48 protein-coding genes are annotated in these 56146 nt (G+C 72.1%); 26 read left to right on the top strand and 22 right to left on the bottom strand.

The features are described 5' to 3' along the window. Together O3X23_RS36040 and O3X23_RS36035 are read right to left on the bottom strand one after the other, a co-directional pair. The coding region (locus O3X23_RS36040) for a WXG100 family type VII secretion target (protein WP_269276926.1) at window positions 1–486 on the bottom strand (486 nt) is incomplete at its 3' end. A gap of 131 nt (window positions 487–617) precedes the next feature. Continuing rightward, window positions 618–920 carry a WXG100 family type VII secretion target gene (locus O3X23_RS36035; protein WP_269276924.1) on the bottom strand — a complete coding sequence of 101 codons (303 nt, stop codon included), beginning with the start codon at window positions 918–920 and terminating at the stop codon, window positions 618–620. A 263-nt stretch (window positions 921–1183) separates the two neighbouring features. On the opposite strand from O3X23_RS36035, the gene O3X23_RS36030 reads away from it, so the two are divergent. Next, window positions 1184–1807, top strand: coding sequence for a hypothetical protein (locus tag O3X23_RS36030; protein WP_269276922.1), 624 nt, complete (start codon window positions 1184–1186; stop codon window positions 1805–1807). 58 nt (window positions 1808–1865) lie between these two features. Here O3X23_RS36030 and O3X23_RS36025 read toward each other — a convergent pair whose 3' ends face one another. Together O3X23_RS36025 and O3X23_RS36020 are read right to left on the bottom strand one after the other, a co-directional pair. Then, window positions 1866–4616 carry a right-handed parallel beta-helix repeat-containing protein gene (locus tag O3X23_RS36025; RefSeq protein WP_269276921.1) on the bottom strand — a complete coding sequence of 917 codons (2751 nt, stop codon included), beginning with the start codon at window positions 4614–4616 and terminating at the stop codon, window positions 1866–1868. Between the two features lie 66 nt (window positions 4617–4682). Next, on the bottom strand, window positions 4683–5714 hold the full coding sequence (locus tag O3X23_RS36020; RefSeq protein WP_269276919.1) for a hypothetical protein: 1032 nt from the start codon (window positions 5712–5714) through the stop codon (window positions 4683–4685). Between the two features lie 220 nt (window positions 5715–5934). On the opposite strand from O3X23_RS36020, the gene O3X23_RS36015 reads away from it, so the two are divergent. Continuing rightward, the gene (locus O3X23_RS36015; protein ID WP_331283990.1) at window positions 5935–6636 is read left to right on the top strand and encodes a response regulator transcription factor; all 702 of its coding nucleotides are present in this window, start codon (window positions 5935–5937) and stop codon (window positions 6634–6636) included. A gap of 119 nt (window positions 6637–6755) precedes the next feature. Here O3X23_RS36015 and eccD read toward each other — a convergent pair whose 3' ends face one another. The 3 genes from eccD to O3X23_RS36000 form a co-directional block, all read right to left on the bottom strand. Continuing rightward, complete coding sequence (gene eccD, locus O3X23_RS36010) at window positions 6756–8126, bottom strand: type VII secretion integral membrane protein EccD (RefSeq protein WP_269276916.1); 1371 nt, start codon at window positions 8124–8126, stop codon at window positions 6756–6758. A gap of 77 nt (window positions 8127–8203) precedes the next feature. Further along, window positions 8204–8518: a WXG100 family type VII secretion target gene (locus O3X23_RS36005; RefSeq protein ID WP_269276915.1), complete on the bottom strand. Its 315-nt coding sequence runs from the start codon at window positions 8516–8518 to the stop codon at window positions 8204–8206. Between the two features lie 55 nt (window positions 8519–8573). Next, entirely contained in the window at window positions 8574–8924 is a 351-nt protein-coding gene (locus O3X23_RS36000; protein ID WP_269276914.1) for a WXG100 family type VII secretion target, read from the bottom strand. Between the two features lie 204 nt (window positions 8925–9128). Between O3X23_RS36000 and O3X23_RS35995 the strand changes: the two genes are divergently transcribed. Beyond that, a complete protein-coding gene (locus tag O3X23_RS35995; RefSeq protein WP_269276912.1) occupies window positions 9129–9635 on the top strand; it encodes an O-acetyl-ADP-ribose deacetylase in 507 nt (168 codons plus the stop codon). Between the two features lie 49 nt (window positions 9636–9684). Here the strand turns inward: O3X23_RS35995 and sigJ are convergent, their stop codons facing one another. The 3 genes from sigJ to O3X23_RS35980 form a co-directional block, all read right to left on the bottom strand. Then, the gene (sigJ, locus tag O3X23_RS35990) at window positions 9685–10569 is read right to left on the bottom strand and encodes an RNA polymerase sigma factor SigJ (protein WP_269276910.1); all 885 of its coding nucleotides are present in this window, start codon (window positions 10567–10569) and stop codon (window positions 9685–9687) included. Between the two features lie 49 nt (window positions 10570–10618). Beyond that, on the bottom strand, window positions 10619–11092 hold the full coding sequence (locus O3X23_RS35985) for a MarR family winged helix-turn-helix transcriptional regulator (protein ID WP_269276908.1): 474 nt from the start codon (window positions 11090–11092) through the stop codon (window positions 10619–10621). Between the two features lie 208 nt (window positions 11093–11300). After that, window positions 11301–11720, bottom strand: coding sequence for an SRPBCC family protein (locus O3X23_RS35980; protein WP_269276906.1), 420 nt, complete (start codon window positions 11718–11720; stop codon window positions 11301–11303). A 101-nt stretch (window positions 11721–11821) separates the two neighbouring features. On the opposite strand from O3X23_RS35980, the gene O3X23_RS35975 reads away from it, so the two are divergent. The 3 genes from O3X23_RS35975 (at window position 11822) to O3X23_RS35965 (ending at window position 13432) form a co-directional block, all read left to right on the top strand. Then, window positions 11822–12415: a GNAT family N-acetyltransferase gene (locus O3X23_RS35975; protein ID WP_269276904.1), complete on the top strand. Its 594-nt coding sequence runs from the start codon at window positions 11822–11824 to the stop codon at window positions 12413–12415. A 171-nt stretch (window positions 12416–12586) separates the two neighbouring features. Beyond that, window positions 12587–12925 carry a PCC domain-containing protein gene (locus tag O3X23_RS35970; protein WP_269276903.1) on the top strand — a complete coding sequence of 113 codons (339 nt, stop codon included), beginning with the start codon at window positions 12587–12589 and terminating at the stop codon, window positions 12923–12925. Window positions 12926–13096: 171 nt separating this feature from the next. Beyond that, window positions 13097–13432, top strand: coding sequence for a histone-like nucleoid-structuring protein Lsr2 (locus O3X23_RS35965; RefSeq protein WP_138358523.1), 336 nt, complete (start codon window positions 13097–13099; stop codon window positions 13430–13432). A gap of 178 nt (window positions 13433–13610) precedes the next feature. Here the strand turns inward: O3X23_RS35965 and O3X23_RS35960 are convergent, their stop codons facing one another. After that, window positions 13611–14828 carry a M20 metallopeptidase family protein gene (locus tag O3X23_RS35960; protein ID WP_269276900.1) on the bottom strand — a complete coding sequence of 406 codons (1218 nt, stop codon included), beginning with the start codon at window positions 14826–14828 and terminating at the stop codon, window positions 13611–13613. A 147-nt stretch (window positions 14829–14975) separates the two neighbouring features. On the opposite strand from O3X23_RS35960, the gene O3X23_RS35955 reads away from it, so the two are divergent. Further along, window positions 14976–15449, top strand: a complete 474-nt coding sequence (locus O3X23_RS35955; RefSeq protein ID WP_269276899.1) for a VOC family protein — start codon at window positions 14976–14978, stop codon at window positions 15447–15449. Between the two features lie 195 nt (window positions 15450–15644). Continuing rightward, window positions 15645–17138: a metallophosphoesterase family protein gene (locus O3X23_RS35950; protein ID WP_269276897.1), complete on the top strand. Its 1494-nt coding sequence runs from the start codon at window positions 15645–15647 to the stop codon at window positions 17136–17138. Window positions 17139–17198: 60 nt separating this feature from the next. On the opposite strand, the gene O3X23_RS35945 is transcribed toward O3X23_RS35950, so the two are convergent. Next, a complete protein-coding gene (locus tag O3X23_RS35945) occupies window positions 17199–18035 on the bottom strand; it encodes a DUF1932 domain-containing protein (protein WP_269276895.1) in 837 nt (278 codons plus the stop codon). A gap of 326 nt (window positions 18036–18361) precedes the next feature. Here O3X23_RS35945 and O3X23_RS35940 point away from each other — a divergent pair, with 326 nt between their 5' ends. Together O3X23_RS35940 and O3X23_RS35935 are read left to right on the top strand one after the other, a co-directional pair. Further along, complete coding sequence (locus O3X23_RS35940; RefSeq protein WP_443048082.1) at window positions 18362–19534, top strand: glycoside hydrolase family 64 protein; 1173 nt, start codon at window positions 18362–18364, stop codon at window positions 19532–19534. A gap of 113 nt (window positions 19535–19647) precedes the next feature. Beyond that, a complete protein-coding gene (locus tag O3X23_RS35935) occupies window positions 19648–19878 on the top strand; it encodes a DUF6011 domain-containing protein (RefSeq protein WP_269276893.1) in 231 nt (76 codons plus the stop codon). A gap of 37 nt (window positions 19879–19915) precedes the next feature. Here O3X23_RS35935 and O3X23_RS35930 read toward each other — a convergent pair whose 3' ends face one another. The 3 genes from O3X23_RS35930 to O3X23_RS35920 form a co-directional block, all read right to left on the bottom strand. Continuing rightward, the gene (locus tag O3X23_RS35930; protein WP_269276891.1) at window positions 19916–20584 is read right to left on the bottom strand and encodes an LPXTG cell wall anchor domain-containing protein; all 669 of its coding nucleotides are present in this window, start codon (window positions 20582–20584) and stop codon (window positions 19916–19918) included. 204 nt (window positions 20585–20788) lie between these two features. Beyond that, the gene (locus O3X23_RS35925; protein WP_269276889.1) at window positions 20789–22030 is read right to left on the bottom strand and encodes a GDSL-type esterase/lipase family protein; all 1242 of its coding nucleotides are present in this window, start codon (window positions 22028–22030) and stop codon (window positions 20789–20791) included. Then, a complete protein-coding gene (locus tag O3X23_RS35920) occupies window positions 22027–23502 on the bottom strand; it encodes a glycoside hydrolase family 76 protein (RefSeq protein ID WP_269276887.1) in 1476 nt (491 codons plus the stop codon). Before O3X23_RS35920 ends, O3X23_RS35925 begins: the two co-directional genes overlap by 4 nt. Before the next feature lie 232 nt (window positions 23503–23734). On the opposite strand from O3X23_RS35920, the gene O3X23_RS35915 reads away from it, so the two are divergent. The 3 genes from O3X23_RS35915 to O3X23_RS35905 all read left to right on the top strand — a co-directional run bounded on the left by O3X23_RS35915 (window position 23735) and on the right by O3X23_RS35905 (window position 24626). Then, window positions 23735–23896 (top strand): hypothetical protein, encoded by a 162-nt coding sequence (locus tag O3X23_RS35915; RefSeq protein WP_269276886.1) that lies wholly within the window; start codon window positions 23735–23737, stop codon window positions 23894–23896. Window positions 23897–23918: 22 nt separating this feature from the next. Beyond that, window positions 23919–24056, top strand: a complete 138-nt coding sequence (locus O3X23_RS35910) for a hypothetical protein (protein ID WP_269276884.1) — start codon at window positions 23919–23921, stop codon at window positions 24054–24056. A 132-nt stretch (window positions 24057–24188) separates the two neighbouring features. Continuing rightward, a complete protein-coding gene (locus O3X23_RS35905; RefSeq protein WP_269276882.1) occupies window positions 24189–24626 on the top strand; it encodes a nitroreductase family deazaflavin-dependent oxidoreductase in 438 nt (145 codons plus the stop codon). 45 nt (window positions 24627–24671) lie between these two features. Here O3X23_RS35905 and O3X23_RS35900 read toward each other — a convergent pair whose 3' ends face one another. Further along, the gene (locus tag O3X23_RS35900) at window positions 24672–25307 is read right to left on the bottom strand and encodes an FMN reductase (protein WP_269276880.1); all 636 of its coding nucleotides are present in this window, start codon (window positions 25305–25307) and stop codon (window positions 24672–24674) included. A 67-nt stretch (window positions 25308–25374) separates the two neighbouring features. Then, a complete protein-coding gene (locus O3X23_RS35895; RefSeq protein WP_269276928.1) occupies window positions 25375–26481 on the bottom strand; it encodes an LLM class flavin-dependent oxidoreductase in 1107 nt (368 codons plus the stop codon). 456 nt (window positions 26482–26937) lie between these two features. Between O3X23_RS35895 and O3X23_RS35890 the strand changes: the two genes are divergently transcribed. The 3 genes from O3X23_RS35890 to O3X23_RS35880 are packed head-to-tail and all read left to right on the top strand — an operon-like array spanning window position 26938 to window position 33754. Continuing rightward, the gene (locus O3X23_RS35890) at window positions 26938–27498 is read left to right on the top strand and encodes a sigma-70 family RNA polymerase sigma factor (protein ID WP_269276878.1); all 561 of its coding nucleotides are present in this window, start codon (window positions 26938–26940) and stop codon (window positions 27496–27498) included. Continuing rightward, the gene (locus tag O3X23_RS35885; protein WP_269276877.1) at window positions 27495–29060 is read left to right on the top strand and encodes a hypothetical protein; all 1566 of its coding nucleotides are present in this window, start codon (window positions 27495–27497) and stop codon (window positions 29058–29060) included. The genes O3X23_RS35890 and O3X23_RS35885 overlap by 4 nt, the downstream gene beginning before the upstream one ends. After that, a complete protein-coding gene (locus O3X23_RS35880) occupies window positions 29057–33754 on the top strand; it encodes an FtsK/SpoIIIE domain-containing protein (protein ID WP_269276876.1) in 4698 nt (1565 codons plus the stop codon). Before O3X23_RS35885 ends, O3X23_RS35880 begins: the two co-directional genes overlap by 4 nt. Window positions 33755–33822: 68 nt before the next feature. On the opposite strand, the gene O3X23_RS35875 is transcribed toward O3X23_RS35880, so the two are convergent. Together O3X23_RS35875 and O3X23_RS35870 are read right to left on the bottom strand one after the other, a co-directional pair. Then, entirely contained in the window at window positions 33823–34128 is a 306-nt protein-coding gene (locus O3X23_RS35875; protein WP_138354356.1) for a hypothetical protein, read from the bottom strand. 89 nt (window positions 34129–34217) lie between these two features. Continuing rightward, on the bottom strand, window positions 34218–35207 hold the full coding sequence (locus tag O3X23_RS35870) for a hypothetical protein (protein ID WP_269276874.1): 990 nt from the start codon (window positions 35205–35207) through the stop codon (window positions 34218–34220). A 223-nt stretch (window positions 35208–35430) separates the two neighbouring features. On the opposite strand from O3X23_RS35870, the gene O3X23_RS35865 reads away from it, so the two are divergent. Beyond that, window positions 35431–41754 (top strand): putative T7SS-secreted protein, encoded by a 6324-nt coding sequence (locus tag O3X23_RS35865; RefSeq protein WP_269276873.1) that lies wholly within the window; start codon window positions 35431–35433, stop codon window positions 41752–41754. After that, window positions 41751–44519 (top strand): right-handed parallel beta-helix repeat-containing protein, encoded by a 2769-nt coding sequence (locus O3X23_RS35860; protein ID WP_269276872.1) that lies wholly within the window; start codon window positions 41751–41753, stop codon window positions 44517–44519. The genes O3X23_RS35865 and O3X23_RS35860 overlap by 4 nt, the downstream gene beginning before the upstream one ends. Before the next feature lie 3 nt (window positions 44520–44522). On the opposite strand, the gene O3X23_RS35855 is transcribed toward O3X23_RS35860, so the two are convergent. Beyond that, entirely contained in the window at window positions 44523–45383 is an 861-nt protein-coding gene (locus O3X23_RS35855; RefSeq protein WP_269276871.1) for an RICIN domain-containing protein, read from the bottom strand. Window positions 45384–45595: 212 nt separating this feature from the next. Between O3X23_RS35855 and O3X23_RS35850 the strand changes: the two genes are divergently transcribed. Further along, entirely contained in the window at window positions 45596–46549 is a 954-nt protein-coding gene (locus tag O3X23_RS35850; protein WP_269276870.1) for a 2-dehydropantoate 2-reductase, read from the top strand. A 125-nt stretch (window positions 46550–46674) separates the two neighbouring features. Continuing rightward, window positions 46675–46878 carry a cold-shock protein gene (locus tag O3X23_RS35845; RefSeq protein ID WP_269276869.1) on the top strand — a complete coding sequence of 68 codons (204 nt, stop codon included), beginning with the start codon at window positions 46675–46677 and terminating at the stop codon, window positions 46876–46878. A gap of 98 nt (window positions 46879–46976) precedes the next feature. Here the strand turns inward: O3X23_RS35845 and O3X23_RS35840 are convergent, their stop codons facing one another. Further along, window positions 46977–47990 carry an alpha/beta fold hydrolase gene (locus O3X23_RS35840; protein ID WP_269276868.1) on the bottom strand — a complete coding sequence of 338 codons (1014 nt, stop codon included), beginning with the start codon at window positions 47988–47990 and terminating at the stop codon, window positions 46977–46979. 448 nt (window positions 47991–48438) lie between these two features. Between O3X23_RS35840 and O3X23_RS35835 the strand changes: the two genes are divergently transcribed. Both O3X23_RS35835 and O3X23_RS35830 read left to right on the top strand, forming a co-directional pair. Continuing rightward, window positions 48439–48840: an ATP-binding protein gene (locus O3X23_RS35835; protein WP_269276867.1), complete on the top strand. Its 402-nt coding sequence runs from the start codon at window positions 48439–48441 to the stop codon at window positions 48838–48840. A 118-nt stretch (window positions 48841–48958) separates the two neighbouring features. Then, window positions 48959–49207 (top strand): hypothetical protein, encoded by a 249-nt coding sequence (locus O3X23_RS35830; RefSeq protein ID WP_269276866.1) that lies wholly within the window; start codon window positions 48959–48961, stop codon window positions 49205–49207. 54 nt (window positions 49208–49261) lie between these two features. Here the strand turns inward: O3X23_RS35830 and O3X23_RS35825 are convergent, their stop codons facing one another. Continuing rightward, on the bottom strand, window positions 49262–51385 hold the full coding sequence (locus O3X23_RS35825; RefSeq protein WP_269276865.1) for an alpha-galactosidase: 2124 nt from the start codon (window positions 51383–51385) through the stop codon (window positions 49262–49264). A gap of 178 nt (window positions 51386–51563) precedes the next feature. On the opposite strand from O3X23_RS35825, the gene O3X23_RS35820 reads away from it, so the two are divergent. From O3X23_RS35820 to O3X23_RS35805, 4 genes are read left to right on the top strand one after another with little or no spacing between them, the layout of a single operon-like run. After that, on the top strand, window positions 51564–52739 hold the full coding sequence (locus tag O3X23_RS35820; protein WP_269276864.1) for an ROK family transcriptional regulator: 1176 nt from the start codon (window positions 51564–51566) through the stop codon (window positions 52737–52739). Window positions 52740–52747: 8 nt separating this feature from the next. Continuing rightward, window positions 52748–54061, top strand: a complete 1314-nt coding sequence (locus tag O3X23_RS35815; protein WP_269276863.1) for an ABC transporter substrate-binding protein — start codon at window positions 52748–52750, stop codon at window positions 54059–54061. A gap of 29 nt (window positions 54062–54090) precedes the next feature. After that, complete coding sequence (locus O3X23_RS35810; RefSeq protein ID WP_269276862.1) at window positions 54091–55035, top strand: carbohydrate ABC transporter permease; 945 nt, start codon at window positions 54091–54093, stop codon at window positions 55033–55035. Further along, a complete protein-coding gene (locus O3X23_RS35805) occupies window positions 55032–55958 on the top strand; it encodes a carbohydrate ABC transporter permease (RefSeq protein ID WP_443048080.1) in 927 nt (308 codons plus the stop codon). Before O3X23_RS35810 ends, O3X23_RS35805 begins: the two co-directional genes overlap by 4 nt. The last annotated feature ends 188 nt before the right edge of the window (window positions 55959–56146 follow it).

Below are 56146 nucleotides of genomic sequence, written 5' to 3'. Positions count from 1 at the left end.
GCCTCTCGGTGGTCGCTCGGGCGGTGGTGGCGCGCAGCGGAAGGTTTCGCTGACGGCGGTCAGGGCCGGGTCCTTCCCCGTCTCGTCCGGCCGTGGCGCGGCCCCGGGGACCGGCGCGGAGGTGAGCGCCGTCGTGAGGGGGCCGAAGAGCTTGTCCGCGATGAAGGACTCGGTCGCGTCGTAGTTGCCCCGCGCGCCGGCCAGCGCGTCCACCAGCCGGTTGAGGATGCCGTCCGCCGCGTGGTCCTTCCTGCCGAACATCTCCGTCATGCAGGCGGACCACTGGTCGGAGAACTCCTGGGCCTTCTTCGCGGTGTCTCCCGCCCAGCCCAACTGGAGTTCGCCCAAGGTGCCGTTGATGTCGCTGAGACTGTGCACGATGCGGACGATCGCGGCGGAGGCCGTGGTCGCGGCGGTCAGCAGGTCCTCGGGGGTCACCGTGATGGTGATGGCGTTGTAGTCGGCCGGGGGCCGCGGCGTGGACATGGCTTCTCCGCATCAGGACGTGACGGCATCCCGGACGGTGCCGGGGTTCCGGGGTGTGACGGGTTCCGGGACGTGACGATCGGGTTCGGGGGCGGGGCGGGTTCCGGGACGTGACGATCGGGCCCGGATGCTCAGGACCTGACGTTCCGGTAGTTGGCCAGTTCCATCGCGTGGTAGGTGGAGTACGCGTGCCGCATCCGCCGCACCATCTCCTCCAGCAGGGAGGTGAGCACCTCCATGTCGTCGCCGTAGACCTTCTTGATCCCGGCGAAGGAGGTGCCGGCCGGGCCGGTCCAGCCCGGTTCCACCGCCGCCAGCGCCACGTTGATCTCCGCGATGTCCTGCCGGATGTCCTCGCTCTTGCGCCGCACCGTCTCGGCCGCCTCCTGAAGGTCATGCAGAGCGATCTTGAACTCCTGCAGGGTGAAGGACACGGCAGGCACTCCCAGATGATCGAGTTCGCGTTCGCGTTCGCGCCGGTCGGTACGGCTGGCTCCCGCGGAGTCTAGGCAGCGGCCGCGGGGCCGTGACATCCCCGCTTTCTGGCATCCCGGCGTCCCCTAACGGGGACCTCCCGCATCCGGTCGGCGCTGCGGAACGATGGCACGTGGCATGCCCCGCCCATGCCCCGTCATGCCGGGCCTCCGCGCCGTCCGGGCGCACGGGGCCCGTTTCCGCTCCAGGAACCGGAGTCATCGTGGTCGAACCGCTGAAGTCACCCATTTACAAGGAGCCGGATCCCAACGCCTCGGGGGGCGACGACGCCACCCCGGCGGCGCCGCTCGCTGACCCGGACCTGGCCATGTTGTGGACCGTTCCGGGCCCGTTCACCGGTCAGGCCGGAGCCGCGCCGGCGCCCGGCCAGCCGCCGGCCGTCACCCCGGTCGCCCACGGGCCGCTCTCAGTGAACCTGGCGGCCATCCGGAGCACCGAGCAGACCATGCTGGACTCCACCAAGATCCTGGTGGACAAGTACAACGACCTGCACACCCGGGTCGATGCGGTGCTGGCCAGCACCAGCTTCTGGGGGCAGGAAGCCACCAGCACCGTCATGTGGAGCGACCCGGCCGCCATCGTCGGCGGCGCCGGCCCCGCGCCGCTGAGGCCCCAGACGTCGTACGACAAGCCCGTCCAGGAAGCGGCCCACAAGTTCGCCCCCATCATCGGCCCCGAGCTCACGCGCGCGCTCCGCCAGGTCGCGGACACCGTGGAGGCCGTCGGCTCCTACATCGGCCGGGTGAACACGGCCGGCCAGGCGTACGCCTCCGCCGACTGGAACTCCATCCTGCCGGACGTCACGCCGTCCCCCAAGTCGGTCTAGCCACCGTTGGCGGCCCGTCGCGCCCGCAGCGACTGGCGGGCCGGGCCGCCCGTCGGCGTCAGATCGCCGCGCCCAGCTCCGGCAGGTCCTCGGGCAGGACGAGGGACAGGTCCTCGACGGTCAGGTCGGCGACACCCGACACCCGCTGGGCGTGCCGTTCCGTCATCCGCTGGAAGACCTGCCGTGCGGTACGGCCGTTGCCGAAGCCCTCGTCCCTCGGCAGCGCGGTGAAGTAGCCGGCCAGGGCGGCGACGGTCTCCTCCGGCAGGTCGTAGCGGTGCTGCTCGGCCTGGTGGCGGACGATGTCGACCAGTTCGGTGCCGAGGTAGTCGTCGAAGGTCAGCGTGCGGGTGAACCGGGAGGCCAGACCCGGGTTGCCGTCCACGAACCGCTGCATGTCCCCGGGGTAGCCGGCGGCGATGACCACGATCTCGTCGCGGTGGTCCTCCATCAGTTTGACCAGCGTGGAGATGGCTTCCTGGCCGAAGTCACCGCCCTGTCCGCGCGGCACCAGCGCGTAGGCCTCGTCGATGAAGAGCACCCCGCCCAGCGCCCGCCGGAACACGGCCTGGGTCTTGGGCGCGGTGTGGCCGACGTACTCGCCGACCAGGTCGCCGCGGTCCGCCTCGACCAGGTGGCCGCTGGAGAGCATGCCCAGGGCGTGCAGGATCCGCCCGTACAGCCGGGCCACGGTGGTCTTGCCGGTGCCGGGGTTCCCGGCGAACACCAGGTGCCTGCTGGTGGGTGGCGGCGGGAGACCCAACTCCTGGCGACGGCGGACCAGTTGCATGAGGTTCACCATGGTCCCGACATCGCGCTTGACCCGTTCGAGGCCGACCAGCCGGTGCAGCTCCGCGAGCAGCGTCTCCAATGACTCCTCGGTGGTCTCATCGGGGTCGGCGGCGTTCTCCCGGCTGCCGCCGTCGCCGTCCGCGGTTCCGGGCAGGGCGCGGGCGATGCCGGCCGGGCCGGCCGGCACCGTCCGGCGTTCGGAGACCGGCAGCGCGGAGACCTTCACCCGGTCCGCGCGGCAGTCCTCGAACGCCGCGGCCGCCCCGTCGGCCGCGGCGACGTCCTCGGCGGTGTCGTGGAACAGGCAGCGGCGTACCGCCGGGTCGGCACCCTTGCCGACGTACAGGGCGGGGAAGCCGGTGGCGGAGAGCGCGCAGTCCTCCAGGACGCCGTGCGAACCGTCGTCCTGGTACACGCCGTTCTTGGCCGTGCGGGCGATCGAGGTGCCCCGCACGACGGGACGGGCACCGGCGCGCACCACGATGCCGCTGCCCTGGGTGTCGGCGATCTCGCAGCCGTCCAGGGCGGGCGTGCTGTCCGCCCCCGCGAGCAGCCCCGACCCGCCGGTGTGGTGGATCCGGGTCCGGTGCAGCAGTGCTCCGGTGCCCGGGCCGATCTCCACGCCGGTGCCCTCGGTGGCGGTGATCTCGCAGTCGTCGAGCAGCGGGCGGTGCGGGGTGTGCAGGCGTACGCCGGTGCCGGTGCCCTTCACCGTGCAGCCGCGCAGCGTGGCGTCGGCGCGTTCTTCCACGGATACGCCGGCCATCCTGGCCCGTTCGACGCCGGTGTCCTTCGCGCGCAGCACGGAGTTGCCGGTGGCGCGGATCCCGTGCTCGGGGGTGTCGTGCAGCCGGCAGTCGGTCAGCACCGCTCCGGCGCCCTCGCCGAGGTGGATGCCGCTGTATCCGGCGTCGGCCACCTCGCAGCCGGTCAGCGTCAGTTCGCTGTCGCCGGCGGCGTACACCCCGTTGCCCGTGGCGCGGAGGAATCCGCCGCCGTCGGCGCGGACCGCTACCGTGCCGCCCAGCGCGAGGCCGGTGTCGCCGGTGTCGGCCGTGGTGGTGGCGTGCAGCCGCAGGCGGCTGCGGTCGACGGCGATGATCCCGGCCCCTCCGGTGCGGGAGATCCGGCAGTCGCGGAGCAGGACGCGGGCGTCCTTGTCGGCGAGCAGGCCGGCCGTTCCGGTGCCGGAGATCTCGCAGTCCTCCAGGACCGTTCCGCTCGCGTCGGCGGCGCTGTCGGCCGCGTCCCGGTCCGCAGCTGCGCTTCCCGACGCGCCTTCCGCGACGGGCGCGGGGGACGCGGGGGGTACGGGGGTGTCCGCCGAGACGTGGACGCCCGCCGCCCGGTTGCCGTGCAGACGGCAGGAGCGCAGGCGCGGGGCCGCCGCGCCGACGACGCGGACGGCCGCGCCGCCGCTGCCGGTCACCTCGCAGCGCTCGAACGTGCCGCCGTGCGTACCGCCGAGGTGCAGGCCCTCCGCGGTGACCGGACCGACCGAGGTTGCGCGGAAGGCGGGGGCGGCGCCCTCGGTGACCTGGACGCCGATGCCGTCGATGTCCGCGACCGTGCACTCCTCGACGACGGCCCGGCTGTCCCCGGCCAGTCGCAGACCGGCGCCGGCGGCCCGGTGGACGCGGCAGTCGCGCAGCGTCGGGGCGGCCTGTCCGGTCACCTCCACCCGGCCGCCGACGACCTCGCACCCGTCGAGCACGGGCGCGCCGCCGCTGAGGACGACGGCCGGCTCCGCCGGGTCCGCGCCGGCCAGGACCAGCCCCCGTACCGAGGGGCTGCCGGCGGACACGGTGAGCGCGGGCCCCCGGGCGGGGGAGATCCGCACCGTGCCCGGGCCCTTCTCCGCCACCAGTGACACGTCGCGCTCCAGCAGGACGCTCTCCTGGTACTCCCCGGGCATGACGGAGACGGTCGCGCCGTCCGCGGCGCCGCGCACCGCGGCGCCGATGGTGTGCTGCACACCCCAACCGCGCTGGGCGACCCGCACCCACTTCTGGCTCACTCGGATCCGTCCAATCGGTCGCGGGGCGGGGCGGTCACGGCTCGGTCCGACGTGACCGGTCGCGGGTCAGTTGCAGGTCGCCCGCATCTGGGTGACGGCCAGGTGCGCGTGGGTCTCCGTGCCGCCGTGCCAGTCCTGTCCCCGGCTGTCCAGTTTGATCATCAGCAGTCCCTTGGTGATGGGGAAGGAGCCCACCTGCACCCAGGTCCCCAGACGTCCGGACTGGGACATGTCGAAGTCGTGGATCGGCTTGTCGGACAGGCTGAAGGAGTTGAACACCTCGAAGTGGGCGGGGTTCCCGCCGACGTGGGTGATGTCCTTGTCATTGGGGACGTAGATCTGGACCTGGCAGGTCCCCTTGGTGAGCACCGACACCGGCCGGAAGTACCAGGTGGCGTAGTTGTCCTTGTCGTCCTTGGTGGCGGAACCCGACATCGGCATCGCGTCGAACTGCCCGTTGCAGCCGTCGGCCTTCCATCCGCCGCTCTTCACCGTGTACCACCCCTTGAGCCCGTCGCTGTTGCGGCCGTGCTCGGCGAAGCCGTACGTGTCGGTCTTGGCGCAGCCGTAGCCGGCCACCGCGGTGTAGGCGGCCTTCCGCACGACCAAGGTGTTCCGGTTGGCCTGCGGGGCGCCCGTGGTGGTGCTCGGGCGGGGGCCCGTGGCGGGCCCCGTGGCGGGGAACGGAGCGCCGGGGACGGTGGCGTCGGCGCCGCCCGCCGGGACCGGGACGCCGGGGCCGTCGACCGTGCCGGGGATGGCGGGGCCGGGCCCGGTGCCGCCGGCACCGCCCGATCCGCCGTTCGACGGCTGCGCCGGGTACTTCTGGGCCGCCGAGGGGCTGCCCGGTCCGGTCGCGGGCTTCTTCGCCGCCGCGTTGACGGGATCCTTGCCGTCCCCGGAGCCACCGTTCGCGGCCATCATGCCGACCCCGACCGCTCCGGCGCCGACCACCGCCACGATGATGCCGACCGCCCAGGCCCGCGGCAGCATCCGCGGCCGACTCCCCGGCTGCCTGACCTCGTTGACGAAAGCGGCGGCGAGACCTCGCCGGTCCATGCCTTCCTGCTGCTCGGACTGCTGCTCGGATTCAGCCATTACCCAACTCCGGGGTGTGAGCGGGCGCGAAGCACCCTCGTGTTTCGGACGAACTTCGCGTCGTTTTCGAGACGCGTTCCACGCCGGGTCGGGCGCGGCGCGGCCGCGGCCGGTATGTCATGGGCGGGGGCGCGCAGGTGGTGACGACCAGGGGTGGAAGAACTGATAGAACTTGGCATGGACGCCCATAGAAGGGTCGCAGGAGACGGCCATACGGGGAATGGGTAGATCGAAGGGCCGAGCCATGCCTACCGTTGGCATTGTCGAAGACCACCGCATTACCCGAATGGGGATCGAGCAGGTTCTTGCCCGCAGTTCCTGGCTCGAAGTCATCGCGTCGGTGGGAACACTGGATGAATTCGCGGAGACCGGGCTCGCCCCCGACGTGGTCGTCCTCGATCCCGCCCCCTATCTCGCCGAGGCGTCCCTGCAGGCGATCGGCGCGCTGAGCGCCGGGAGCGCGGTGCTGGTCATGTCGCCGTCGGACGAGCGCGACCATCTGCTGGCCGCGGTGAAGGCCGGGGCGCACGGCTTCGTCACCAAGCACACCGACGACACCGAATTCCTGTCCGCCGTCGAGGCGGTGGCCCGGGGCGGTTTCTACCTCGCGTCGGGGCTCGCCACCCACCTGCACGCCGAACTCGGCCGCATGTCGCCCGGCGAGGGCCAGTGCCTGGCCCGCCGCGAGGTGGAGACGCTGCGACTGATCGCCAAGGGGTACACGCACGGCCAGATAGCCCGCCGCATGGGCCTCACCGAGTCCACCGTCAACACGTATGTGAAGCGCATCCGGGCCAAGCTCAACGCCGGCAACAAGGCGGAACTGACCCGCAAGGCCATCGCGTTGGGGTACGTCGACGAGTCGGGTCCGGCACGGTGGCTGCCGGGCCACATCCGGCCCGCGTCCGAAGTGTCCGTGTGAGACCGCGCGTCGACGTGCGAGGGACCGTCCGGGAGAACGGGCGAGGGAGCGTCCGGGAGAACGCGCGAGGGAGCGTCCGGGAGAACGCGCGGGGGCCGGAGCCGTTCCGCTCACGCGCCTCACAGGTGGTGTCCGTACGTGGCCAGGTGCCGGAACACGCCGAACACACCGATCGCCAGCGGGATCGCGGCCACCGAGCAGAGCCCGGCCACCGCCCGCAGTGCCTTCGGCCGTTCGGTTCGGGCGCCCGAACGCCGGAAGGCGAGTGCGGCGCCGGTGCCCAGCAGCACGACCCCGGCCGCGGCGACCGCCACCGGACCGGTCCAGTCGGGGGCCGACGTCGTCGCGGGGACGGTCAGCAGCGCGCTGAACAGGCCGACCGCCCCGCACACCACGACCGGGACCGCCTCGCCCAGCAGGCGGAACGTACCGGCGCGCAACAGGAGCGCGACGGCCAGGCAGCCGGCCAGGGCCGGCGCGTATCCGCCGTGCGAGGCACCCAGCACGGCGAGGGACACGGCCAGGGCGAGTGAGACCGCGCAGGTCCAGCCGAGCAGGACGTTACGGGCGCGGAGCACCACCGTCCTGACCAGGGTGTCGTCGGAGCCCGCGAGGTCGCCCTCCTCCGTGACGACCGGCCAGGCCGCGGCGAGCCGGCCGGCCAGCGAGGGCGCGGCCAGCAGCATCCCGTAACCGGCCACTGCGACGACCGCCGCGCCTTCGGCCGGGTCCGTCCGCAGACCCGTCAGCAGGCCGACGACGGCCGCGCCCGCCACCCCGAGCACCAGCACCGCCGCGCCCGCCACCGACGGCACCGCACCGAGCGCGGCGGCCGCACCGGCCATCGCGCCGAGAGCCGCCCCGAGTGGGCTGCCGGCCGACGGATCGGGCAGGAACCACCCGGCAACGGCCAGGCAGGGCACCGTACTCAGTGCGAGGGGCAGCGCCAGCCGGTTCGGCAGGGTCGGCCGCCCGGGCGGGGCCGCGTCGTTGCGCCGCAGGCCCCAGGCGGTGAGGAGCAGGACGAAGCCGACGCCCAGGGCGAGCGGACCGGCCGACGTACCCGGCCGTCCGCCGGACAGCACCGGTACCAGACAGGCGGCCACCAGCCATGACGCCCCGAGGGCCGCGACGGTGGCGGCCCGGGTACGGGAGGTCCAGCGCAGGTCGCCGAACGAGTCGGCGACCTCGGCGATCATCTCGTCGAGGTCCCTGACCAGGGGTTCCTCGAACTCCCCTGCGGCGGCGTCCCGCAGGTACAGCAGTTGGCCGTCCACCACTCCGGCGTCGCTCAGCGAGGAGACCGGATGCAGCGTGCGGCCGCTCACCAGCGCCAGCGACCACGCGGCCGGCAGCGCCTCCAACTCCTCCTCGCCGCACAGGTGGGCCAGCGTCGTGACGTACTCCGCGATCGGGGCGGCGGCGGGGACCGCGAGGTCCACCCGCTTGCGCGTGCCGATCACCGTCACCCGGCAGTGCTTGTCAGCCATGCGGAACTCTCTCGGAATCGTTCAGTGAGCATGCGGGGGCCGTCGTCGAGGCCCGTCGAACCAACCCCTGCGGCGGGTCAGCCGTGGCTCCACGTCCGTGAGTTGGCCCACTCGGCGTCGCTGTAGTTGGCCCAGTTGACGTTCATCGCGCGGGCGATCTGACCGAGTACCCCTTCGGGCCCGAACAGCCCGTCGGCGGCGATGTTCCACTCGGCCTGCAACCCCTGGTAGTACCCGGAGGCCGCGCCCTGCCAGATCTCGGGCAACTGGTTCAGGTACTGGGCGAGCTGGTGCAGCTCCTCGGAGATCTCGGCCGCCTGCCCGTTCAGGTACGGACCCGCGGTCTCCAGCTCCTGCTGGACACTGATCGGGACGGCGTCGGAGAAGCTCATGCCGGTGCTCCTGTCGTGGAGGGGACGGGGACGGGACGGGACGGATCGCCGCAGGTCAGAACTTGGCCGCGGGCAGGTGCACCTGGCGGAGGTTGGCGAGGTTCGCCTGCTCCGACTCGGTGTAGCTGACGTAGTTGCCGCGCAGCCCCGACGCGATGTCGGAGAGCGCGTCGTGCATCATCCGCGCGTAGATGTCGTAGTCCATCATCAGCGTCTCGAACGCGGCGTGCGCGGAGCCCTGCCAGATGTTGCCGAGACCGGCGACGTAGGTGCGCAGGGCGGCGATCTTGGCATCGACATCGATGGCCTGGGTGGTCACATAGGCGGCTGCCGTGGCGACGCCCTCGGGAGTGACCGAGTAACCGGCCATCGTGCCGCCGCTGCCCGCGTTGTTGGGGGTCGTCATCCCTGGCCCTTTCGGCGGTCTGCTGATGAGGAGCGAACAGCACACCGCCACCGCCCCACCCGCGACCGCACCCGGAGTACCGCGCCCAGCCTCCCGGACCACGCCGGGACGCCTCCAGTCACCGTTTCGGATGTCCCCCCGCCGCACGAAGCGGAGACGACCACCGACACCGCCCGGACGTCGCCGGTTCTGGGAGGATGCCGCATGATCACCGTCACCATCGCCCTCGGCGACATCACCGGACAGCACGTCGACGCGATCGTCAACGCCGCCAACTCCTCGCTGCTGGGCGGCGGGGGAGTGGACGGGGCGATCCACCGCAAGGGCGGGCCGGAGATCCTGGCGGAGTGCCGGGCGCTGCGGGCGTCCCACTACGGGAAGGGCCTGGCGACCGGCAAAGCTGTGGCCACCACGGCCGGACGACTGCCGGCGCGCTGGGTGATCCACACCGTCGGCCCGGTCTGGTCGCCGGACGAGGACCGGTCGGACCTGCTGGCCTCCTGCTACCGGGAGTCGCTGCGGGTGGCCGACGAACTGGGGGCGCGGACAGTGGCCTTCCCGGCGATCTCCACCGGGGTGTACCGGTGGCCGATGGAGGACGGGGCGCGGACCGCCCTGGCGACGGTCCGAGCGGCGGAAACGGCGGTGTCGGAAGCACGCTTCGTGCTGTTCGACCAGGGCGCCTACGACGTCTTCGCCGCACAGGCCTGATGCTCTGCGCCCTCAGGAGGACGACGGGCGCCGGGCATCCCGCCGCGGGTCAGTCGCCCAGGGGCTCCCACGGCAATGTGGCGAGGCGGGTCGGGTCGGCGAGGAGGTTGATCTCGGTGACTTTTCCGGCGGTGATCGTGAAGCCCATGACCGAGAACAACTGTCCGTCGGGAGCCGTGACGATCCCCGGCGACCCGTTGATGAGTGCGGCTCTGGCGAACGGGGCGTAGGCCGCGAAGGTGACGGCCTGCCCGGCCACCTGCCGGGCCCCGCGGATGAGCCGGGAGACGCGGCCGTCCGCGGTGCCGGTGTCGGCCCGCATCAGGACGTCGGGGTCGAGGACCGCGACCAGCGCGTCGAAGTCGCCGCCGCGCGCCGCCGTCAGGAAGGCGTCGACGACCTCGCGCTGACGGCTCAGGTCCGCGTCGGGAGCGGGGGTCGCCCCCTGGACGCGGCGCCGGGCCCGGCTGGCGAGCTGCCGGGTCGCGGTGGGGGAGCGGTCCACGATCGGAGCGATGTCGTCGAAGGGCACGGCGAACATGTCGTGCAGGACGAACGCGAGCCGCTCGGCGGGCGGGAGTGTGTCCAGGACGACGAGCAGCGCGAGGCCGACGGAGTCCGCCAGCAGCACCTCGTGCTCGGGGTCGAGCCCGGCGGCACTGCTGATGACCGGGTCGGGAACATGGACGTCCAACGGGTCCTCGCGGCGTGTGGCGCGCGAGCGCAGCACGTCCAGCGACACCCTGGCGACGATCGTCGTCAGCCAGCCGCCCAGGTTCTCCACCCCGTCGGTGCCCGCGCGACTGGCCCGCAGCCACGCGTCCTGCACGGCGTCGTCCGCCTCACTCAGCGAACCGAGCATGCGGTAGGCCACGGCGCGCAAGTGGGTGCGGTGCGCCTCGAACCGCTCAGCGAGAAACTCGTCGTCGTTCATCAGTCACATTCTCCCGTTGCCCGGCGCCCCGTCGATGACCCGGGGCGCCTCACGGATGTGACCGCTCCCCGCCGCAGGCGGCCTCCTCCGGCCGGATGATGCGGGTCAGGAGGGCGATGAGCTGCGCGCGTTCCGCAGGGGAGAGAGCCACCGTCAGTTCGGCGTTCGCCTCGTCCCCCAGCTCCTCCGTGCGCCGCAGGCGCCGCCGGCCGCTCACCGAGATGGCGATGGCGTTCTTGCGGCGGTCCTTGGGGTCGGGCGTACGGGTCACCAGGCCGCGGCTCTGGAGTTCGTTGACGATCGCGACCATGTCCTTGGGGTCGATGCTCAGACTGCGGCCGAGCTCCGCCTGGGACACCGGCCCGAGTTCGGCGACGGCCGACAGGGCCGCGTGGTGCATCATCCGCAGGCCCTCGCGGGCGAGGGCCGCCGCGACCAGGCGGTGCCCGCGGGCGGCGGCACGCCCCAGCAGCCAGCTCGGCAGTTCACGGAGGCGGGCGGGGGTGTACGGGTCTTCGGCCATGCGGCCACAGTACCGACTCATTCATTGGGGTTACCCATGACCTTCTGATGCCGCAGGAGGAGCCGGCCGGCCGCCAACGGCCGTGTGCCGCCCGGCGCGAGGCTGCGGAAATACCGTCCCGCGGAAGCGCGGTCCCGCCGCTCGATCGAGCGGCGGGACGGACCGTGGCCGCCGTTGCCGGGGCTCTCGACGGTGGTGCCGGGTGCCGTCAGCTCCGCGATGCCAGGGCGGCCAGCGACGCCAGCGTGTCGGGCCAGTCGGCGGTGATGCCCGGGCCGATCTGCGGTCCCGCCTCGTCGGAGCCTGCCCCGCTGATCTCCATCCGGTACACCACGCGGATCCGGTCCTGGCCGAGCGGCTCGATCCGGTGCGTGGTCCGCAGCAGCAGGTCGCCGAACCGGGCCTCATCGACGAACAACTCGTTCTCGACCGCCTCCGCGACGAGCAGCGGGATCGGGTCGTCCCCGGGAGGCGTCATCGTGATCCGCGCGCCGGGCGCGAGCGGGCCGCTGATCTCGATCTTCTCGATCTCGGCGTTCCAGGCGCCCCAGTTCTCCACGTCCGCCCAGAGGCGCCAGACCGCCTGGGGGGTGGCGCCGGTCTCGATGCTGCTCTCGTATTCCCACATGGTGGCCTCCTCGACTGGTTAATCTCCCCATAGATTATCTGCGCGACGACTATCCGTCAAACGGTTGGCGCCACGCTTCCGAGCCGCCCTACTATTCCCCGATGATCAAAGGAAACCTGGTGAGGCTCCGCGCGTTGCACGCGGAGGACCTGGACCATCACGTGCGCTGGCGCAACGACCCGGAAGTGGTGCACTGGGCCACCGGCGGCAATCCGCACTTCGGCCCCGTCACCCGGGCCGCCGTGCAGCGCGGCTTCGACACGATGCTCGGCCTCGACCCCGCCGACTCGCAGGTCCTCACCGTGCAGGACCTGGTCGACGGCAGGCCGATCGGCATGGCCGACTACCGGGACCTCGATCCGTTCGCGGGCGGGGCCACGGTCGGCATCACCATCGGTGAACGGGACTTCTGGGGGCGGGGGCACGGCACCGAGGCGTTGCGGCTGCTCGTCGGGCACCTCTTCGACACCTGCCGGCTGCACCGGGTCGAACTCGATACCTGGAGCGGCAACGAGCGGGCCATGCGCGCCTTCGAGAAGACCGGGTTCCGGGAGGAGGGCCGGCGCAGGAAGGCCGTGCTCGTGGCGGGGGAGTGGCACGACAACGTGCTGTTCGGGATGTTGCGGGAGGAGTGGCGGGAATCGGCCGACGGCCGGAACGGCCGTCCGGAAAGGGATGCCACGCCGATCGCGTGAGTCTCGAATCTCCGGGAAGGGACGGAGGACGAGGCCGGGAAGGGACCGGAAGGCGGCGGGAAGAGGCCGTGCGGCGGTGCGACCGCGCCGAGGGAGGGAATGCCGCCCGCGGCCACGGGGCGCGCCATAGGCTCCGGGTCCTGAACCCGCATTGCGCTGGGGAGTGATCGCATGCACGTATTCGAGGTCCGAAGTGGCGAGCTGTTGCAGTCGATAGGGGACCAGGCCGCATCGGCGGGCATCGCGGACGGGGCGATCGTGTCCCTGATCGGCGCGGTGGACGCCTTTACCGTCTCGACGATGTCCGCAACCGATGCCGGCAAGGACCAGCGCACGTACTACACCTGCCCCGCCGAACTCGGCGGTACGGGAGAGATCCGGGACGGCGACGTTCACATTCACGCCGTTCTGGCGGTAGCAGGCGATAAGGCCATCGCTGGGCATCTGCTCCATGCTCGGGTGGAAACGCACTTTGTGCGGGCGTACGTACTCCCCGCGCTTCCCGCATAGTTCGGGCCTCCCTGTCCGAACTCCGGGCAGGGCGCTATGCGGAGCGGGATCGGGCCGCTAATGCGGCCCAGGGGATCGCCGGATCACTCTGCCGTGCTACCCGTCCGTACACACGAGCGGACGGTAAGTGATTTCTATACGGCCCCCCGCATTACTGCTAATCTGCGGCCTATGGCTCAGAAAATCGTAACCATTTACACGGACGACCTCACCGGCAAAGAGTCGGCGGAGGCGGCCACTCACACGTTCGCCGTTGATGGCGTTGTCTATGAAATCGACCTCGCCCCGGACAGCTTCGACTCTCTTCTCGAAGCGCTGAACCCCTTCATTGCGGCCGGACACAAGGTGGGCCGGAACAAGGGCGCGAGCGGACCGCGCAAGCTCGCCGGCGCCGGTTCCGAGGACACTGCCAAGATCCGGGCCTGGGCCAAGGAGAACGGCTACGACGTGAACGACCGCGGACGCGTCCCCGCAGCGGTTCGTGAGGCGTACGAAAAGGCGCACTGAAACCCGTACTCGTCCGCCGACGGCCCCGCCGCTCTTCCGGAGCTGCGGGGCCGTCGTCGTCCGGCGTCGGGGCAACAGTTCTCCCGGTGCGGGGAATTCCGCCTCGCGGGAATGCCGGCCGGGATAGGGGCGGCCGAGGGGCCGGACCGTTTCGAGCGGTCCGGACGGAAGGCGGTCCTCAGCCCCTGTCGAGCCGGCCCAGGGCGAGTCCGGCGAGGAGCGCCGCCGCGTCCGCGAGCACGCTGTCGTCGAAGGCGGCCTGCGGGGAGTGGTTGTACGCGGCGGTGGCCGGGTCGCGATCGGCGGGGCAGGCGCCGAGCAGCAGATAGGCCGAGGGAACGAGCTCGGCGACGACGGAGAAGTCCTCGGAGCCGGCGACAGGCCACGGCATGTCGATATAGCGATCCGCTCCCAGGAGTTCGCGGACCGTCTCGGCCGCGAAGGCCGTTTCCGCCGGGTCGTTGATGGTGACCGGGTAGCCCTCGGTCACCACCGCGTCCACCGTCAGCCCGTGCGCCTGCCCGATGCCCCGGACGACCACGGGTGCCCCTTCCAGCACGCGGGCCCGCGCCTCGGGCGAGAAGGAGCGGATGGTGGCGGCGAAGACCGCCTCGTCGGGGATGACGTTCTCGGCGGTACCCGCGTGGAAGCTGCCGACGGTGACGACGACCGGATCGAAGGCGTCGAAGCGGCGGGTCACCATGGTCTGCAGGGCGGTAACGGCCTCGCAGGCGGCCGGGATCGGGTCCAGGGCGAGATGCGGGCTCGAGCCGTGCCCGCCGCGTCCGCGCATCGTGACGGTGAGCGTGTCGGACGCCGCCATGATCGGGCCGGGGCGGCAGGCGACCCAACCGCTGGGCAGCTGCGAGGAGGTGACGTGCAGGGCGTACGCGGCGACGGGCGTGCTCCCGGCGGCCGCCAGCACACCCTCGCCGACCATCAGCCGGGCGCCGCCCAACCCCTCCTCGCCCGGCTGGAACATGAACACCACCGTCCCGGCCAGCTCATCGCGCCGCTCGCACAGCAGCCGTACCGCGCCGACCAGCGCCGCGGTGTGCAGATCATGGCCGCAGGCGTGCATCACCCCGGCCACGGCGGAGGCGTACGGGACGCCGACGGCCTCCCGCACCGGCAGCGCGTCCATGTCCCCGCGCAGCAGCACCACAGGTCCCGGCAGGGCGCCGCGCAGCACGGCGGTGACGGAGCCGAGCTGCCTGCCGAGGGAGATCTCCAGCGGCAGCCCCTCCAGCGCGGCCAGCACCCTGGCCCGCGTCAGCGGCAGGTCCAGCCCGATCTCCGGCTCCCGGTGGAGCGCCCGGCGCAGAGCCACCAGCTCGGTCCGGAGCGCGGCGGCGGACCGGCGAAGGCCGGCATGGCGGGGTGCTGCGTCGGTCATGGCATCTCCTGGGACTCCTGGCGGCATCGGTGCTCCCATCCTCGCCGCCGGCTCTCCCGGATTTCTCGCGCGGTGGCGATGACTTTCGACCGGTGCGACGGTCTGTACAGGAGCAGGGCAGAACACCCACGAAGCGAGGAGAGCGCCATGCCGCGGATCACCCCCAATCTCTGGTTCGACACCGAGGGCGAAGAGGCTGCGAATTTCTACGTCTCCGTGTTCCCGAACTCGGAGATCACGAGCATCACGCACTACGGTGAGGCCGGCCCGCGGGAGGCCGGGACGGTACTGACGGTCGGCTTCGTGCTCGACGGCCAGGAGTACATCGCGATCAACGGCGGCCCCGAGTTCCCGTTCACCGAGGCCGTCTCCCTGATGATCACCTGTGCCGACCAGAAGGAGATCGACCACTACTGGTCCAAGCTCTCCGAAGGCGGGGAGGAGGGTCCGTGCGGCTGGCTGAAGGACCGCTACGGACTGTCCTGGCAGGTCGTCCCGACCGGAATGGTCGAGCTGCTGAACAACCCGGACACGGCCCGCGCCCAGCGGGCGATGTCGGCGGTCATGGGGATGAAGAAGCTGGACGTGGCGGCCATCCACGCCGCCGCGGACCAGGCGTAGCCGCTGCCGCAGTCAGGGCGCGGGCCCGGCCGGACCTCGTCCGGACGCCGCCCGCGCCGGTGCGCCGCCCGGCTGCGGCGGGACGGGACGGGGGTGCGACGAAACGGGCCGGAGGCGGGACGGGACCGGAGACGGGGCGGATCGGGGCGGGGGTCCAAACCGGTTGGCCCGACGGGGTGTTGCTAGGGTGCGCCGGTGTCACTTTCCTCGCGCGATTCAGCGACCGGTGCCGGATGGCACGGCCAGGAGCTCGGCCGGTTCGAGAGCCTGATGCCGGATCGGGTCAGCAAGCTCTCGTGGCTGAATCCGGCGACCCTGTGGAGCGCCCGCAACGGCCCGCTCGCCTCCCTCCTCGGCGACCCGACCAACGACCAGCGGCGGCGCTGGGTGTCCGGGCAGCGCGATCGCGGAGTCCCCGCGGATCTCGTCATCGCGCGGGACGACCCGGAGACGTACTCCTTCATGCTCATCGCGGACACCGGCGAGGGCGACGCCCCGCAGTACGCCGTGGTCCCCGGCCTGCTGACAGCGGCCGAGGGCTCCCGGTTCGCCGTGCTGTCCAGCGACGTGATCTACCCCGTCGGCAGCGTCAACGACTACGGCCCGAAGTTCTTCCGTCCCTACCAGGACCTCAACGCGCCGATCTACGCGATACCCGGCAACCACGACTGGTACGACGGCCTGACGGGCTTCATGCGGGTCTTCTGCCAGGCGCTCGCGCTGCCCCCGGCCGGCCGCCCGAGGCTTCTGTCGCCGGCCTGGTGGCGGTCGCTGCTGTGGAAGAGCCCGGAAGTCGCCGACGAGCAGCGGCTGAACGAGGCGCGGTCGCTGCGGTCGGCCCCCGCGCAGCAGTGCGAGCAGCCCGGACCGTACTGGGCCATCGACTCGGGGCCGCTGCGCATCATCGGCATCGACACCGGGCTGCTGGGCGGGATCGACCAGGAGCAGGGGGAGTGGCTGCGCCGCGTCTCCCAGGGCCCGCGGCCCAAGATCCTGGTGACCGGTTCACCCATCTACGTGGACGACAAGTACCACCCGTGCGCCATCGAGGGCGGCGGCACCGTCGACGAGATAGTCCGCGACGCGGACTGCCACTACGTCGCGGCCATCGGCGGCGACATCCACAACTACCAGCACTTTCCGGTGGACGTGGACGGTCGCAGGATCGAGTACATCGTCTCCGGCGGCGGTGGGGCGTTCATGCACGCCACCCATGTCATCCCACGGGTCACGGTCGCCGGTGTGGCCGAGGAGGACTTCCGCTGCTATCCGCTGCGGGGGGACTCATTGGCCTTCTACAGCGGGCTCTATGGCCGGCGGCTGCGCATGAAACGTTTCTTTGACCTGACCGCCGAGCAGGCGTCCGCGGTGATCGCCGGCCGGCTCGGCATCCCCGCGACGCGCACGACGAACGCGCCGGTGACCCTGCGCACCCGGCTGGTCGCCACCCTTCTCGGGGTGCCCTCCCGGCCCGACGGCAGATCCTGGTTCCGGCTTCCGGTCCGCAAGGTGTACACCCGGGTCCTCTCGCCGGGGGCCGCGACCTACGCCCCGCCGTTCTTCAAGAGCTTCCTGCGCCTGGACGTCACCCCGCACGACCTGCGGATCCGGTGCTTCGCTGCCACCGGCTACCGCGAGCAGGAAGCCGCCCCACCGGTCGAGGACGACTTCACGATCCCTCTGCGATGAGGCCGGCCGGCCGGCGACCTGGATGCGCGGACCGTCCGGTCCACGGCCCCGCGACGACGGTCAGGGACGGCGCAGCATCCGCAGGGCCTCGTCCGTACTGAGAGAATCGTCGTCCTTGCTGTCGTTCCAACGGGCCAGGGTGCGGGCGGCGGCCCGCAGCATGTCGTCCGGCAGGCCGGCGGCGGAAGCCAGGTCGGCGGCCTCCTCCAGCTCCGGCCCCCAGCGCCAGGCACGGGCGGCCGTTCCCGCGATGCGCCCCGGTTCGGCGAGCGGGGAGTCGGCGAGGCGTGACGTGAGGGCGAGGAGTTCCTGCCCGACGCCGTGCTCCTGAGCCATCCCGAAGGACAGGGCGGCCATCACCTGGGACGTCTTGCGAAGACCCGCGTAGGCGAGCTTGAGCGCGGAGGCCTGGCCGACCTCGCTTCCGAGTGCCTTGGTGGCCACGTCCGTTCCGGCGAACAGCTTCTCCATGACAGCCGTCGCGGGCGCCGGTCCCGAGAGGAAGAGTGTCGGCGCCTCACCGCCGGACGGGGGAGTCCCGGTCACCGCGCCGTCGAGGACCAGCGCCTCCGGCAGCAGACCCACGATCCGGCCGACGCGTTGCGGCGAGATGGCGTTGGCCTCCAGGTACAGGCCCTCGAACCCGTGCGCGCCGGCCTCCCGCGCGACGTCCTCGGCCGCCGCCGGCGGGCACAGGCTGATGACGATGTCCGCGCGCTCCAGCAACGCGGCGGATGTCGCGACCGGTTCCAGCCCGTACCGGGTGGCGCGTGCCGCGGTCCGCTCGCTGCGCCCGGCCGGGCACCACAGAACGGTCGCCGCGTGGGTCGCGGCCTGGGCGGCGACGGCCGCACCCATGCTGCCCGGGTGCAGGATCCCGACGATCGGTTTGGCCACGGGTGCAGCTCCTTCATAGATGCTCGGCGAGGGGTCGATCGCGTCGACGACCGGGTCGACCGTACGGTCCCGGCCTGGCTGTTCGTCAAACCCGGTCCACTCCATCGGTGTTGTCGGTGTTGTCAGAGGTGGAGCAGTTTCTGTTCCGGCTGTTGACAGGGAACTTCCGGACTCGCATTCTGAGAGCGCTCTCAGGCCGAATGGTCCGGACCAGCTGGCAGGGAGCCGGTCAGAGGTGGCCGTATGTCCCCCCACTCCCGCACCTCCCCCCACGTGGTGTGTACAGCAAGGAGCCAAGCGTGTTCGCCAAGAAATGGAAGCTGTTGGTGTCGCTGATATCGGCGGCGGTCATCGGCACAGGCCTCGCCACCATCGGGCCCATCGCGCCCGCCGGCGCGGCGATACCCGACACGATTCCGCTCACCTTCACGAACAACTCCGGCCGCGGCGAGCAGATCTACATCTACAACCTCGGTACCCAGCTCTCGACGGGCCGGCAGGGCTGGGCCGACGCCGGCGGCACGTTCCACGCCTGGCCCGGCGGCGCCAACCCGCCGTCCCCGGCGCCGGACGCCGCGATCGCGGGACCGGCCAACGGCAAGTCGATCACGCTCCGGATGCCGAAGTTCTCCGGACGGGTCTACTTCTCCTACGGCCAGAAGCTCGTCTTCAAACTGGCCCTCGGCGGGCTGGTGCAGCCCGCGGTGCAGAACCCCACCGACCCGAACCACAACATCCTCTTCAACTGGTCCGAGTACACGCTCAACGACTCCGGGCTCTGGATCAACAGCACCCAGGTCGACATGTTCTCGGCCCCCTACGCCGTCGGCGTCAAGCTCCCCAACGGCTCGACCAAGTCCACCGGCCACCTCAAGGCCGGCGGGTACAACGGCTTCTACAGCGCGCTGCGCGGCCAACCGGGCGGCTGGGCCAACCTGATCCAGACCCGCTCCGACGGCACCGTGCTGCGCGCCCTCGCACCCGGCCACGGCATCGAGTCCGGCGCCCTGCCGGCCACCGTGATGAACGACTACATCAACCGGGTGTGGAGCAAGTACGCGAGCTCCACGCTGACCGTGACGCCGTTCGGTGACCAGCCGAACACCAAGTACTTCGGCAGGGTCTCCGGCAACGTCATGAACTTCACCAACAGCGCGGGCGCGGTGGTCACCACCTTCCAGAAGCCCGACGCCGACAGCATCTTCGGCTGCTACAAGCTGCTGGACGCACCGAACGACCTGGTGCGCGGCCCGATCTCCCGCACCCTGTGCGCGGCGTACAACCGGTCGACGCTGCTCGTGAACGCGAACCAGCCCGACACGAGCTCCGCGAGCTTCTACCAGGACGCGGTGACCAACCAGTTCGCCCGGAAGATCCACGCGCAGATGGTCGACGGCAAGGCGTACGCCTTCGCCTTCGACGACGTCGGCAACCACGAGTCCCTGGTCAATGACTCGAACCCGCAGCAGGCGTACATCACCCTGGACCCCTTCAACTAGGCCCCCGGGTCCCGTCGCCGCAGCAGTGCCGCCCGCCCGGGTAACCGGGCGGGCGGCCGCGCGCGGGCCGGCCCGGCGGGTCTCCCGGGGTGCGGGCTGGTAGACCTGGGCGTATGTTCTCCGCCTCGGACTCCGACCCCGCGACCCTGCCCGGCTTCGCCGCCGCCGACGAGACGGTCGCCGGACGCCCCCGCGTCCTGTGCCGGCTGTGCGGGCGGCCGCTGAACGATCCGGAATCCCGGCTGTGGGGTCTGGGCGAGGGCTGCCGGAACAAGCTCGACACCCGCAGCGCGCCCCGCCCGGCCGCCAACGACGTCGAACAGGAACGGCTGCCCGGGACCTGAACCGCGTCGAGCCCTGCCCGCGCCGCAGGGCGCTGCGTCAGTGGCGACCCGTGTCGGCGCGGCGGCGCAGGACGAACAGCCCGCCGGCGCCCACGAGGAGGAACGCGCTGGCGAGTACGGCGATCGTCTTGCTGTCGCTGCCACCGGTCGTCGCGAGGACGGTCGTGGGGGTGTCCGAGGGGGACGGCGTGGCGGGACGCGTCGTGGAGGGCGCCGCGGAGACGGGTGCGGCCTTCGTCGGAGTCGCGGTGGGCGCAGGGGTCCGCGACGGGGTCGCGGGCGCGGTCGTCGGCTGCGCGGGCAGCGCGCAGGCGGTGTCGGGAGAAACGGGGAGGACGTCGAAGTCGACCCCGGCCAGGTTTCCGGCCGTCACCTGGACGTACCACTGGTAGCCGGGACGCCACTGCACGAGGATCTTCCGGGTGACCCCGGCGGCGGTCGGATGGGCGATGTGCACGGTGCCGACGGCCGGCCCGTGCAGGCCGGACGCCATGCGGAGCAGCACGGAGACGTCGGCCGGCGTGCCGGACGGGTCCTTGTCGGTGACCGTGACGGCGGCCATCGGCACACCGGTGCTCGTGTCGCACGCCGCCACGGCGTTCGCACTGAAGTCACTGATGCTGCAGGCGGCGGCAGGACCGGTGGCGAGCAGAAGCGCGCCTGCTCCGGCTGCGGTGGCGGCGAACAGCCCGCGCTGGGATATCACAGTTTCCTCCACACAGTTCATGAAGGCGGGCGCGCCAAAGGCAACGGTGTCCGCACGGTGCCCCGCGCCATCACGTGGACGTCGAGACCTCTTGAACCGGTCGCGGGCACGCGGGCTTTGGGGGCGTCACTCATCGTCAACTCCTCCGCGCCTCCTGTCAACTTGGTGATCACCAGGCAGAAAGACGGAACCGGAGGGAGCGGGTCAGCCGATGGGGACCCCCGCGAAGACCCGCCCCCGATCGACCCACCCGCCGTGGCCATCGCCCCCGATCCAGCCGTAGGCAACGGCCGCGTTGCTGCCCGGTTCGGTGAGGAGGCAGTCCGCGTTTCCGACTCCGGTGAGGTCGGCGAAGGAGACCAGTGCGGCATCGCTGGTCAGACCCGTCGCGATCCCGCCGAGCGACACCCAGCCGCTGTGTCCGTCCCCGCCCCGGTTGAGATACGTCTGGACGGCACCGCTCGCGGCGATCACGCTGTAGTCGGCTCTGCCGTCTCCGTCGAAGTCTGCGAAGCGCACGCGTGTGGGGTCGGTGGTGAGGCCGGTGGCGATCTGGCCGAGGGCGGACCAGCCGCCGTGTCCGTCGCCTCCGCGGTTGAGGTGCACGGAGACGGCGCCGCCGCTCGCGACGGTGAGGTAGTCCGCCTTGCGGTCGCCGTCGAAGTCGGCCCAGCGCACCCTGCCGGCGCCGCCGGCCTCGGTCCCCGCGCCCAACGGCGCTCCGCCCACCGCCCATCCATCGGTGAACGCGCGGTCCAGCGCCGCGTAGAACGGCTGTGCCATGCGCTGGTACCCGGCGTCGTTGGGGTGCAGGCGGTCGATCCGCTCCGCGGCGGTCAGCGCGGGCGGCTCGACGTACCGGAGCTTCTTCCCCGCCTGCTGCTCGGCGCTCGCGAGGGCCCGCAGCCGCGCGTTGCACACGCCGGTCTGCGTCTCCAGACCGGGGGTGGCCGGGATGAGGCCCATGGCGAGGACGGTGATGCCGGGCCGGTCGGCGAAGACGCGGTCGACCAGCGCGGTGAGCCGGTCCGGGGCGTGCGCGGTGTCGAGGTTCCGGTCCAGGTCGTTGATCCCGATGTGGAGCAGCACGACATCCGGTCGCGTCCCGGCCAGCCAGCCGTCGACACCACCGCGGATCTGGTCGATCGTGTAGCCGCTGTGCCCCTCGTTGGAGAAGGCGGGCAGGCTGCCGGACGCCTGGGATCCCACGAACCGCACGGAGTAGCGGGACTGGCCGGCCAGCAGGTTCCACAGCGGCAGCCGGTACGAGGAGGTCGTGGCGCTGCCGGCGCCCCAGGTGATCGAGTCGCCCAGCGGCATCACGCGCAGGACGGGCGGGGCAGGTGCCGCGGCCGCGCAGGCGAGGGAGGACGGCAGGGCCAGGGCGAAGGCTCCGAGAAGGGTCAGGAATGCGCCGAGCCGCCGCTTCCCGGTGAGCGGCCTCATGACGCCGCGTTCATCAGGTCGAGCGCGCTCTGCTGCCGCGCCGCGTCCGTCGAGTCCAGGGGCCCCGACCAGCGCAGGCCGTACTGGTCCAGTGGATTGCGGTCGGCCGCGTGGGCGCGGTCCGCCTGCCGCCGCAGGTAGGAGGTGAACGGGTGGTCGGGCAGCGCCGCGTCGAGCCTGCCCAGTCCGCGCACGTGCGCGCCCTTGAAGGAGGGCCCGTCGGCGCCGCAGCCGCCCGTCTCGCAGGGGTCGCGGAGGATGCCGTCAGCAGTGTTGAGGGACGTGGACGTCGTCGCGGCGGTGGCGATCTGCCGCGCGGTGGCCAGGAGGGCCGGGTCGTTCGTGGCGCGGTGCAGTTCGGTGAGGCCTGCGAGGAGCACGCCCTGGTTGTAGGACCAGACGGTACTGCCGTTGTTCTTGCAGGTCGACATACTGATCCCGTCATTGACGAGGTGCGAGGAGTTGACCAGGCCGGTCCGCTGGAACCAGGACCAGCCGGCCTGGGCGCGCTGCAGGTAGCCGGTGTCGCCCGGGATCCGGTTGTGCAGCGCGGCGTTGAGCTGGATGTAGAGGGAGTTCGGGATGGCGTTCTTGGTGGTCCGGGACGTGTTCCACCAGACCCCGCCTCCGCAGGTGGCGTCCCAGTACGCCGCCATGTGGTCGGCGTCCGCGCGGGCGGTGCTCAGATACTGGCTGTCGCCGGTGAGGTCGTAAGCCGCCACCCACGCCAGCCCCCACCAGCCGGTGTCGTCGAGGTACTCGTTGCGGAACTGCCCGCCCCGGGCGTTGACGTTCAGGTCGTAGGTGCGCGCGACGGCGTAGGTGTAGCTCCCCATGCCGGTCACGCGCATGTTGTCGATGAGCGCGGTCAGGGCGTTCGCCGCGTTCCACCAGCCGGTCGTGTCGAACAGGCCGGTGGAGCGGTTGTAGAACTGCATCTGCGCGGTGGCCGCCGCGGTCCGCCGCTCGCCCGCGTTCCAGGTGGTGCGCGCCCAGGCGGTGCAGGCGATGTCCGCCCGGTCGGCGGCCTTGCCGCAGGCGCGCAGGGCGCCGACGCCCTGGGCGTTCCAGTCGTCCACGTTGTACATCGGGGTCCGCCGGTCGCGCCGGCCGGCGGGCACGGTGGCGTCCCCGAGCCGGCTGCCCGAGGCCCAGCTGCGGCCGCCGTCGAAGGACCGGTCGAGCCAGACCTCGTCACCGGTGCTGCCGTTGTCGATCGACGCCCAGCCCATCGCGTCCTGGTCGTCGAAGTGCAGGGTGAGGACGCGGGAGTGGACGGTCGCCGTGACGGGTGCGCGGTCCTGCGGGGCGAGGGCGGGGTCGCGGCCGTCGCAGTACTTGTTGCAGACGGAGGCCAGGACGGCCTGCACCGGAGGGAGGGACGAACCCTCCGGTGAGGCGGTCGCGGGTGGTGACAACGTTGTCCACAAGGCCCCGAGGAGCACGGCGGTGCCGAACCGGATTGCCTTCATGTGACCTCCGGAGACCTGACGGCCGGCGGAGCGGCCGGCACGAAGTCTGAGAGCGCTCACAAAAGTTAATGGCGGGGAGAAGGCCCGTCAATGCGCCGGACATGATGATCTGTCGGGGGCGCGGGCCGGCCGGAGCGGCGTGGTGTGATCACCGCTGATTCGTACGCGTGTACCTTTCTGGTAGCGCTGCCCGTCCGCCTCTGCGGACGGGACCGATTGTCAGAAGGTGCCCATGTCTTCGTTGTTCTCCGAAACGCTCCGCGCGGAATCCAGCCCGACCCACCAGGCCCCGGGCCCGTCGACGGATCCGTTCCTCTCCCCGGCCCTTCTCCCGTTCGACGCGGCGGAATCGGACGGTGAGTTCGACCAGGATCTGGAGAGCGCCTCGCGGTAGCCCGTGCGGTGCTGCGACAGTCGTGCCGCCGCTGTTCGATGGCGCTCGCGACCTGCCGCGGCTGCACTGGCTGGAACATCCCGACCTGAGGGCGGCCGAACTGAGACTCGCGCCCGACCTCAGTGCCGTCGTCGGCACCTACACCCCTGCGACCGGCTGAGCCTTCCCCGTCCGGGTGGGCGTCCGGGTGGGCGTCCGGCGAGTCGCGGGTGTGCTTGGATCCATGGACGCGAAGGGGTCTGTCCCGCAGAGCTGCGGGCTTGTCGGGTCTCTGGTGAGGGCGGGAGCGGTGATGGCGAAGAGCTATCGGGTCGGTGCCGGTACGCGGGCGGTGAACGGCGTGTTCGCGGTGATGACCCGCTTCGGGATCGGCAAGGGATACCGGCACGTACTGACCGTCCGGGGCCGGACGTCCGGTCAGCCGCGCTCCACGCCCGTCGATGTGATGGAGTCCGACGGTGGCCGCTGGCTGGTCGCGGCGTACGGAGTCACCAACTGGGTGCACAACGCCCGGGCCGCGGGACAGGTCCGCATCGGTCGGGGCGGGCGCTCCGAGGACTTGCGGGTCGTCGAGCTCGAACCTGCGGAGAGCGTCCCGGTGCTGCGCCAGTACCTGCGCGAAGTCCCGATCACCCGCGCGTACTTCGATGTGACCCCGGACTCGACGGACGAGGAGTTCGCCGCCGAGTCCGTCCGGCATCCGGTGTTCCGGCTGCTCCCGCTCGCCTGACCGGCGCCGGCACACCGGTACTCGTCGCGGCCGGCGGCAGGCGTCTCAGCGGCCGGACGGCCGCAGCGCCGCCAGCTGCTGGGCGAACGGCACCACCTGCTCCGGCGCGGCCGTCCCGTCGGGCCTGCCGGCCAGCTGGTCGGCGAGCTCGCCCGCCGCGCGGGCGATCCGGGCGGCGAGGCCGTCGGTGGTCGCGTCCCCTCCGGAGCCCCAGTCCTCCGAGGCGGCGTAGACGGCGGTCGGCACGACGAGTGCCCGCAGGTAGGCGAAGAGCGGTCGCATCGCGTGCTCCAGCGCGAGCGAGTGCCGCGCGGTACCGCCGGTGGCCGCGACGAGTACCGGTGTGCCGGCGAGCACCCCGTTGTCGAGCACGTCGAAGAACGACTTGAACAGGCCGCTGTACGAGGCGCTGAAGATCGGGGTCACGGCGATCAGGCCGTCGGCCCGCTCCGTCGCCTCGAGGGCGTCGCGCAGCGCCGCGCTGGGGAAACCGGTCACCAGGTGGTTGGCGAGGTCGACGGCCAGCTCGCGCAGTTCGATGACGCGGACCGTGACCGCGCGGTCCTCGTCCCGGTCGCTCAGTGCGCGCCGGGTCGCCTCGCCGAGTCGGCCGGCCAGCAGGCGCGTCGAGGACGGTTGGCTCAGACCGGCCGAGACGACGACGAGATGCCCGGTGTTCATGGGCTCCTTCTCTCCTGAGTTCCCCGGGGGGCAACGGGGGTTCGGCGGGTTCGACGGCTCGGCCGGCTCAGACGGCGTCGGCCGTGTCGTCCGCCCCCTTCGCCAGGGCGCGCGCGACCAGAGCGGCGTGGGTGGGGCCTTCGGGCACCCCGGCCGGTCGCGCCGAGGCGAACTCCTTGCGCAGCACCGGCACGACTTCCTCGCCGAGGAGGTCGAGCTGTTCCAGGACCGTCTTGAGCGGCAGGCCCGCGTGGTCCATGAGGAACAGCTGGCGCTGGTAGTCGCCGAAGGAGTCACGGAAGGTCAGGGTCTTGTCGATGACCTCCTGCGGGCTGCCCACGGTCAGCGGGGTCTGGTCGGTGAACTCCTCCAGGGAGGGGCCGTGCCCGTAGACGGGGGCGTTGTCGAAGTACGGACGGAACTCCCGTACGGCGTCCTGCGAGTTCTTGCGGATGAAGACCTGCCCGCCGAGACCGACGACCGCCTGCTCGGGGGTGCCGTGGCCGTAGTGGGCGAAGCGCTCGCGGTACAGCTCGATGAGCCGCACGAAGTGCTCCTTCGGCCAGAAGATGTTGTTGGCGAAGAATCCGTCGCCGTAGTAGGCGGCCTGTTCGGCGATTTCCGGGCTGCGGATGGAGCCGTGCCAGACGAACGGCGGCACGTCGTCGAGCGGCCGTGGCGTGGAGGTGAAGGACTGCAGCGGCGTGCGGAACGTGCCCTGCCAGTCGACCACCTCGTTGCGCCACAGCTCGTGCAGCAGCGCGTAGTTCTCGACCGCGAGCTCGATGCCCTGGCGGATGTCCTTGCCGAACCAGGGGTAGACCGGTCCGGTGTTGCCGCGTCCGAGCATCAGGTCGACGCGGCCGTCGGCCAGGTGCTGCAGCATCGCGAAGTCCTCGGCGATCTTCACCGGGTCATTGGTGGTGATCAGCGTCGTGGACGTGGAGAGGATGATCCGCTCGGTCCGCGCCGCGATGTAGCCGAGCATGGTCGTCGGCGACGAGGGCACGAAGGGCGGGTTGTGGTGCTCGCCGGTCGCGAACACGTCGAGACCGACCTCCTCGGCCTTCTGCGCGATGGCGACCATCGCCTTGATCCGCTCGTTCTCCGTGGGCGTCGTCCCCGTCGTGGGGTCGGCGGTGACGTCGCCGACGCTGAAGATGCCGAACTGCACTGTGCTCACCACATCCATTTAGTTGCTGATTCAACTATCACTCCGAACGGTCGGGTCCGCAGATCTATTCCCCGCCTTCTGCGCAGGTCGGAGGCGGGGTGTTCGCAGTCCGCACGCGCGGCTACCGCGTGTGATTACCGCCTCGTTCTCGCCGCGTTGGCCGCGGGGCCGGACGGCCGCCCGCGAAACCCCGCGAGTACCGCTCCGACAGGCGCGGGCCTTGGCCGGACGCCGGTCGCACGGCCTCGCGCGGAGGGCTGAAACCGGTCGTGGGGGTGGCGCAAACCGCCGCTCCCAGGGGTGATTTGGCCGATAGCCGCCTTTGCCTCCGCCCACGTCCCGTGACTAGGGTGTGCGGTCTGTGGTGGTCCCACCTATCCGGCGCTCCCCTCCCTTGCCCGGTTCCCCGCACGACGGCCGCCCCGATCACCCCGAACCCTCCGAGGCAGCAGCACCATGAGTTCAGCGGCACTCTCCGCACCGCGGTACGCGAAACGCGAGACGGACGAGCGGTTCACCGCTTTGATCGGACCCCACCGCCCACCACTTCTGCGCTACGTGCGCTCGCTCCTCCCCAACGACCCGCAGCGGGCCGAGGACGCCGTGCAGGAGACCCTGCTGCGCGCCTGGCTGGTGTCCCCGGCCGGGACGGGGACGGGGCGCGCCGACGGCTTCCAGCCCGGTCTGCCCTGGCTCTGCACCGTGGCCCGGAACGTGGTCATCGACTGGAGTCGCAGGGACGGCGTCCGCCCGGCCCTGCCCACCGCGTACCTGCCCGAGACGGCCGCCGTCGCGGATGACCAGGGGCGGGTCGTCGACCGCACCCACCTCGTCGAGTTGCTCGCCCCACTCTCCCGCCCCCACCGTGAGGTTCTGGTGTACACGTACCTGCTTGGATGTTCCGGCCCTGACACGGCGCTCGCCCTGGGAATTCCGACCGGAACCGTCAAGTCCCGCTTGCACCACGCGATGCGCGACCTGCGACGTTCCGCCGCCTACGCGCGGGAGTGCGCGTGACCGGCCGCACGGCGCCCGCCGGCGGGCAGCCGCTCGCCCTCGCGATGCCCGACCGGAACTCCTGGCTGATCATCATCGGCCTGCTGGCCGCGCTGATCCTGCTGATGTGGGTCGCCTCCCGGATCATCAGGTCCCAGGGCGGGTTCCGGCGAACGTGCCGGCGCGTCGTGTGGGAGGCCCGGATGACCGGCCGCGCGTTCTCCCAGCCGCTGCGCGCCTGGCGGCTGCACCGCCGCTGCGCGCGGATGCTGACGTCGTTCCTCGCCGACCCGGAGGCCCGGGAGCTCGTCGGTGCGGCGCTCGACCGCGCCGACGCGGCCCAGGGCGCCGGTTGCTACGCCCCGACCGTGTGGATCGGCCCGTCGCGCGACCGGACGCGGGTGGTCATCGCGGGCCGGGATCCGCTCGGCCCGTCCGGTGAGTGGACGGACGCCGCGGCCGGGCCGGGAGAGTGGACCTGGTCCGCCCCGGCACCCGTGGAGCCGTCAGCGGTCGAGGAGGACCGGGAACGGCTGCTGCTCGTCGTCGGTGTCGACCGCAGGGCGCCGGGGGTCGTCCTCGTCGACTGGCGGAGCGGCCCGCCCGCACTGGTGGTCGAAGGCGACGCGCGGGTGGCGCGCAGCGTGGTGCACGCGCTGACCGCGCAGCTCGACAGCCTGCCGCACGGACCTGAGGTGCTCGTCGCCCGCGGTCTGCACCCCCGGTTTCCCGGCCCTGAACTCGACGACCTCATCGCGGACCTGGCCGTGCGCGGGAGCGCGGAGGCCGCGCCGGTGACCGACCAGGACCTGGAGACGGCACCCGACCCGGACTCCGACCCGGACACCGAACGGGACGCGGACCTGCCGCCGGTCCTGGCGTGCTGGATGCCGAACCCGCAACAGGCGGAGCGGCTGGCCGCTCTGAGCTCCGAAGGCAAGGCCCGGGTACTCGTCGGCGGAAGCCTGCCGGGCTCCAGTTGGACACTGCACGCGGAGCCCGACGGCCGGTTGCTGGGTCCCGGCATGCAGATCGACGTCGAGGCGGCCTCGCTCGGCAGAGCCGTGGGCCGCGCCATCCGGCGCCTTCGGTCGCGCGCCCGGGCCACGGCTCCGGCGACGGCCCCTTCCGTCGCCCCGCCGCCCGGAACACCGGAAACCCCGTCGGTCACGACCGTTGAGGTGGCGACCGTCGAGGCGGCGACCGGACAGACCGGTGCCGGCGACCCGGACTTCACCGAGCCCGCCGCATCGCCCGCCGTCACCACGGAGCCGTCGACGCCGGCCGCGGAGCCCGACGTCGCGCACGGTTCCCCGGGTGAGCGCGCACCGCTCCCCGCCACGGCCGCCATCCCGGCCCCCGCGCCCGCACCGGACCTCGGCCCGGCACCGGCCCCGCAGCCGGACCCGACGCCGGCCCCCGCCCCGGCACCCGTCCCAGCCCTCGCCCTGGACCCGGACCTCGACCTCGCGGAGCCCGAGCCCGCCGCCGCGCCCACGCGCTCCGCGGGCGTCTCCGCCACGTCACGTCCCCAGCCCGCCGCCCCCGGCGAAATCCCGGATCGGACTGCTCCCACCCCGTGAGACTCTTCCTCAGCATCACCCCGGCCGAAACGCCGGACCAGGGCCGCGATCTCATGATCGACGTCACCGGCGCCACCACCGTGGGCGCGCTCGTCGCCGGGCTGTCCCCCGACGGCCGGGAGGCGGGTGCCCACGGCGGTACGGGATCTCCCGGCGGGAACGAACCGCCCGCGCTGTACCTGGGGGACCGACGCCTCCCCGCCGAACTGCCGCTGTCCGCCGCCGGAGTGCGGGACGGAGCCCGGCTCGGGCTCGGCGGTCCTGCCGCGCCGGAGAGCGGGGGATACGGGCCGCTGCGCGACCTGCTGCCACCGCCGTCCCGGTCCGCGGACGGCGAACGGCTGCCCCGCGGCCCCCGGGTGGAACTGCAGCTGGTCGGCGGCCGGGACGCCGGGCGGGTGTGGCTGCTGGAGCCCGGCACGCACGGCGTCGGCCCGCTGCCGGGCAGCGCCGTCCACCTCGAAGGACGGGACGTGCCGTCGCAGGGGGTGCGGATCACCGTCCGTCCCGACGGGACCGTACTGCTCAACACCCAGCAGGCCGACGGCGTCGCGCTGTCCGCGCCCGAGCCCCCGCCGGCCCGGCCGCGTGCCGACGCGATTCCGCTGCCGCCCGCCCCGGCCCCGGAACTGCCCGACCCGTACGCCGACGCCCACGAGCCGCTGCCACGGGGCTGGCAGGAGTGGCCGCTCGGCGGCGAACTGGTCCTGGGTGAGTTCCTGCTGCGGGTGGCGGAGCCGACCGAGGCGGACGCGGCCGTCACCGTCTCCGCCGACGGCGCGTTCCTCGACTTCAACCGGCCGCCGCGGATCATCCCGCCGCTGCTGCCCGAACGGTTCGTGCTGCCGTCGCCGCCGAGCCCGCCCACGAAGCGCCCGGTGCCGCTGCTGGTGGTGTTCGCGCCGCTGCTCCTCGGCGTCGCCATGGTCACCATCCTTCATTCGTACTTCTACCTGATGTTCGCGGTCTTCAGCCCGGTCCTGGCCATCGGCAACTGGATGAGCGGCCGCAAGAGCGGTCGCCGCGAGTACACCGACGGCGTCGCCAGCTACCGGGCCCGGCGCACCTCCCTGGAACAGGACATCCAGCAGAAGGTCGCCCGCGAGCGGCGGTTGCGGGTGGCGGGCGGTCCCGACCCGGCCGAGGCCGGACTGTGGGCGGTCGGCCCCGGCGCGCGCCTGTGGGAGCGGCGGCGCGGCCACCCCGACCACCTCGTGCTGCGGGTCGGCACGGTCAGCCAGTCCTCGCTGCTCACCGTCGAGGACACCTCCCGCGAGGACAACCACCGCTCCGTCAACTGGCGGATCCCCGACATGCCGGTCGGCGTCGACCTGACCGGCGACGGCGTGCTCGGCATCGCCGGCGAGCGTGACGCGGCCCGCTCGCTGGCCCGGTGGGCCGTCGCGCAGGCGGCGATCCTGCACAGCCCGCGCGATGTGCGCATCACCGTCCTCACCGACACGGCGGGCGCCCCGGCCTGGGAGTGGGTGCGCTGGCTGCCGCACGCCCGACCCGGGCGCGGCGGCGTCTCCGCGGAGAACTCCGGCGGCCCGGCCGTCACCCTCGGCAACGACCCGGAGACCGTCGCCAACCGCGTCTCGGAACTGGTCTCGGCCGTCCGCTCCCGGATGCGCGCCCGCAACTCCGCGATGAGCGGGGCGCTGCTGAGCGAGCCGGACCTCGTGGTGGTGCTCGACGGGGCGCGGCGGCTGCGTGACGTGCCTGGCGTCGTGCAGGTCCTGAAGGAGGGGCCGGCCGTCCGGGTCTTCCTGATCTGCATCGACCAGGAGGAGCGCATGCTCCCCGAGGAGTGCGTCTCGGTCTGCGTCGTCAACGCCCGGGACGTGACGCTGCGCCGCACCGGCAGCGCCGACCTCACCGAGATCCGCCCGGACCTGGTCGACACCGACTGGTGCGAGCGGATCGGCCGGGCCCTCGCGCCCGTGCGTGACGTCACGCCCGACGGCTCCGACGGCCTGCCCGACCGGGTCGGCCTGCTCGGCCTGCTGGAACTGGAGCCGCCGCGGGGCGAGGAGCTGGCCCGCAGGTGGTCCAACCGTCCGGCCTCCACCGCCGCTCTGCTAGGAGTCGGCTACACCGGTCCGGTCACCTTCGACCTGATCAAGGACGGCCCGCACGGGCTGGTCGCCGGCACCACCGGCGCCGGCAAGTCCGAGCTGCTGCAGACCCTGGTCGCCTCGCTCGCCGCGGTGAACCGGCCCGACGAGATGACGTTCGTGCTCGTCGACTACAAGGGCGGCAGCGCCTTCCAGGACTGCGTGCGGCTGCCGCACGTCCTGGGCATGGTCACCGACCTCGACAGTCACCTGGTGGAGCGGGCCCTGGCGTCGCTCGGCGCCGAACTCACCCGGCGCGAAAGGATCCTGGCCCAGGTGGGCGCCAAGGACCACATCGAGTACCGCTCCCTGCGGCGGCGCGATCCGTCGCTGGCCGCGCTGCCCCGGCTGCTGCTGATCATCGACGAGTTCGCCACGCTGGCGCGCGACGTCCAGGAGTTCATCCCGGGCCTGGTCTCCATCGCGCAGCGCGGCCGATCGCTGGGCCTGCACCTGATCCTCGCCACCCAGCGGCCCGCCGGTGTCGTCACCGCCGACATCCGCGCCAACACCAACCTGCGGATCTCGCTGCGCGTCACGGACAGCATGGACAGCCAGGACGTCCTGGAGGTCAACGACGCGGTGACCATCTCCGCGGCCACCCCCGGCCGCGCCCTGGCCCGGATCGGACACCGTTCCGTCCTGCCGTTCCAGACGGCCTTCGTCGGCGCGCCGCGCGCGGGCAAGGGCGACGACGGCGAGCAGCCGCGTCCTGACGCCTCGGCAGGGGCAGGCGTGGAGGCCCGGTTGACGGCGGAGCCTCCCGTCTGGACCAGCGAGGTCATGTGGACGCAGCTGGGGCGGACGGCCGCCGAGCCGGGCCCCGAGCACGCCTCGGACGCCGACGCGCCGGAGCACTTGGACGACCCGGACGCGCCGACCGATCTGACGGCCCTGGTCGAGGCGATCCGGGACGCGGCGGTGGAGCTGGACGTGCCGCACCAGCCCAGTCCGTGGCTGCCGGCGCTCGAACAGGCCGTCTCGCTGCACGATCTGCCCGAACGGCCCGACCTGCCGAACGGCCGGCTGGCCGCCGTCCCCTGGGCGCTCGCCGACCTTCCGGGCATCCAGCGCCAGGAGCCCCTGGAGCTGGACTTCTCCCAGTTCGGGCACCTGTACATCATCGGCACCCCGCGATCGGGGCGGTCCCAGGCGCTGCGCACGATCGGCGGCGCGCTGGCCCGCCGCCACTCCTCGGCCGACGTGCACCTGTACGGGATCGACGCGGCGGGCGGCGCCCTCGCGGCGCTCAGCGCGCTGCCGCACTGCGGCGCCGTCGTCCCCCGGGCCGACCTGGAGCGCCTCAACCGGTTGCTGGCGCGCCTGCTCGCGGAGATGGGCCGCCGTCAGGAGCTGCTCACGCAGCACGGCGTGGCCAACCTCGCCGAGCTGCGCACCCAGCTGCCGGCGGCCGAGCGCCCCGCCCACCTGGTCGTCCTGATCGACGGCTGGGACTCACTGGTCGCCCTGCTCGGCGACCACGACGGCGGCCGGCCGGTCCAGGAGCTGACCGCGCTGATCCGCGAGGGCGCGCCGATGGGCGTGCACGTCATCGCCACCTCGGAGCGCGCCCTGCTCTCCGGCAAGGTCGCGTCGCTCAACGACGAACGCCTGCTGCTGCGGCTCACCGACCGCAGCGAGTACATGCTGGCGGGCATCCCGGCGAAGCTGATCCCGGCCGTCGTCCCGCCGGGGCGCGGCTGGCGCGGCGGCAGCGCCGCCGAGGTGCAGGTGGCGCTGCTCGGCGAGCTGTCGGGCGGCGTGCCCACCGGACGGGAACAGGCGGACGCGCTGCAGCGCATCCGGGACGAGGCGTCGCGCCGCGACCGGGACGTCCCGGCCGCGCGCCGGCCGGCCCGGGTGATGACGCTGCCGAAGCAGGTGACGTTCCACGACGCCTACGAGAAGGTGCCGGCCGCTCAGCGGCGCCCGCTGTGGGGGCTGCTGGGGATCGGCGGCGACGATCTGGAGCCGGTGGGTGTGGACTTCGCGGCGGACTCGCCGTCCTTCCTCATCAGCGGTCCTCCCGGGGCGGGCCGTTCCACCGCGCTGGCCAGCCTCGCGGTCTCGCTGCTGGCCGGTGGCACCCGCGTGGTGGTCATCACCCCGCGCGAGTCGCCGCTGCGCGGGCTGCGCAGGCACCCGCAGGCCGTCGTGCTGGAGTCGCCGGATCCGATGGCGGAGGAGGTCCGCGAGGCGCTGGAGGCCGGGTCCGGGCCCGCGGTGGTCCTGGTGGACGATGCGGACCTGCTCGCCCAGATGCCGGCCGCCGACTCGGTGCTCCGCGACATCGCGGCCACCGGGCGCGACCGCGGCTACGGGCTGGCGGTGGCCGCCACCGCGGAGACCCTCACCTCGGCGGGCATCGGATGGCTGGGCCAGGTGCGCCGGGTCCGCAAGGGCGTCCTGCTGTCGCCGCAGTCCCCGGCCGAGGGCGATCTGCTGGGCATCCGCGTCCCGTACGACCTGCTGCGCGGGCGGCCCACGCCCGGTCGCGGGCTGACGGTCGACCCGGTGTCGGGCCTGCTGGTGTCGGTGCTCGTGCCGGAGACGGTGCTGCGGGCGGACGACGCCTGACCCGTCGCGGAGAACGCGCGAGCCCGCGGCCGCCTCGCAAGGCGGCCGCGGGCTCGAATGCGGAGGGGTCAGGCCTGGTTGGTGCTGGCCGCGATGTCGGCGTCCATCTTCTCGACGGACTCCTTGATCTTGGTGAACTGCATGGCGAAGCTGTTGATGCTCTCCACGGCCTGCTGCAGCGAGGCGGTCAGCTTCTCGTAGGCGGCCTTCATCGCCGGGCTGCTCTGCTGCATGAACAGACCGTTGTCCAGCAGCCCTTCGACGGAGGTCTTCGTCGACAGCAGGTGCGGGTTGATGTCGTTGACCGCCTGGTTCATCACGCCGGAGACGCGAAGGATCTCGGTGTAGTCGAGGTTGATGTTGCCTGCGGGCATGGTGCGCTCCCTGGGTTGTGGGGTGATCGTGGCGCCGTTACCGGCTCACGGGGGCGGGGCCGGTCGGGCCCCAGGGCCTCGGTCCGGCCCTAGTCGTCGTCGGACGTTGTCCAGCCGCTGTCCTGGTCCGCGTTGTCGCTCCCCCACTCCTCGGTCCGGCCGTCGGTCACCACGGTCTTGGTGCCGCTGCCGTCCGCCTTGACCTCGATGGTCGTGACGACCTCGTGGCCGTTGAGGTCCACCGCGGAGTGGGTAGTGCCCTTCACGGTCTCCTGGTTGCCGTCCTTGTCGGGGCCGACGGTGGTGTAGGTGGTGTCCGAGTCACGGTGACCGGTGGTCGTGTTGTAGACCGAGTTGGTCGTGCCCGTGGTCGTGCTCTCCTTGCCGTCGGGGTCCTTGGTGGTGCTGTTGAAGGTGTCGTTGGTGGTCTTGGTGTTCCCCGACTCGGTGGTCTGGCTGTTGCCGGTCGTGGTCGTCACGTTGCCGTAGACATCGGTGGCGGACGAGTCGTACGTGCCGTCGGCGTGGTAGTTCGTGGTGTCCGTACTGGTCAGGCCGGTGTTCGTGTGCTGCGTTGTGGTGATCTTCGTCGGCTTGCCGTCGGGGCCGTACTCGTACGTGGTCGTGGTGGTGTTGCCGTGCCCGTCGTCGGTGGTCCAGGTGCCCGGACGGTCCGCGGGGGGCTTGGGCGCGTGCGGGTCGTTGGGGTCGGCGTTGCCGGCCGCGACCGCCGCCTGCCAGTCGTCCCAGATCTCCTTCTGGGTCCTGTACAGGTCCGCGGCGAGCGAGGCCTCCTGCTTGCTCGCCTCGCCGGCCAGCCGGAAGTCCCAGTCCGCCCAGCCCCGCGCCACCCCGTCGTAGAGGTTGCCGAGCTTCTCCAGCTTCTCCTCGGAGCGCTTGAACGAGCTCTTCCAGACGGAGTAGTAGGCGCGGATGGCCGTCGAGACGGAAGCCGCGCCGGTCTCGTTGACGGTGTAGTCCTGCTTGCCCTCGCGCGCCGTCTGGACCTGCCCCTTGAGGGTGCGGGCCTTCTGGGCGACGTTGTTGAGCAGTTCGTAGTCGACCGCGATGTCGGGCACAGTCACTCCCGGGGGACGGAGTCGGGGACGGGACGCGTTCTTCAGATCAAACGCACCGGAGATCAGAACGGTTCAGTGATCCGGGGCACACCCGCCCGCCACGTCTTGTGACGTCGTTCACAGAGTGAACCGATCAGGCGCGTCCTGCGTAGACATGATGTCCGGGCCGTGCGGAGCCCCGACATCATGTCTACGGCTGATCGCCGCCAGGGGGTGGATGAGCGTGGGAACGCGTCCAGGGGACTGGAGTGCGCTCGGCCTGGACGGCGACCCCACCCCGGGAGACCCTGCCACCCTCACCACCGTCGCCGACGCGATGCGCGATCTCGCCACCTCGGCCGGGACCATCAACACCGGGCTGAAAGAGCTGCAGGTCACCGCGGGCGACGGGCAGCGCTTCATCGGCAAGACCGCCGACGCGCTGCGCGACAAGGTCGACGACCACCTCTTCAAGTTCGTCGGCCGGGTGGAGGAGTCCTTCCACACGGCGGAGACCGCGCTGCGCGCTTACAGCGCCGCCGTCACCACCGCCCAGGGCGAGGCGGACCAGGCACTGTCCGCGGCACAGGGCCTGCCCCAGGACGACGCGCAGCTGCCGGGCCTCAAGCAGCGCGCCAGCGACGCCCAGGGCGACGTGACCACCGCCGCGAAGGAACTGCGCAAGCAACTGCACACGGCCGGCGAGCTGATGGTCCAACCGGTCAGCGACTGCGACCTGTTCTGGGAAGTCTTCCAGTGGCTGACGATCATCCTGTCGGTGCTCGCCGTCTTCACCGGCGGCATCCTCGCCGTCATCGCCTGGGGCATGAACGCCGTCCTGCTGATCAAGACGATCGTCGCCTTCAGCCAGGGAAAGGCCAGCGGCCTGGAGCTCGGCCTGGCCTTCCTCGGCGTGCTCTTCCCGACGACCAAGGGCATCAACGTCGGCGCCCTGCTCAAGGGGCTCGGCAACGGCCTCAAGAGCGGCGTCAACGGGCTGACGATGGCCGGCAGGAACATCTGGTCGCAGATCGGCCACTTCTCCACACTGACCGGTCTGCCGAAGTTCGTCATCGCGCCCATGGTGATCGGCTCCCACCTCGGCCCGGCCCTCAAGATCGACCTGGCCGGCCTGCTGCGCGGGATCGGCAACGGGGCCAAGGGCGGCTGGAACACGATGGTCACCGCCATCCACAGCGACTGGGTGAAGTTCACCGGAAACATCACCGGCAACTGGGCGAAGGCCGGCACGTACGGACTGGTCAACCTCCAGCGCATGGGACGGTTCGGCGTCGCCGCCTTCCTGCCGCTCAACGCCACCGAGATCGGCGTCCTCGGCTTCGGCGGCGCGGCCCGGCTCGCGTTCGGCGAACGCGTCCTCGGCATCCCCCACCCCGAACTGCACGAACTGCTCGTCAACGCGGGCCGCACGGACTCCGCGCTGCGCTTCAACTCACCGCTGGGGGGCGGCGGGCACAACGCCATGGTGCCGTCCTCGCTCGTGACCCCGGGCGGGCTGCACTTCTCGCCGGGGACGTTCAGCCCCAACTCCTCGCCGGGCGCGCTCTTCCGGCCGGGCTCGGGATTCGGGGCCGCGGGCACCACCGACCTCGTCCACCTCGCCATGGGCTCGATGCCCACCATCAACCTCGGCCACCTCGGCATCGGCTCGCTCGGGGCCCTGCGCGGTGGCGCGCTCGACGGCCTGCACGCGCCGGGGATGTCCTCCCTCAGCGTGCCCTCCGTGGCGACCCCCGGAGCGGGTGCGCTCAGCATCGGCGGCCTGCACGGGATCCCGACTCCCTCCGCGGTCGGCCACGCGGGCGGGGCGCCAGGCCTGCACGTCACCGGGTTCGGGACACCGCATCCGAGTGGCCTGCACCTGGGTGCGACGTCCCTGGCCACTCCGCCGCTGCCGCACGGCATGACGACGCTGCCCGGCGGTCTGAGCGTGCCGCTCACCCACGGCGGCGGAATCTCCGCCGGGTCGCACCTCGTCAACCAGGCGGACCTCGCGGCCGGCCACGTACGACTGGACAGCAACCTGCTGCTGCCCGGCCACTCCGCCATCGACCTGCTGCGCGACGCGCACGGCGGATCCCCGATGGTGCACATGGACCACGCGGTCGGCGTGCACCCGGGCACGGCGATGAGCGTGCCGCACACCGTCGGCATGGGCGAGGGCGTCACCATGGCCCGCGGCGCCGTCGGCCACGCCGAGGCGCTGAACGACCTGACCTTCCCCGAACTGCGCGCCCTCGCCTCGGGCGACGTCGCCGTGACCGGCATCAGGGCCGACGGCATCACCCTGCGCATCGGTGACTCCGCGCCGAAGACGATCGACGCGCACGCGGTCGCCAACACCGCCCCGGTCCCACCGGCACCCGTCGCCCACCTGACGCCCGGCCCCGTGACGACCGCGCCCGCGACCGGAGTGCACGCCGTCCAGGGCGAGCACGCGCTCACGGTGCCGGCGCAGCCGGGCATCCGCACGACGCCCACCGGCTTGGTGGAGCGCCCCGTGCAACCCGTCACGGCCGCGGCCGGATCGCACGCGGCGCCCGTGCCGCGTCCGCTCAACGCCCCGGGGGGACTCCCACAACCCGCCCTGTCCACGCACGACCTGGCGATGAGCCTGCTGCGCGGCGACGACGAACTCCGTGCGCCCGCTCCCACCGGACTGAGCGCGCACACCGGCGCCCCGGCCGGCGTCTCCGCCAAGCCGGGACTGGACGCCGCGGGCGCCGGCCACGGCGGATCCGCGAACGGGGCGCTCGACCTGGTCGCCCGGCCCGGCACACCCGTCAAGGCCGAGCAGGTGCCGGTGCCCGGTACCGCGCACCCGGCGGTGGCCGAGGTCCCGGTGCCGCACCTGCCCGCGCCCGGAGGGAAGGGCAAGGGCAAGGCGGTCGAGCAGCCCGCCGCCGTGAAACCGCTGCCGCCCGGCGGGCGGTTCGGCGGCCGCGCGGCGGAGCTGGTGATGAACCAGCGGATCCACGCCGCCCGGCAGATCGTCATCGGCGGCTCCAGCGGCACCGAGGCCGTCGCCAAGCTCAACGCCTGGGCCCGGTACGAGCAGTCCATGACGAAGCTGGGCAAGGCCGAGCAGCAGCTCGACCACGTGACCCCGCCGCCCGGCCAGGGCGCCTCCACCGGGCCCACCGCCGCCTACCGGACGGCGCTGGCCGGAGTCGAGCGCACCGGGGCGGCCGTCGACAAGGCCGAGGACGCCCTGATCGCGCTCGGCATCGACGCCCGCGCCACCCGCATGGAGATCCGCTCCGTCACCGGCAGGATCTTCACCGACCGCGGCGGCCTGCTCGGCGGCGCCCCCTCGACCAAGCCCCGTCCGCCGCGCCCCGGCGCCGCCGACCTGAACACCCCGTCACCGACTGCCTCGCACACCGCCGCCGACGACGCGATGGACGTCGACATCCCCTCCACCACCACACCGCACACCACCGCACCGCACACCGACGGCGAGACCGCCGGGGGTCCGGCGCCGCACACCGTGCCGCACACGCCCGGTCACGACGTCACCATGACCCCGCCCGCGCACCAGGGCAGCGACGCGATGCAGATCGACACGCCCGCCCCGACCGGTGGCGTCCACACCTGGACCCCGCCGGCGGGCGGCACAGCCGCCGCCCCGCACACCGCGGTCAACGACGCCTTCGTGCACCTCGGCGCGCACAACGCCCCGCCGCTCAACGCCGACCGCTACGCGGCCCTGGTGCACGGGAGCGTCGAGGAATCCCGGCCCATCGCGTACGTGGTGAACGCGATCGTCAACTACCGGGAGCTGGGCGGCCTGCAGTCGTTCCTGAACTCCATCACCCACAATCTGACCGGCTTCGACAGCCGGGTCGCCGTCGTCATCGGCGTCAACGGCCCGCCCGCCGAACTCGCCCTGATCCGCGGCGCCATCGACGACGCGCTCGGCGCCGCCTCGTTCCCGCACCCGCTCGCCCTGGTCGCCACCCCGATGCCGGCCAGCGCCAAGTTCGCGTACGGCACCGCCCGCAACGCCACCATGACCAGCGCCGCCAGCACCCATCTGGCCGAGACGATGATCCAGCGGGGCAACCATCCCTACTTCTCCATCATGGACTTCGACGCCCACCCGCACACGGTGCCCGGCGGCGAGCACGTCTTCCGGCACTTCGACGAGGCGCTCGGTGCGCACGGTTCGCCGGGGTTCACGCCACTGCGGCCGCTGATGATGTCGGGCGGCTACCGGATGCCCGACACCACGATGCCCGGTGTCTCGGCCGATCTGGTGAAGGTCACCAACGAGCGGCTGGCCGCCGACGCGGCGAAGGCGCCGAAGATGCCGAAGCCGAAGCCCGGCGGCGGCGACGGGGCACCGAAGAGGCCCAGGGTGATCAAGGTGAAGGGCGACGTCACCGAGGACTTCCTGCCCACCCTCGACGCCCGGATCCGTCTCGACATGCGCATCCGCGACCGGCTGGCGGGCATGCACCCGCAGCTGCCCTACTCCCCGGAACCCAACCTCTTCGTCGACGCGGCCGCCGTCATGCTGCACCGCCCTGACGCACCTCCCGTGCGGTTCGGCACCGGAGGTGCGGAGTTCCAGACGCTCAGCGAGCGGCTCAACCAGCTCAACGCCTGGGAGCTGGACCGGAACCTGCCGCTGCCCGCCTTCGGCGGCCTCCACCACACCCAGCTGCCGGAGATCCTCAGCCGGATCGACGACGCCTTCCGTGCGGACCGCCCGCCCCTGAACCAGGTGGAGATCAACCACGCCCAGGGAGTACTCAACGACCTGGCGAACGCCGTGCGCAACGGCGACCCGCTGGTCGGCGGGCTGCGGGCCGACCGGGTACCGGAGGTCCTGCACGGGCTCGCCCAGGCGCTGGGCCAGGGCGCCCATCATCTGCCGGGCATACCGGCCGCCGAGGCCCGGGAAGCGCGGCAGATCCTGTGGCACACCAAGGAGGCCCTCGACGCGCGGCTGACCCTGCGCGAGCTCAACGCGGCCAACCACGTCCTGCCGGAGCGCGGAACGGCGTTCCTCACCGACTTCCAGGGCGCCGCCATCCCGACCGACGTGTCCCGGCTGCTGAAGGACCTGTGGAAGGACGGCACCCTCCCGCAGGACCACGCGCACATCAAGAAGCCGCTGGACCGGCTCTTCAACACCGACGCGTCGGGCGGCAACGCGCAGGCGGGCCGCAGCGGGCTCGAACTCGCCGGGCACCGCGACAGCTGGATCGCCAAGGACTACGCGAAGCTGCCGCCCAACCTCAACAACGGCAACCCGTTCGACCCCCTGTGGCCGGTGCGCCCCGGCGCCGGCGGCACACCGCGCCCGACGACCGCGTCCCTGTCCGGGGATCTCGACCCCCGGCTGGGCACCCCGGGGACGCACCCGGTGGGCACCGCCGTCTCCGCCCCGGTGCCCGGCGGGGGCGCGTCGGTGTTCGCCGGGATCAACCCCGCCGACCTGCGGCTGGTCTCGCACGGCCTCGCACTCAGCGCGGACACCACGCACTTCCTGCGCCACCTGCGGTACTTCGCCGCCGAGCACCTGCCCACCCGCGCGATCGACGTGTCGCCGGGCTCGCTGTTCGCCGCGCTCGACCGCGCCGCCGTCTCGACCCCCGACCTGGACCCCGCCCGGATGCTGCAGACCGCCTTCGACCGCATCGACAATGTCGGCGGGGTGTCGGCGGCGACCGCGCAGAAGCGGCTGAAGCTGTTCACCGAGAATCTGACCGCCCGCGGCCTCGGCGTGGAGGACTTCTTCGTACGGCTCGTCCAGGGGCGGATCCACCCGCCGACGGACACCCTGCAGGGTCTGCGCGCGGCCGGCCCCGACGCGCACTTCGCCATGGACCAGGGCAGTCTGCACGTACTCGGCTTCTACGCCAACGCGCTGGGCCGGGACATCCGGGTGACGGGCGCCGACGGATCGCCTCACTTCATCCACGGACCCACCAGCGGCAAACGCGCCCGCGACTTCCTGGACATCACCTGGCGTGACAACCCGCAGGGCGGCGGCTGGGACGCGCGGCTGTCCGACGGCTCGGACACGCCCGTGCCGCCCGCGGAGCGCGGCGGCCCGCCGCACGGAGACGACGGAAGCGGTCCCACCAAGCGACCGCGCACCGACACGGCGGGCGACCCTGGTACGAAGGTCAAGGGAAAGGGCAAAGCGCCGACGACCACCGGCTCGTCCTCCACGCGGGGCCTGGCGCCCGGCAGCTCCGTACCGGCGGCCCCCCAGGTCACCCACGTCGAGGCGGAGACGGCCGCCTGGGACGCCTACACCGAGGCCAGCAGTGATCTCCACCGGGCACAAAGGGCGTTGGAGGCACTGGAGCCGGGGACCAGGGGCGGCGCCGGGGGCAGTTCGCGCGCGCCGTCCGGCGCCTCGCACGCCTACCACCAGGCGCAGGACCTGATGCGCCGGGCGAACGCGGCCCTGAACCGGGCCGAGGCGGAGCTGGGACGGCTCGGCGTCGATCTGCAGGCCGCGATGGGTAATCTGAGCCTCAACCCCGGCCGCCACCGCCCGCCCCCGCCACCCGGAGACGCCTCGTGACCCCGCCCCCCGCCCGACCGGCGATCCTCTATGTCGCCGATCCGGCACGGCGGCCGGCGGCGCACCCGACCATCGCCGGAGCCCTGAACGCGGCGGGGGCCGGCGACGAGATCCGGATCGCCCCCGGCGAGTACACCGAGGCCCTGCGCATCGAGCGCAGTGTCTCGCTGCTGGCCTGGACGGCGGACGGGCAGGACCTGCCCGGCCGCCATGACGCGGTCACCGTCGTCGCCCCCGACGAGGAGCGGCCCGGCCTCGAAGTGGCGGCCGGCGCCGAGGTGGTGCTGCGCGGGCTGACGGTACGCGGCGGCGCGGCGAACCGGCCCGCCGTACGGCTCGCCGGCGGCAGCACCGCATGGTCCGGCGGCGGCACGGCCCGCGGCCGGCTGGAGGTCGTCGGCGACGCGGAGGCCCGGCTGCACGAGGTGACGCTCACCGGAGCAGCCCTCACCGGCGCCCTGCTGCGCACCACCGGCACCGTGCACCTGACCGACTGTCTGCTGGCGGACGCCGACGGAACCGGGCTGGTGGCCGGCGGCTCCACCCGCCTCGAACTGGAACGCACGACGATCCAGGGGGCGTCGGGCTCCGCGCTGCGCATCCGGGAGAGCGCCCGCGTCATTCTGCGCGACAGCCGCATCGACCGCGCGGGCCGCAGCGGCCTGCTCGTCGAGGACCAGGGCGCCGCACTCCTGACGGACTGCCGGGTACGGGACTGCGGCGCCGAGGCGGTGCGCGTCCTGGGCAGCTCGCCGGCCCCCGCCGGCCCGGTGGGGGCCGACCCCGACCGGACGGTCCGCGCCGACGACGGCGTGCGCCTGCACGGCTGCGAACTGGCGGGCTCCGGCGCCGACGCGGTGAGCGTCACCGGACACGGGCATGTGCTGCTCACCGCCTGCGTGCTGCGCGACAGCGGCGGCGCGGGCGTGAGCGCGGGGGACGACTCCCGGGTGTGGCTCGCCGACACGCGGATCATTCGTACGGCCGCCGCCGCGCTGCGGGTGCACGGCGCCGCCCGGCTGACCGCGGGACAGAGCACCGTACGGGAGTCGGCCGCCAACGGCCTGCTCGCCGCGGACGACGCGAGCGTCCGGCTGGAGGACTGCGAGGTGGGCGAGTGCCGGTTCAGCCCGGTCCACGTCGGCGGGCGGGCCACCGCCGTGCTCACCAGGCTGCGGGCGTCCGGGTCACCGGAGCACGGTGTGCACGTGGTCGGCGACGCGACGGTCGAGATGATCGACGGTTCGATCGCCCACTGCGGGATGTCCGGTCTCGACATCGCCGGTGAGTCGCGCGCGGAGGTCCGGGGACTGAGCGTCCTGCGCTGCCGCAACGGCATCACGTCCGTGTCCCGCGGCCCGGTGCGGCTGCTGGACTGCGCGGTGAGCGACGGGGAGCGGGCCGCCGTCGTGCTGGGGCCGGGAGACGTCGAGATGACGGGCGGGCGGGTGCTGCGGCCGGGCACCGCCGGGCTGGTCGTCGAGGCGGGTGCGCGGCCGCGGGTGACGGACCTGGAGGTCCGCGAGGCGGCCGGCTCCGGTGTGGTGGTGGCCGGGGACGCGGAGCCGCGGCTGAGCGGGGTGCGTATCGTCCGGCCCGGCAAGAACGGCCTGATCGTCGAGGCCGGGGGAGCGGGAGTGTTCGAGGACTGCGACATCGCGGGCCCCGGATTCCCCGCCGTGCACCTCGGCGCCGGGGCGACCCCGGTGCTGCGGCGGATCCGGGTCCACGACGCGGGCGAGGACCTGAGCGCCGACCCGGGAGCCGATCCCGTGGTGGAGGACTGTGTCTCGGTCCGCGTCAAGTCCGCGCTGTGGCCCGCCGCCTCGCTTCCCGTCCCGGTGGCGTCCGGCGCGTCCGGTCCCTCCGGTTCGTCCGGAACGAAGGGTCCCGGGGAGAGCGGGCCGGGCGAGGAGGCCGCGGAGAGCCTGGACAGCCTGCTGGGCGAACTCGACGAGCTGGTCGGACTGGCCCGCGTCAAACAGGACGTGGCCTCGCTGGTCAAGCTGATGCGGATGGTGCAGCGCCGCAGTGCGGCGGGGCTCGCGGCGCCCCCGCTCAGCCGGCACCTGGTCTTCGCGGGGAATCCGGGCACCGGCAAGACGACGGTGGCCCGGCTGTACGGCCGGATCCTGGCCGCCGTCGGGTTGCTGGAGCGCGGCCACCTCGTCGAGGCCGACCGGTCGGCACTGGTCGGCGAGTACGTGGGGCACACCGGCCCGAAGACCCAGCGGGTGTTCCAGGAGGCCATGGGCGGTGTGCTGTTCATCGACGAGGCGTACTCGCTGGCTCCCGTCGGGGGCAGCGCGGGCAACGACTTCGCGCAGGAGGCCATCGCGACCCTGGTCAAGCTGATGGAGGACCACCGGGACTCGGTGGTGGTGATCGTGGCGGGGTATCCGGCCGAGATGGAGCACTTCATCGACTCCAACCCCGGGCTGGCGTCACGGTTCAACCGGACGCTGCTGTTCGAGGACTACGACACCGCGGAGCTGGTGCGGATCGTCGAACAGCACGCCGCCTCGCACCAGTACGACCTCACGGACGCGGCACGGGCGATGCTCGACACCTACTTCGCCCACGTGCCCCGGGACGGCCGGTTCGGCAACGGCCGCTCCGCCCGCCAGGCGTTCCAGGCGATGACGGAGCGGCAGGCCTACCGGGTCGCGGAGATCGACGAGCCGACCGAGGACGACCTCGTGACGCTCTCCGAACTCGACCTGCCGGAGCTCGAGACCCAGCAGGCGCCGCAGGTCACGTCGTAGCGGTCAGCGCAGCCGCCACTTCTGGTTGGGGGTGCCCGAGCAGGTCCACAGCTGCAGCCCGGTGCCGCTCGCGGTGGCGTTGTTCTTGACGTCCACGCACTTGTTGGCCTGCGGGTTCACCAGGTCGCCCGCGCCGCTCATGATGAAGCGCTGGGCCGGGTTGCCGCTGCACCGCGCGAGCTGGATGACGGCGCCGTCGTTGCTGGAGCCCCAGGCGACGTCCATGCAGTAGCCCATCGAGCGCACGGTGCCGTCGGACTGGAACTCCCAGCGCTGGCTGTTGGCGCCGGTGCAGGTGCCGATCTGCAGGCCGAGGCCGTCGGTCCCCTTGCCGCCGGGGACGGTGATGCAGCGGCCCGAGCCCGTTCCGACCACGGTCGAGCCGGGAGCGACGGTGGGCTTCGGCTTCGGCGCCGGTGCCTTGGTCGGCGCGGGAGCGGCCGGACCGGTCCGCGGCCTGCTCTGCGGCTGTGCCGCGGGAGGGGCCGGCGCGACCGCGCCGGGCCCGTTCGGGACGGCGGCGGGCGGCTGGACCGGTGCCTGCGGCCGGGACTGTGTCACGCCCGACGTCTCGCGGGGGGAGGCTGCCGAGGTGGTCGGGGCCGGGGTCGCCCTGGACGGTTCCGCGACCACCGGACGGTCGGCGGCCGCCGTCTCCATCGTGAGGTCGATGTGGCTGATCAGCGGCACCGTCAGGACGCTGATGCCGACCACCGCGGCTACGGCGAGTGTGGTGGCCCAGACCCGCCGACCGGGCAGCAGCCCGCGCCGCGGCACCGTCGGCCGGCGCGCGAAGGTGTCGGAGAAGCGAGGCTCCGAGCTCTCGGGATGCTCGGCGGACTGCTTCGAAGGAAGGGACGGCACAAAGTCTCCTGTCGGACTCAGGAGGTGTGCGCGGAGAGCGCCCGCGCCGTGTCATCAACCGTTCCCAGAGGGCGGGTTGAGGCACTGACCACTGGCTCTGACCTCGCTCACCGGATACGTGGCCAGTGTACCTATCGCCCGCCCCGGACGACCGCCGGACCGGCCCTCTGTGAGACTGACGGCCTGATCACGTCGATGGGAAGGCAGCTTTCATGAGGATCCTGGTCGTCGGCGCCGGAGCCACCGGAGGTTTCTTCGGCGCCCTGCTCGTCAAGGCAGGTCGTGATGTGACCTTCCTGGTCCGCCCCAACCGTGCCGCCGCCCTGCGGGAGCGCGGTCTGCGTCTCACGGGCCTGGGCGAGGAAGAGGTGATCACCCCCCAACTGGTCACCGCCGCCGAACTGACCGCGCCCTACGACCTGGTGCTGCTGTCGGTGAAGGCCACCGCCCTCCAGCAGGCCATCGACGACGTGGCGCCGGCGATCGGTCCGCGGACCTCGATCGTGCCGCTCCTCAACGGCATGGCGCAGCTGGGAGAGCTCACCGCGCGCTTCGGCGCGCGGCCGGTGCTGGGCGGCGTGGCCAAGGTCGTCACCACCCTGAACGCCGAGGGGGACATCGTCCGGCTGGCCTCCCTGGCGCACCTGGAGATCGGCGAGCAGGACGGCAGCCCCTCGGCCCGGCTGGAGGACCTTCGCACCGTCCTGGAGGGCGCCGGCATCACCGTGGGCGTCCCGGAGGACATCGTCGCGGCGATGTGGCACAAGTGGGTCTTCATCACCACCATCGGTGCGGTGACCTGCCTGATGCGCGGCACGGTCGGTGACGTCAACGCCGTCCCCGGCGGGTCCGCGTTCGCGCTCGCCGTCCTGGCCGAGGCCGGCGCGGTGGCGGCCGCCGCCGGGTACACCGTTCCGGAGGGCCAACTCGACGTGATCGGCCGGATGGTGACGCAGGACGCACCGTTCGCGTCCTCCCTGTACCGCGACGTCGTGGCCGGTCATCCGACCGAGGCCGAGCACATCTTCGGTGACTTCCTCGACCACGCCCGCACCCTGCGGGTGGACACCCCTCTGCTCGACCTGGCCACCCTGCACCTGCGCGTCCACCAGCACCGCGCCGCCGAGGCGACCGAAGCGTCCGGACGGCCGTCGGAGGCGGCGTGATCACGCATCGGGACAGTCGTATAAGCGGGCCGCAGGTGGGGTAGAACGGTGGCGGACATCCTGATTCGGGGTGTCCGCGGCGCCCGTTGCGGGCGGCACTGTCACGGACGAAGGATGCAGAAACGATGGCCAGCGGCACGGTGAAGTGGTTCAACTCGGAAAAGGGCTTCGGGTTCATCGCCCAGGACGGCGGCGGCGCCGACGTTTTCGCCCACTACTCCAACATCTCGGGCAGCGGCTATCGCGAGCTCGCGGAGGGCGAGCATGTGACCTTCGATGTCACGCAGGGCCAGAAGGGACCGCAGGCGGAGAACATCGTCCGCGGCTGACACTCCGAACGCGGCAAGAGGCCGGCGCCCGCCGGCCCGGCCTCTTCCCGCGGTCACCTCTCCGGCGGGCTCCTCACGCGTGCGTGGCGGCCTGCGGCTCAGCGGGGGGTGAGGCTCGTTCCGAGCCGCTCGGTGGTGTTCGCGTAGGGCAGGTCGGTGAGCGACAGGTCGGTGCAGAATCGGCTGACGAGGTCGGCGAAGTCCGCGATGCGCTCGACGGGCGCCAGGTGATCGGTCTCCTTGATCGTGGTGAACCACGCCGCCGGCAGTACTGCGGCCACCTCCCGGCCCATCTCGGGAGTGGTCAGCGTGTCGTACTCACCGGTGACCACCAGGCTGGGGACGGCGGGCGACGGCTCCGGGCGGTACCACTCGTGGCGCATCAACCGGGTGTTGTGCTCGGCGGACTTGCCCAGCTCCTCCGGACTCTGGCCGATGATCTGCTGGTAGACCAGCCGGGCGACGGCGGCGTGTTTGCGGACGTGGCCGGTGCCGGGCGGGGACATGAAGCGGTCCGCGAGTTCGCGGGCGATCGGCTCGGTCTCACCGCGTTCGATCATCACCGCCCAGCGCTCCATCGCCTCGGCGTAGCCGACCGGGATGCGGGTGGTCATACCGACCAGCAGGAGGCGCTTGACGAGGGCCGGGTAGTGCTGCGCGAAGCGCAGACCGATGGCCCCGCCGTAACAGGCGGCGACGAGATTGATGCCGGGCAGGCCGAGTTCGTCGACGAGGTGGCGGACGGCCGCCGCCAGGAAGTCGACCCCGTACTTGGCGGGCAGGAAGTCGGCGGTGCCGTAGCCCGGGAGGTCCACGGTGATCACCTGGCCCAGCGGGGCCAGCCACTTCTCGTGGCGCACCCAGGAGTTGCGGTCCTGGGACGAACCGCCGAGGACCAGGAGCGGCTCGGTGCGGGGGACGCCCTGCCGCACGATGCGGCAGGTGAAGCGGAAGCCGTCGAAGGTCAGATCCCGCTCTTCCACCCGGACGGGTGGGGTCGTCCCCTCGACGCCCCGGACTCCGTAGGCCGCCGGGGCCTGCCCGGGGTGCGTGGCGGTGGCGCCGAACCGGTGTGCCTCACGGTCCTGGGGAGGTGCGGTGTCGGTGGACATGAAGGGCTCCAGAATTCAGGGAGGGCGGTGTGACGCCGTCCCCGGCCGCAGCGGGCGGGGACGGCGTCCGGACCGTTCCGCCTCTATGACGTGACCCGAGAGGAGTCGGCGGACAGCCCGATGACGAAGAGCGAACGCCCAGCGCCCACCATGCGCGGCGTCCGCACACAAGGGGCCGTTCGCCGCTTCGATCACCAAAAGGTGTTCGTAGCAGTCTCTTTGCCCGGATTGGCGGGAACACCCTTTGTGGGCATGATTCACCCCTTCAGGTGACAAGCGCCGTCACTCTGGGTGAACATTCCGCGAGGTGTGGCCTGTGTCGGGTCCGTCGCACCGGTGGATCGCGCGCGGGTGGGCAGGCGCAGAGCAGGCGCACATCCGGCCGGGAGGCGCACAGGGAGGTGGGGTCGCCGGTCACAGGAAGGAAGGCGGACGAGGGTGATTCTCGATGATGGTTGAGCGATTCTTCAAGGTCTCCGGCGCGAAGGGCGGCGTTGCGGAGGCGCGGGCCTGGGCGTGCGCGCAGCTGGAAGGGTTCGGCCGGCCCGTGAACTGGCGGCCCGACCCCCGGGTGGTCGCGCTGGTCGTGTCGGAACTGGTGACGAACGCGGTACGGCACGCTTCTGGCGCTGTGGGCCTGCGCCTGATGTGGGACGAGCGGCGGCTGCGGATCGCCGTGGACGACACCTCCGCGGTCCTGCCCGTGGTCCGTCCGGCACGGCCTGACCTGCCCGGCGGGCACGGGATGAACCTGGTGCAACGGCTTGCCGGCGGCTGGGGCGCGGCTCCCCGCGCCGGCGGCAAGCGGGTGTGGGCCGACCTGGTACCCGGGAAGATCGTGTTCCGATGACGGCCGGTGTCTGCCGTCCGGGCGGTTTGTGGCGCCCGATCGGTCTGCCGGAGTAGCGCGAACCCGGCACCTGGGTGAGGATCGGCTCGGTAGCCCCTGCTGTGAGGAGCGGATGGTCATGTCGAAGAGCAGCCGTCGCCGAGGAGCCGGAGAGGCTCCCTTCAGCCTGCCCGTGGGCCACCCGCTCGGTGAGGTCGGCGACGAGTGGCTGCCCGGCGCCCCCGTCCGGGCCCGCGACGACGACCGGCCGGCATCCGCCGCGACCGCCGGGGGGCGGCCCCCGTCCCGCAACCTCGCGTACGGCGACTATTGGGTCGAGAAGGACGGTGCCGACTGCGGCGGTCGCAAGGCCGAGCGGCACGCCTGACCCCTTCGGCAACGGATGCCGGCCCTGAGTGGGGCCCCTGAGGGCACCTGCCGCTCAGGGGATCCGGATCAGGTGCACCGCCGAGCTGGACCAGTCGCCGTGCGGCAGGTCCGGCAGCAGCCCGTACCCGCTCAGCACCGCGGCGGAGTGGACGCGGCCGCTGTCGGCGTCGCGGTAGCGGGCGGCCGGGTCGAGTCCCGACAGCCGGAGCGGCAGCCGCGGGGCGCCGTGCCGCGGGGTGCGCTGCCAGGTCAGCAGCAGCGCCTCGCTCCGGTCCGGCGCTGTGTACTGGACGGCGGCCGGGCCGTCGCCGACCGGGACGCGCGGCCGGTGGAGAGTGCCGCGCTGCACCAGATGGCGTATCCGTTTGTACTGCGCCAGCAGGGCCGCGCCCTCGGCCAGTTCCCCGTCCGACCAGCGGGTCAGGTCGCCTCCGATGCCCAGCACGCCGGCCATCGCGACATGGAAGCGGAACCGCAGCGGCACCGTGCGGCCGGTGAGCTGGTTGGGGACGTCGGTCACCCAGGCGGCCATGGTCCGGGCGGGGTAGATCTGGCCGTAGCCGTGCTGAATGTGGATCCGGTCGGCCGCGTCGGTGTTGTCCGAGGTCCAGGCCTGGTCGGTGCGGGACAGGATGCCCAGGTCCACCCGGCCGCCGCCACCGCTGCACGTTTCGATCCGCAGGTCGGGGTGGTCGGCGCGCAACCGGTCGATGATCTCGTAGAGGTGGTGCACATAGGCCGTTCCGAGGCGGTCGGCGCCGTCCGGCCGATCCGGCCAGCCGGCTTCGCTGAACGCGCGGTTCATGTCCCACTTGAGGAAGTCGACGCCGTGTTCGCCGACCAGTCGGGTCAGCCAGCCGTACGCCCAGTCCGCGACGTCCCGGCGGGCGAGGTTCAGCACCAGTTGATGGCGCAGTTCGGTCCGTGCGCGGTGCGGGAAGTGCAGGACCCAGTCCGGGTGCGCCCGGTAGAGGTCGCTGTCGGGGTTGACCATCTCGGGCTCCACCCACAGGCCGAAGCGCATGCCGAGCCGGTGGACCTCGCGGACCAGTGGGGTGAGCCCCTGGGGGAAGCGGTCGGGGGACGGGGTCCAGTCGCCGAGCCCGGCCTGCTCGCTGCGGCGTGCGCCGAACCAGCCGTCGTCCATGACGAAGAGCTCCACCCCCAGCTCCGCCGCGCGGGCGGCCAGTTTCAGCTGGCCCGGCTCGTCGACGTCGTAGGCGGTGGCTTCCCATGAGTTGTAGAGCACCGGACGTATCTCGTCGGGGTGCGGCAGCACGTGGGCCAGGGTGTACGCGTGCCAGGCCCGGCCGGCGGCGCCGAAGCCGCCGTCGGTGTGGAGCCCGGCGAAGCGTGGCGTGGTGACCTCCTCGCCGGGGGCGAGCGGCAGGACCGTTCCGTCGTGGCCGGCTCCGCCGGTGAGTCCCGCCCGGCCGTCGGGGGACCGCTGCACGGTGATGCGCCAGCTTCCGCTCCAGGCCAGGGCGGCGCTCCACACCTGGCCGTGGTCCTCGGTGGCGTCGCCCGCGTCCAGCATCACCCAGGGGTTGGTGTGATGGCTGGTGATGCCCCTGCGGCTGGTGAGCGTCGTCTCGCCGAAGGGCAGGCGGTCGCGGTGGAGTTGGGTCTCGGCCGACCACTGGCCGGTGACATGGCTGAGCCGGTGGTCCTCCCGGGCGGGCAGGGTCCAGGCGGCGGAGTCGGCGCGGGGCAGGGCGACGGTGTCGGCGCCGGTGTTGCGGAGCACCGTCCAGCGTTCGATCACATCGCTGTCGTCGTGGACGCGGTAGTGGAGGGCGATCTCCAGGGGGTAGTGGCGGTCGCGGAACTCCAGGACCAGTTCGGCGGATCCGGGCGCCGGCTCCTGTACGCGGTGGCCGGTCGCCAGCCACTCGAAGGCGCGGGTGCCGTCGGCGAAGCGGACCTGCAGCGAGGGTGCCCCGAACCGTGCGCCTCCGTCGACGGGCAGCTCCTCCCCGACGGGTGGCCGGCCCTCGAAACTGCTGGCCGGCGGGGGTGGGGGCGTGGCCAGTTCCCGGGCCTCCGCGAGGGTCAGCCGCGGGCCCCACGCGAGGTGGCAGGGGGATCCCGTCCCGTCGACGCGTAGCGCGTACGAGGTGCGCGGGGTGCGGAGGAGCCAGACCCCGGTGTCGGGGGCGAAGGAGATCACAGGCATGGGTCCTCACGTTCAGGGAGCGCCTTGAGAGCAGTCGGCAGCCAACCCTTCTTGCGATCACCTGTCAATACCCCTAGCGGGGAGCGTATTTGTAGGTATGGCTGCCCTTGGAACGACATCTTGAAAGCGGCGTACTTCTTTCATTGACAGCAGAAAAGAACCCCCTTACGTTTCGGCCATGCACTCGTCACCTCGTACCGAGGTGGTTCCGGCAGCGACGCCGGCCGCCTCCCTGGTCTTCACCACCGTGCTGTCCCACGGCCCGCTCACCCGGGTCGAGATCGGCCGGCGGACCGCCCTGTCGCCCGCCGCGGTCACCAAGGCGGTACGGCCGCTGATGGCGGCCGGCTACCTCGTCGAAGGCGTGGACGAGGAGGCGCGGGCCTCGCTGGGACGGCCCGCCAACCCCGTACGGGTCGACGGCGGCCGGGCGCTGTTCATCGGCGTCAAGGTGACCGGGGACGAGATCATCGCGGTGCTCACCGATCTGTGCTGCCGCATCCGGGTGGCCCGGCACGTCCAGCTCACCGCCCGCGACCCGGGCGCCGTGCTCGCCTCCATCGGCGGACTCGTCCAGGAACTCCTCACGGAGGCCGACGGGTTCGGTGTGCAGGTCAGCGGGGTGGGGGTGGCCGTGTCGGGTGACGTGGACCGCGCCGCCGGGGTGGTGCGCTACTCACCGTTCCTCGACTGGCGCGACGTGCCGCTCGCGGAACTGGCCGGCACGGTGACCGGCCTGCCGGTCACCGTCGACAACGACGTACGCGCCCTGACCGTGGCCGAGCAGTGGTTCGGCGCCGGCGCCGGTGTGTCCGACTTCGCGCTGGTGACCGTCGGTGCGGGTATCGGCTGCGGGCTGGTGGTGCACGGACGGGTGGTCTCCGGCGCGCACGGTGTCGCCGGCGAGGTCGGCCATCTGTCCATCGACCCGCTGGGGCCGCTGTGCCACTGCGGCAACACCGGATGTGTGGAGGCCATCGCCGGTGACGCCGCCATCGTCCGCCGGGTCCGCGAGGTGACCGGCCTGCCGATCACCGACTCGGCCCAGGCCCTGGAGCTCGCGCACCAGGGCGATCCCGGCGCGCGGGAGGCGTACGCGCGGGCCGGGGAGGCGATCGGCCGGGCCATCGGAGCGGTCGTCAACGTGCTCGGCCCGGAACGAGTGATCATCTCCGGCGAGGGACTGGCGGCGTACGACCTGTTCGCCGAGCAGATCCGGGACGCGTTCACCGCGTCCGCCTTCGGTACCGCCGCCCAGTGCGACGTGATGACACGTCCACTGCCCTTCGAGGAGTGGGCGCGCGGGGCCGCGGCCACCGCGATCCAGTCATTCATCGGCATAGACACGCAATAGGAGTAGCGATGACGCTGCAGAGCCGCACCCTTTCGCATGCCGGCGGGCACAGCCGCCGCACCGTGGTCCGCGGGGCGTTCGGGATCGGGGCCGCCGCGCTGGCCGGGCCCGTTCTGACCGCATGCGGTGGCGGACCGTCCGCCGACCCGAAGACAGTGACCTTCGGATCCAACGGCGCCGATGCCACCCCCAAGTCCGCCTACGCGGCGCTCACCAGTGCCTTCACCAAGGACACCGGTCTGAAGGCCAGGACGAACACCGTCGACCACGACACCTTCCAGAAGAGCATCTCCACCTATCTCCAAGGCACCCCGGACGATGTCTTCACCTGGTTCGCGGGCTACCGCATGCAGTACTTCGCCAAGAAGGGACTGGCCCACCCGCTCGACGACGTGTGGGAGAAGATAGGCCCCGGCTTCAGCGACGCCGCGAGGCAGCTGTCCAAGGGCCAGGACGGCAAGTACTACTTCGTCCCGCTGTACAACTACCCATGGGCCGTCTTCTACCGCAAGAGCCTTTTCCAGGAGCGCGGTTACGAGGCGCCCCGTACCTGGAGCCAGTTCACCGCGCTGGCCAAGCGGATGAAGAACGACGGCCTCTCGCCCATCGCGTCCGGCTACGGCGGGGGCGACAGCTGGTCCGTGCTCGGCGCCTTCGACTACCTGAACCTGCGCGCCAACGGCTACGAATTCCACATGTCGCTCATGCGCGGCGAGGTCGCCTGGACCGATCGACGCACCGCCAGAACGCTCGACCTCTGGCGGGAACTGAGCCCCTACTACCAGCAGGGCGCGGGCGGCCGCTCCTGGCAGGACGCCGCCCAGTCGCTGCTCGACAAGAAGACGGGCATGGCGATCATCGGCCTCTTCCTCGGCCAGCAGATCACCGACGAGAAGCTGCGCGAGGACATCGACTTCTTCCCTTTCCCGGAGATCGACCCCGCGTTCGGCCAGGACACCGTCGAGGCCCCGACCGACGGGTTCATGCTCAGCCGCAAGCCGAAGAACCCGGACGGCGCCGGCAAACTGCTGGAGTTCCTCGGCAGCGCGAAGGCCGAGAACCTGTACATGGGTGTCGACCCCAGCAACGTCGCGGTCCACGCGCAGGCGGACACCGGCAAGTACAACGCCCTGCAGAAGAAGTCGGCCGCCCTCATCGCCTCGGCCAAGCACATCACCCAGTTCGCGGACCGCGACAGCGACCCGGGCTTTATCTCCACCGTCGTGCTGCCGGGGCTGACCCAGTGGCTCAGTCACCCCGACGACGGCTCGGCCCTGCTCAAGCGGGTCGAATCCCAGCGCTCACGCTTCTTCACGTCCTGACCGGCCCGATCAGGACCGGGAAGGTTCACATGTCCTCCGTGCGCTCAGCGCCCCCCTCCACGACGCGCGCCCGACCCAGGTCGCGCCGGCTCGGCACCGGCGACCGGCTCTTCCTCGCGGTCATCGTCGGCATTCCGCTGCTCGCCCTGCTCATCTTCGTCTGGCTGCCGGCCCTGGCCTCCGTGGGACTCTCCTTCACCAGTTGGGACGGCATCGCGCTGTCCGACATCCGCTGGACCGGGCTGGACAATTACCACGAGATCTTCACCAACTACCCGCCGTTCTGGCCGGCCGTGCAGCACAACGTCGTCTGGCTGCTGTTCACCGCGCTGCTGCCGACCCCGTTCGGCATCTTTCTCGCCTACCAGCTCGACCACAAGATCCGCTTCACGAAGGTCTACCAGACCGCGATCTTCCTGCCGATGGTGCTGTCGCTCGCCGTGGTCGGCTTCATCTGGGAGATCATCTACAACCCCGACAACGGGCTCCTCAACGGAGTGCTGAACGGGGTGGCCCCCGGCCACCACATCGACTGGCTGGGCGACCCGAGCCTCAACCTGTGGGCGGTCCTCGTGGCCTCGGCCTGGCGGCACACCGGCTACATCATGATCCTCTACCTGGCCGGGCTGAAGGGCTTCGACCCCGCCCTGAAGGAGGCGGCCTCCCTCGACGGCGCCAACGGACGGCAGACGTTCCTGAAGGTGGTCTTCCCGGCCCTGCGGCCGGTCAACATCATCATCCTCGTCGTCACCGTCATGGAGTCGCTGCGGGCGTTCGACATCGTCTACGTACTCGGCGGCGGCGTCGGCAGCAAGCCCGGCATGGAGCTGCTCTCGCTCCTGATCACCGACAACATCATCGGCGAGTCCAGCCACATCGGGTACGGCTCCGCCCTGGCCGTCGTCCTGCTGGTCGTCTCCCTGCTCGCCATCGGCACCTTCCTCGTCCAGAGCTTCCGCACGGAGGACCAGTGACCGTGACCGCCACGCCGCCGGCCGCCGGATCCCGGACCCGCCGTACGCCGCTCCGGAACGACGGGCCCTCGCGGCCCAGCCGCCAGACCGGCCGGCACCTGCTGCTCGGCACGGTCGCCCTGCTGTGGCTCGTTCCGCTGCTGTGGGCCGTCTACACCTCACTGCGGCCGTACTCGGACACCGCACAGCACGGGTACCTGTCCTGGCCGCACGGCATCAGCCTGGAGAACTTCTCCGACGCCTGGAACCAGTCCGGGATGCCGCACTTCTTCTGGAACTCCGTCCTCATCACGATCCCGGCGGTCCTGGGCACCCTGCTGTTCTCCGCCGCGGTCGCCTTCGTCGTCGCGCGGTTCGACTTCCGCTGGAACGTCGTCCTGCTCATGCTGTTCACCGCGGGCAACCTGCTCCCCGCCCAAGTGCTCATCACCCCGCTGTACCGGCTCTACCTGCTGGTGCCGCTGCCGGGATGGATGAGCGACTCGTTCCTGCTCTACAACTCCGTCTGGGGCGTCATCGCGATCCACATCGCGTACCAGTGCGGCTTCTGCACCTTCGTTCTCAGCAACTACATGCGGACGATCCCCCAGGAGATCACCGAGGCGGCACTGGTCGACGGCGCCCCCGCCTGGCGCCAGTTCTTCCAGATCGTGCTGCCGCTGTGCCAGCCGGCCTTCGCGGCGCTCGCCACCCTGGAATCGATCTGGATCTACAACGACTTCTTCTGGTCGCTCGCCCTCATCGAGACCGGGGACAAGCGCCCGATCACCTCCGCGCTGGCCAACCTCCAGGGCCAGTACTTCACCAACCCCAACCTGATCGCCGCCGGAGCTCTGATGACCGCGATCCCGACGCTGCTGGTGTACTTCGCGCTCCAGCGCCAGTTCATCAGCGGGCTGACCATCGGCTCGGGCAAGGGCTGACCCCACCGCCCGCACGCAGTGCCCGCTCCCTCTCCTCCGCAACGCCCCGTGCACGCCCATGCCCCCACACAGGAGGTCCGACCCATGCGGTCATCCTCGTTCCGCACCGTGCTCGTCCTGGCTCTCGCCGTCGGTCTGACGACCGCCGCCCCCACCGCGATGGCCGCCGCCCCCGCCGACCCGTCCCC

It is taken from the genome of Streptomyces sp. H39-S7 (genome assembly GCF_027158205.1).
Lineage (GTDB): Bacteria > Actinomycetota > Actinomycetes > Streptomycetales > Streptomycetaceae > Actinacidiphila.
This window is presented reverse-complemented; position numbering and strand designations above follow the sequence as displayed.

What these genes read in the sequence shown, in the direction of transcription:
- O3X23_RS36020 (WP_269276919.1), bottom strand. Translation starts at nt 5,714, where the DNA reads ATGGCTGAATCCGAGCAGCAGTCCGAGCAGCAGGAAGGCATGGACCGG.
- O3X23_RS36015 (WP_331283990.1), top strand. Translation starts at nt 5,935, where the DNA reads ATGGGTAGATCGAAGGGCCGAGCCATGCCTACCGTTGGCATTGTCGAA.
- eccD (WP_269276916.1), bottom strand. Translation starts at nt 8,126, where the DNA reads ATGGCTGACAAGCACTGCCGGGTGACGGTGATCGGCACGCGCAAGCGG.
- O3X23_RS36005 (WP_269276915.1), bottom strand. Translation starts at nt 8,518, where the DNA reads ATGAGCTTCTCCGACGCCGTCCCGATCAGTGTCCAGCAGGAGCTGGAG.
- O3X23_RS36000 (WP_269276914.1), bottom strand. Translation starts at nt 8,924, where the DNA reads ATGACGACCCCCAACAACGCGGGCAGCGGCGGCACGATGGCCGGTTAC.
- O3X23_RS35995 (WP_269276912.1), top strand. Translation starts at nt 9,129, where the DNA reads ATGATCACCGTCACCATCGCCCTCGGCGACATCACCGGACAGCACGTC.
- sigJ (WP_269276910.1), bottom strand. Translation starts at nt 10,569, where the DNA reads ATGAACGACGACGAGTTTCTCGCTGAGCGGTTCGAGGCGCACCGCACC.
- O3X23_RS35985 (WP_269276908.1), bottom strand. Translation starts at nt 11,092, where the DNA reads ATGGCCGAAGACCCGTACACCCCCGCCCGCCTCCGTGAACTGCCGAGC.
- O3X23_RS35980 (WP_269276906.1), bottom strand. Translation starts at nt 11,720, where the DNA reads ATGTGGGAATACGAGAGCAGCATCGAGACCGGCGCCACCCCCCAGGCG.
- O3X23_RS35975 (WP_269276904.1), top strand. Translation starts at nt 11,822, where the DNA reads ATGATCAAAGGAAACCTGGTGAGGCTCCGCGCGTTGCACGCGGAGGAC.
- O3X23_RS35970 (WP_269276903.1), top strand. Translation starts at nt 12,587, where the DNA reads ATGCACGTATTCGAGGTCCGAAGTGGCGAGCTGTTGCAGTCGATAGGG.
- O3X23_RS35965 (WP_138358523.1), top strand. Translation starts at nt 13,097, where the DNA reads ATGGCTCAGAAAATCGTAACCATTTACACGGACGACCTCACCGGCAAA.
- O3X23_RS35960 (WP_269276900.1), bottom strand. Translation starts at nt 14,828, where the DNA reads ATGACCGACGCAGCACCCCGCCATGCCGGCCTTCGCCGGTCCGCCGCC.
- O3X23_RS35955 (WP_269276899.1), top strand. Translation starts at nt 14,976, where the DNA reads ATGCCGCGGATCACCCCCAATCTCTGGTTCGACACCGAGGGCGAAGAG.
- O3X23_RS35935 (WP_269276893.1), top strand. Translation starts at nt 19,648, where the DNA reads ATGTTCTCCGCCTCGGACTCCGACCCCGCGACCCTGCCCGGCTTCGCC.
- O3X23_RS35925 (WP_269276889.1), bottom strand. Translation starts at nt 22,030, where the DNA reads ATGAGGCCGCTCACCGGGAAGCGGCGGCTCGGCGCATTCCTGACCCTT.
- O3X23_RS35920 (WP_269276887.1), bottom strand. Translation starts at nt 23,502, where the DNA reads ATGAAGGCAATCCGGTTCGGCACCGCCGTGCTCCTCGGGGCCTTGTGG.
- O3X23_RS35915 (WP_269276886.1), top strand. Translation starts at nt 23,735, where the DNA reads ATGTCTTCGTTGTTCTCCGAAACGCTCCGCGCGGAATCCAGCCCGACC.
- O3X23_RS35905 (WP_269276882.1), top strand. Translation starts at nt 24,189, where the DNA reads ATGGCGAAGAGCTATCGGGTCGGTGCCGGTACGCGGGCGGTGAACGGC.
- O3X23_RS35900 (WP_269276880.1), bottom strand. Translation starts at nt 25,307, where the DNA reads ATGAACACCGGGCATCTCGTCGTCGTCTCGGCCGGTCTGAGCCAACCG.
- O3X23_RS35890 (WP_269276878.1), top strand. Translation starts at nt 26,938, where the DNA reads ATGAGTTCAGCGGCACTCTCCGCACCGCGGTACGCGAAACGCGAGACG.
- O3X23_RS35875 (WP_138354356.1), bottom strand. Translation starts at nt 34,128, where the DNA reads ATGCCCGCAGGCAACATCAACCTCGACTACACCGAGATCCTTCGCGTC.
- O3X23_RS35850 (WP_269276870.1), top strand. Translation starts at nt 45,596, where the DNA reads ATGAGGATCCTGGTCGTCGGCGCCGGAGCCACCGGAGGTTTCTTCGGC.
- O3X23_RS35845 (WP_269276869.1), top strand. Translation starts at nt 46,675, where the DNA reads ATGGCCAGCGGCACGGTGAAGTGGTTCAACTCGGAAAAGGGCTTCGGG.
- O3X23_RS35840 (WP_269276868.1), bottom strand. Translation starts at nt 47,990, where the DNA reads ATGTCCACCGACACCGCACCTCCCCAGGACCGTGAGGCACACCGGTTC.
- O3X23_RS35835 (WP_269276867.1), top strand. Translation starts at nt 48,439, where the DNA reads ATGATGGTTGAGCGATTCTTCAAGGTCTCCGGCGCGAAGGGCGGCGTT.
- O3X23_RS35830 (WP_269276866.1), top strand. Translation starts at nt 48,959, where the DNA reads ATGTCGAAGAGCAGCCGTCGCCGAGGAGCCGGAGAGGCTCCCTTCAGC.
- O3X23_RS35825 (WP_269276865.1), bottom strand. Translation starts at nt 51,385, where the DNA reads ATGCCTGTGATCTCCTTCGCCCCCGACACCGGGGTCTGGCTCCTCCGC.
- O3X23_RS35820 (WP_269276864.1), top strand. Translation starts at nt 51,564, where the DNA reads ATGCACTCGTCACCTCGTACCGAGGTGGTTCCGGCAGCGACGCCGGCC.
- O3X23_RS35815 (WP_269276863.1), top strand. Translation starts at nt 52,748, where the DNA reads ATGACGCTGCAGAGCCGCACCCTTTCGCATGCCGGCGGGCACAGCCGC.
- O3X23_RS35810 (WP_269276862.1), top strand. Translation starts at nt 54,091, where the DNA reads ATGTCCTCCGTGCGCTCAGCGCCCCCCTCCACGACGCGCGCCCGACCC.